The organism is Brevibacterium samyangense, assembly GCF_039529845.1.
Lineage (GTDB): Bacteria > Actinomycetota > Actinomycetes > Actinomycetales > Brevibacteriaceae > Brevibacterium > Brevibacterium samyangense.
Genome location: NZ_BAAANO010000002.1, coordinates 125,434 through 181,593 on the forward strand (window position 1 = coordinate 125,434; position 56,160 = coordinate 181,593).

Genomic DNA, 56,160 nt, shown 5'->3' on the forward strand with positions numbered 1-56,160 from the left:
TCGGGGGCAGCGGTGCGCCGTGCACGGCTGTGAACCCGCGTCCGTGGTCCTACGTAGAATCGACGGGTGACTGATTCGAACGAGTGGCAACGGGCGGAGGCGGGTCTGCGGACCCCGCCGCAGGATCTGGAAGCAGAACAGAGTGTCCTCGGTGGCATGCTGCTGTCGAAGGACGCGATTGCCGACGTCGTCGAGAACCTCAAAGGTGAGGACTTCTACAAGCCGGCGCACGAATCGATCTACGACTCGGTTCTCGACCTCTACGCCCGCGGTGAACCGGCGGATGCCGTCACGGTCGCGAACGACCTCAACAAGCGGGGCGACCTCGCACGGATCGGCGGTCCGGCGTACCTCCACACGCTCATCTCTTCGGTGCCGACGGCGGCGAACGCCGGCTACTACGCGGAGATCGTCCGGGAACGCGCGGTGCTGCGCAAGCTCGTCGAGGCCGGGACCCGCATCGTCCAGATGGGGTACGACGGCGACGGGGCGACCGACGACATCGTCAACCGCGCGCAGGCGGAGATCTACTCCGTCACCGAACGTCGTTCCGCGGAGGACTACGTCCACATCGGCGAGATCCTCGAGGAGGTCGCCGAGGAGATCGAACGCTTCGGCGAGCACGGGGACGGCACCGCGGGTGTGCCGACCGGGTTCACCGAGTTCGACCAGCTCACGAACGGTCTGCACCCCGGCCAGATGATCGTCATCGCGGCACGCCCGGGTGTCGGTAAGTCGACCCTCGCGATCGACATGGCGCGCTCGGCGGCCATCGGGCACCGGCAGACCGCCGCGATCTTCTCCCTCGAGATGAGCCGCAACGAGCTCACGATGCGTATGTTGTCCGCGGAGTCCGGGATCCCGCTGCAAAACCTGCGCCGCGGTGAGATGAGCCCGCAGGACTGGACGACGCTCGCCTCGACGATGGCGCGGATCAACGATGCGCCCATGTACATCGACGACTCGCCGAACATGGCCCTCACGGAGATCCGCGCGAAGTGCCGCCGGCTCAAGCAGCAGCACGATCTCAAGATGATCGTCGTCGACTACCTCCAGCTCATGAGCTCCGGCAAGCGGGTCGAGAGCCGTCAGCAGGAGGTCTCGGAGTTCTCGCGTTCGCTCAAGCTCCTCGCGAAGGAGCTCGAGGTCCCCGTCATCGCGCTGTCGCAGCTCAACCGGTCCTCCGAGCAGCGCACGGACAAGCGTCCGATGATCTCCGACCTCCGTGAGTCCGGGTCGATCGAGCAGGACGCGGACATGGTGCTCCTCATCCACCGTGAGGACATGTACGACAAGGAATCCCCGCACGCCGGTGAGGCCGACATCATCATCGCGAAGCACCGCGCCGGCCCGACGGGCGAGATCAAGGTCGCCTTCCAGGGCGCCCGGTCCCGCTTCGTCGACATGCCGCAGTAAGGAGGGAGCGGCGTTCGTGATGGAACTCCGGGAAATGCGGGTCGAGGCGTCCGACGGGTTCCCCCTGGCCGTTCAGCTCGGAGGGCCCGCGGACGGCAGGCCGTTGTTCCTCGTCCAGGGGCAGGCGAATTCGCACGTGTGGTGGGATCGGGTCCGCCCGGACTTCGAGGACGAGTTCCTCACCGTGACGATGGACTACCGGGGCACCGGCGCCAGCCGTGGTCCGGTGGAGTCCTGGAGCACGGCGGGTTTCGCCGCCGACGTGCTCGACGTGGTGCGGGCACTCGGCATCGGCCGGGCGCACGTCTACGGCACCTCGATGGGCGGACGGACCGCCCAGATGCTCGCGGCCCGGCATCCCGAGGCGGTGGACCGCCTCGTGCTCGCCTGCACCGCGGCAGGAGGCCGGACCGCAGTCCTCCCGGACAGGGAGACGACACGGGAACTCGTGTCCGGGGCACCCGAGGAACGGCGGCGCTTCCTCCACGGTCTGTTCTTCACCCCCGACCGGCCGTTCACGGAGGCGGACACCCGCGTGCTCGGGGACCCGACGATGACGAGCGCCGAGGCGGTGGCGCACCGCCGCGCGAGCGCTCGCCACGACGCCACTGGGGTTCTCGGGGAGATCGCGGCTCCGACGCTCGTCATGCACGGCACCGAGGACCGGATGACGCCCGCTGCGAACGCGGAGATCCTCGCGGAGGGGATTCCCGGCGCGCGCCTGTGGATGCACGACGGCGGGCGTCACGGTTTCTTCGACGAGTTCCGTGACGAGGTGAATGCGGAGATCAGGCGCTTCCTCGACGCCTGATCCGGGTGCTTTCCCCCGTACACAGGTTTATCGACACACCCGTGGACAAGTGTGTGGACAGCGGTGTGGGAGATGTGGAAAGTCAAGAGGAACGACAAGGAAAAACCATCGGGCGCCTGTGCCTCACGCATCGTGGATGCGGGGGCAGGCGCCCGATGTCGTCCGTGGGGCCCGTCGCGCCGGCGACGGAACGCCCGTCACCTCACAGGTGGAAGATACCGAGGTCTGCGATGAGTCCGGAGATCATGGTGTTCACCTTTCTGAGGAGGAAGCCCGCCGGTTTCGCGAGCTACGTGATCCGTCTCACGCGGAAACCATCAAAACAAGTTGAAATGTATATTTCTTTGCGAGCGGCCCGCGATTCCGTGTCGGTAGTGAAACGAAAACCGTCTGGTTTCCCCGGGAAAGCCTCGCTGAGCGCGCGTGATATCGACGGCGTGTTTCCGCAATGTCACCGGAGGATTCCCGGCGGTGAAAACGGAGACGTTCCCGTGACACGGTTCGGTATATCGGGGCGCGTGAGTGCGGGTCCACCGGTCCTTCCCGCGGGTAGGTACTGCCCACGGGAAGGTGCTGCTCACGGAGCGAGAGTCACGGCACGAGCGCCGCGAGGATCTCCGCCACCGGCGCCTCACGGGTGTTCCTCCACCCCGTGCCCGCCCACAGGTTGAGTCCGTCCGCATCACCCGCCGTCGTCGCGGCTCCGCGCAGGGGCTTCGTGAGGTGGTGGAGTGCGGGGTAGCCCACGGGTGCCTTCGCGTCGTGGTCGCGCACGAAACGGTTCACGAGTGCCCGCGCGGGCCTACCGGTGAAGGCACGCGTGAGGACGGTCTCCGTGAAACGCGGATCACCGAGTGCCGCGCGGTGCAGTGCATTGGTCCCGGCCTCATGGGCCCGGAGTGCAGCGGTGCCGACCGAGACGGCGGCCGCGCCGGCCGCCAGGGCCGCCCTCACGTCCTCCCTCGTCGTCACGGCTCCAGCCGCGACGATCGGCAGGTCGACCTCGGCCCGGACCGCGGTGACGAGGTCCGGCAGCGGCGCCTCGGCGGGGAGACGGTGGGGTTCCCACACGCCGGAGTGCCCGCCGGCCCCGGAACCCTGGACGACGAGGACGTCCACGCCGGCGGCCGAGGCGGCCCGCGCCTCGGCGGGGGAGGTGACGGTCTGCGCCACGAGGCTCCCGGCCTCCCGGAGGGCGGCGATGTCCTTCCGGTCCGGCAGGCCGAACGTGAAGCTCACGAGGGGAACGGGATCCGCGAGCAGCGCCTCGATCTTGCCCTCCCACTCGTCGTCGTCCTCACGGAGCGCCGGGAGGGGGTCGGGCAGTTCGTAGCGGGCGGCATCGCCCTCGAGGTGCGCGGCGTAGGCGTCGTAGGTCTGCGGATCGATGCGGTGGAGGTTCGGGACGAAGAGGTTCACGCCGAACTCCTCGACCCCGGCGACCTTCACCTCGCGGACCTCGCGGGCCATCGCCTCGGCGGTCTTGTACCCCGCGGCGAGCTGCGCGAGGTGCCCGGCCTCCCACGCGGAGATCACGAGGTTCGGGGTCGAGGGGCCGCCCGCCATCGGCGCGACCCACACGGGAGCCGGACGGTCGACCGGCGCGGGAAGGGGCACAGGGAGCGACCCGGGGTGGGCGGAGGCGTCGGACGGGGGAAGGGAACGCGGTGAGTCCATGACGAGAGCGTACGTCGGGGTGAGGAGCGCCGTCACGGAGAACTAAGGTGGAGAGGCGGCGTTCCTCGCCCGCCCGTCACCACCGCTCGTCCACCGTTCGATCCGTCCCGTCGTTCCAGAACCAGGAGTCCTCCGTGCCCGACGCCTCCCCTCGTTCCATCGCCGTCGTCGGGGCGGGCCCGCGCGGCGTCGTGCTCGTCGACCGGATCGGCGCAGCGCTCGAGATGCTCGCGGGGGAGCTGGGTGGACATCACGGCCGTGAGCCGATCACCCTCCACCTCATCGACTCGCGGGAGATCGGTGCCGGGGCGGTCTGGGAGACCGATCAGACACGCACCCTGTGCATGAACACGCTCGCCGCGGCCGTCACCCTCTTCACCGAGCACGGAGCCACGATCACCGCGCCCGTGCGCGTGGGCCCGAACATGTACGAGTGGATGCACCTCGTCCTCGAGTACGCGGTCCGCACGGATGCGCCGGGGATCGAGGGGCATGCACCCCGGCCCGAGGCGCTCGCCGCGATCCCCGAGGCGCACCGGGCCGTGTTCGAGCGGACCCCGCCGGATCTCTACGAGCTCCGTTGCTTCTACCCCGAGATGGCGGAGTCCCTCCCGCAGTCGCACCCGAGCCGTGCCCTCTACGGGCAGTACATCCGCTGGGCGTTGCACGTGCACCTCGGAGGGTTGCCGGAGAACGTGCACGTGAACGTCATCGGGGGACGCGTCACGGCGATCGAACCGGTGGAGGCTGCTGCTGGGCACGCCGGTGGGGCGGGCCGGGACCGGCTCGTGTTCGACGACGGCCGGGAGCTGCTCGCGGACCTCACCGTCGTCACCGGCGGATGGGTGCACACCGCCCCCACCACGGAGGAGGCCGCGCTCGCCCGTGCGGTGGAGGAGTATCCCGGGCTCGTGTGGTTGCCCCCGGACTCCCCGATCGACCAGGACTTCGCCGCGGTGCCCGACGGTGCCGAGGTGCTCGTCCGCGGCCTCGGCATGGGGTTCTTCGACGCGATGGCACTGCTCACCTACGACCGCGGCGGTGTCTTCGAGGAGACCCCCGGAACACGATCGGGCCTCACCTATCGGCCGAGCGGGAGGGAACCGCGCCTCCTCGTGGCGTCGAACCGTGGGTACCCGTTTCTGCCGAAGTCCGATTACGGCGGACTGCCTCCGAAGCCCGTCCTTCGCCGTCTGGGGGCGGTCGTCGCCACGTGCAATGCGGAGGGGCACGAGGTCGGCGCGATCGACTACGCGGCCCGCGTGTGGCCGGCGATCCTCGCGGACGCCTTCGAGGCGTACTACCGCACCCTCGCCCGGGTGTCCCCGGAGCTCCTGCGCGGGAGCCTCGACGACCTCGTGGCGGCGATCGACTCCGTGACGCTCACCCGTGCCGACGTCGATGCGAAGCGCGACTTCTCCCTCATGCGGGAGGCCGTCGCGCCGTTCGTCGTGCCGGTCGGAGCCGAGGAAGGCGCCGAGGCGGTCGAGGCGGGATCTGCGGAAGGCCGGGGCGCACGGCAGAGCGACCGGTACTTCGAACCCGACTTCCTCCTCCACCCGACGGACGCGTACGCGGAGGCGGTGCGCAGGGCCCAGGCGGAGGTCGGCCGGCCCGGTGATGCACAGCCCGGCCCCGACCTCACCGAGTGGATCGCGCAGCACCTCGTCGACGACCTCGCACACGTGGCCCTCGGTGAGGACAGCCCGTGGCGCGCCGGCCTGTGGGAGATCTCCGCAGCACGGCGGGTGACCTCACTGCTCGGTGCAGGCGGGCGCTACGAACCCGATTCGAAGGGCCCCATCCGTGCGGTCACCGGGATCGGCGGAATGGCGGGATCGGGTCCGCCGGCGTTCCGCACGCGCGAGCTCCTCGCGCTCATCGACGCGGGGCTCGTCACCTTCGTCGGTGCGGCCCCGGTGGTCGCGGTGGAGGACCGGGACGACGCCGAGGCGACCGGACCTGCCGAGGCGACCGGTGCCTCGGGAGCCCGTGGCGCCTCGGGCCCGGCGTTCGTCATGACCTCCGCGACCCGCCCGCACGAGGAGTTCCGCTCGCGGGTGCTCGTCGATGCGTGGATGCACACCCCCGATATCCGCCGGCCGGGGGAGCAGCTGTGGCAGAACCTTCTCGCGTCCGGGCGGATCCGTCCCTTCACGCTCGAGTCCGCCGCCGGTGCGGTCGTCACCCTCGGATCGCCGGAGGTCGACCCGGCGACGGGCCGCGTGGTGCGGGCCGATGGCACGCGCGACTCGCGCCTCCACCTCGTGGGGATCCCGCTCGTCGAACTCCTCGGCGACGCGATGATCAGCCCGATGCCCGGCTCGGACCCCACGATGCTCCGGGAGGCCGACCGGGTCGGAATCGCGCTCGCACGTGCGGCGACGGGACTCGAAGCAGAACTCTGAGGTGCCTCGGCAATCCCCTACTTCACCCCGGCGACGTACCCGTCGCGCTGGGGGTCGGCGCCACCGGCGAAGCGTCCGTCGAAGCGGGTGATCGCGTGGACGCCGGCGAACGCGTAGGTGAGGGGTGAGCGGCGCACCGTGAATCCCTGCGCCTCGAGTGCGAGCTGGGTGCGACGGGGAACCGCGTTCGAGATATCGATCGCGTTCGAGGTCGCGACCGCCCGCGGTGCCATGACGGCCTCCTGCGCGGTCATCCCGAAGTCGAGGATGTTCGACAGTCCCTGCGCGATCGCCGGGGTGATCCAGGCGGCACCGGGAGCACCGATCGCCACGACGGGCGTATCTCCGTCGAGGACGACGGTCGGGGTCATCGTCGTATTGCGGCGGCGCCCGGGTGCGAGGGAGTTCGCGCGGCCCGGGCGTGGGTCGAAGGTCGCCATCGCACCGTTGAGCATGAACCCGGTGCCGGTCGGGATGTACCCGGACGGCGTGCCGAGGGTGTGCGTCATCGACACCGTGAACCCGGAGTCGTCCATGACGTTCAGGTGGGTCGTGTCCGGTGACTCGTACCGCGCGGTTTCCACATCGGCCTTCTCACCTGCGCGGATCCGGGCTGCCAGGGAATCGAGGTACGCGGTGTCGAGCAGCGCCTCGTAGTCGGCGCGGGCGGCGTCCGCGCTGCTCCACAGGCGTTCCTTGTCCGCGAGGGCGTACTTCTGTGCCTCCGTGAGGATGCGGATGTGTTCGGGGCTGTTGTGGTCGAGGCCCGAGAAGTCGAAGCGGTCCATGAGTGCGAGTGTCTGCATGGTCTGCACCCCGCCGGCGGCCGGCGGAGGAACCGAGACCGTGAGCCCGCGGAAGGTGCCGGTCACCGGTTCCGGTTCGAGGAGTGCGTACTCCTCGAGATCGACCTTCCGCAGCACACCGCCGTCGCGCCGCATGCTCTCGTCGATGATCCCGGCGATCTCACCGGAGTAGAACGCCTCCACTCCCTGCGCGGCGATCACGGCGAGCGTCTCCGCGAGTTCGGGGTTCTCGATCGCGGTGCCGATCTGCGGGCGGTTCCCGTCCGCATCGAGGTAGATGCGGGCGCCGTCCGGGGTGAGCCCGAGTTTGTCGCCGATCCCCATGATCCGGGAGTCGGGCACGGTGGGCGCGGCCATCCCGAAGTTGTGGGGCCTCCACACCCATCGGCGGGCGATCCGGATCGCGTGGGTGAAGAGGTCCTTCCACGGCAGGGAACCGTGGAGTTCGTGCGCGCGATGCCAGGCGCGCAGGGATCCGGGGGTGGCGACGGCCTGGGGTCCGGCCTCGTTCACCATCCCCTCGAGGAGGTAGTTGAAGCCGTCGTCGCTCACGCCCAGGAACTTCGGCAACCACATGTCGTCGGTGACACCCGACGGCGAGCTGCCGAGCCCGTCGATGATGTGGCGCTCGCCGTCCGGGGTGACGATCTGGATGACGGCCATGCCGCCGATCCCGCACATGAGCGGGTCGACGACACCCTGGACGAGAGCGGCGGCGATCGCCGCGTCGACCGCGTTACCGCCCACGGCGAGGATCTCGGCGCCGGTGTCGACGGCCTCGGGCTGGGGCGCGACGATCATCGCGCGGTACGGGGGATTCCGGGGGAGGGGAGTGTGCATGGTCACACGGTATCCCCGACACCCCCGCTCAGGCGCGCAGGAGGACCTGCCCCTCCTTGCGGGGCGCCTTCTGCTCGTAGCCGGAGAGGAACTCGCCGAGGCGGTCGAGAGCCTCGTCGAGCACCTCGACACCCGGCAGGGTGACGAGCCGGAAGTGGTCCGGACGCACCCAGTTGAACGCGGTGCCGTGGGAGACGAGGATCTTCTGCTCCTTGAGGAGGTCGAGGGCGAAGAGCTCGTCGTCGGTGATGTGGAACTTCTCGACGTCGAGCTTCGCGAAGAGGTAGAGGGCACCCTCGGCCTTCTGGCACGTGACGCCGTCGATCTCGTTGAGCTTCCGGTGCGAGAGCTCCATCTGCGCGCCGAGGCGACCCGTCGGCAGGACGAGGTCCTCGATGCTCTGGTACCCGCCGAGGGCCGCCTGGATGGCGTGCTGGGCGGGAACGTTCGCGCACATGCGCATGTTCGCGAGGAGCCGGATGCCCTCGATGTAGCTCGTCGCCTTCCAGTTCGGACCGGTGATCGCGATCCACCCGGAGCGATAACCGGCGATCCGGTACGCCTTCGACAGACCCGAGAAGGTGAGGCACAGGACGTCCTCCCCGGTGAGGGTCGCCATGTTCGTCATCGGAGTGCCGTCGTAGGTGATCTTCTCGTAGATCTCGTCCGCGAACACGATGAGGTCGTGCTCGGCCGCGAGGTCCCTGAGTGCCTCGAGCTGAGCGGGCGTGTACACGGCGCCGGTGGGGTTGTTCGGATTGATGACGACGATGCCGCGGGTGCGCGGGGTGATCTTCGCGCGGATGTCCTCGATGTCCGGGGCCCAGCCGTTCTCCTCGTCGCACATGTAGTGGACGGGGGTGCCACCGGAGAGGGCGACCGAGGCGGTCCACAGCGGGTAGTCGGGGCTCGGCACGAGGATCTCGTCGCCCGGATTGCACAGGGCCTGGAGGGCGAGGGTGATGAGCTCGGAGACGCCGTTTCCGAGGTACACGTCGTCGGCGTCGAGGTTCCGGATGCCCTTCGTCTCGTAGTACTGGACGACCGCCCGGCGGGCCGAGAGGATGCCGCGGGAGTCCGAGTAGCCCTGTGCCTCCGGGAGGTGCTTGATCATGTCGACGAGGATCGAGTCGGGAGCCTCGAAACCGAAGGGTGCCGGGTTACCGATGTTGAGTTTGAGGATCCGGTGGCCCTCCGCCTCCATGCGTTCCGCCTCGTCGAGCACGGGTCCACGGATGTCGTAGAGGACGTTCGCGAGTTTTGCCGACTGGGTGAACATGGAGGCCTTTCCGGATGCGGGGAAGAAGAGAACGACGGGACCCACCGTACGCTCACGGCCTGTTCCGACACGAGCCCCGAAAGGTTCCTCTTGTGCGCCTTTGTTCGTACTCCCCGGTGATTCTGCGGGTTCTCGGGGTTATCCAAAGGTTCTCGGGGATGCACTCTAGGCTGTGGCCGTGGACATTCCCGGTGCCGGTCCCCTCGCGGACACCTTCCTGTTGTTGCTCGACCTCTTCGGCGTGCTCGTGTTCGCCGTCTCCGGCAACCTCCTCGCGGTGCGCAAGGACTACGACTTCACCGGGTCGGTGCTGCTCGGATTCCTCGCGGGCCTGGGCGGCGGCATGGTGCGCGATGTGCTCCTCGGCCGGGTCCCCGCGTCCCTCCTCAACCCGATCTACCTCGTCGTCCCGGTGCTCGCAGCCCTCGTCGTCTACCTCGTCGGGCAGCACGTCGAGCGGGTGCGGGCCGTCATCATCGCGTGCGACGCCGTGGGCCTCGGACTCTTCTGCATGACCGGGACCGTCATCACCCTGGGGGTCGGCCTCGGTATCGCGCCGGCCCTGTTCATGGGCGTACTCACGGCGGCCGGAGGAGGGATCCTGCGCGATGTCGTCGCGAACGAGAACCCGGCCGTGTTCAACTCCTCCGACCTCTACCTCGTGCCCGCGCTCGCCGGCTCCGCACTCACCGCGGTCGTGTTCGAGGCGGGCGTGTGGAACGTGTGGACGGCCCTCGCGGTCGGTGCGTTCGTCGTCGTGTTCCGGCTGGCAGCCCTGCGGTTCCGGTGGCGGGTCCCCGCGCCGATGCGCAGTTGGTCGTGGCGGGGGCGCCTGCGGAGGTTGCGCCGCCGGTCGAGGTGAGGGCGGTCGGCTCGGCACGGGACGCGCTGCCCTCCCGTGTCACGCCGGGCGGTGCGGGAGCGCTGCTTCCTCGAAGACGCGGGTGGCGAGGGGGCGGAAGTCGGTCTCCGGGTCGTACCAGGAGTCGAGTTCGTCGAGAGTCCCGTCGTCGGTGTAGCCGAGTTCCTCCACGACACCCGCCCACTTCTCTGCGCTCGCCTGCAGGTCCGTGCGCACGTTCTCCTCGATCACCCCGTCGACGAGTTCCTCCTGGGTGTCGAGGATGACCTGCTTCGCTGCGGGGTCCATGTCCGTGAAGGTGCCTCCGGCGTCCCGGACGTCCGTGACGGCGTCGGCGCTCGAGGCGACGATCGCCGAGATCTGCCCGTGCATCCAGTCGACCCCGGCGGCGTCGAAGATGATCTGCTGGTACGCCACGGGCAGCGTCGGGAATTTCGAACCGGCGACGTGACCGGCGGTGACCGCGCCGGTCATCCGGTCCTCGCCGAGCGTCGAGACCTGGGGAGCGGCCTCGAGGAGTCCGGTCGATCCGGCGACCATTCCCTGGAAACTGCTCGGCGATCGCCGGGTCCTTCCACGCGGCCTCGCTCATCTGTGCCTGGGTGATCGCCTCCCCGGTGAGAGGACCGGCCGGCGTGTAGTGGCTGAGCTTGTTGTACGCGTCGACGAGCGGGTACTCGGCCGGGTAGTACACGGGCACTGCGTAGGAGAGGTCGAGGCGCCCGTCCGCGAGGGCGTCGTCGACCTCCGGGTACGCAGCGATGGACTGACCCCAGGCGACCTCGAAGTCGATCTTCCCGCCCGAGCGCTCCCGCACCGCGTCCATGAAGGCGTTCTCCGCGACGGCGCCCGCCGCGTTCGGGGACGCGGCGTAGGGCTGGATCGTGAGGGTGACCGGGTCGAGGTCGGCGATGGCCTCGTCGACGACGGACTGGTCCGCGCCGAACTCGAACCCTCCGCCCGAGGCACCCCCGCCTCCGGAGCCCACGGAACCACCGCAACCGGCGGTGAGGGCGATGACGGGCAGGATTCCGGCAAGGATCGACGTCTTCGTCGACATACGGCTCATGACACTCCTCGGAGTCGGGCCCGACGACGGTGTCGGGTCGACACCGAACCCAAAGCGCGGCGAACGAAAGGTCAACGATCTTTGAATGCGAGGAGCATACGGCTACGCCCCCGCGTGCTCCCGGACGACGGCGAGGACCTCGTCGCCGTAACGGTCCTGCTTCTTCGTGCCGATCCCGGAGATCGTGCCGAGCTCGCCGCGGGAGGTGGGCCGCGCCTCGGCGATGCCGCGGAGGGTGGCGTCGGGGAACACGACGTACGCCGGGACCCCCTGTTCCTTCGCCTGGCCGGCGCGCCAGGCGCGCAGCGCCTCGAACAACGCCGCCGAGGCGGGGTCGAGATCCGCCGCGACGCTCGCCTTCCGGCCCCCACCGGACCGGCTGCCGCGACCGGCCTTCGCGGGGGTCGGATCGTGCCTCAGCTGCACGGTCTCCTCACCGCGCAGCACGGGACCGGCCTGCGGGCCGAGGACGAGGACGCCGTAGTCGCCGACGGACTCGAGGTATCCGCGGGCGAGGATCTGGCGGATGATCGCCCGCCACTGGCGCTCGTCGATGTCCGCGCCGATGCCCCACACGCTCAGTTCCTCGTGCCGGCTCGTACGGGAGCGGTCGGACTCGATCCCGCGGAGCACGTCGATGACCTGCCCGGAACCGAAACGCTGGCCCCGCTCGCGGTCGAGGCGGATGACCGTGGAGAGGAGTTTCTGCACCGGGACCGTCGCGTCCCATGTCGTCGGCGGTTGGTTGCACGTGTCGCAGTTGCCGCACGGTCCGGACTCCTGCCCGAAGTACCGCAGGAGCTGCATGCGGCGGCAGTCGACGGTCTCGCAGAGCGCGAGCATCGCGTCGAGGTGCGTGAGCGAACGACGTTTGAACGCCTCGTCGCCCTCGCCCGACATGATGAACCGGCGTTGGGACACGACATCGCCGAGGCCGTACGCCATCCACGCGGTCGACGCCAGCCCGTCACGGCCCGCACGGCCCGTCTCCTGGTAGTAGCCCTCGATGCTGCGCGGCAGGTCGAGGTGCGCGACGAAGCGCACGTCCGGTTTGTCGATGCCCATGCCGAACGCGATCGTCGCGACCATGACGAGCCCGTCCTCGCGGAGGAACCGGGCCTGGTTCTCCGCCCGCACCTCGGCGGGGAGGCCCGCGTGGTAGGGGAGTGCGGGGATGCCGCGGGCCGCGAGCGCCTCGGCGGTCTGTTCGACGCTCTTCCGGGAGAGGCAGTAGACGATTCCCGCGTCGTCGCTGTGTTCGCCGGTGATGAAGTCGAAGAGTTGGGCGCGGGCGCTCGCCTTCGGGACGATCCGGTACTCGATGTTCGGGCGGTCGAAGCTCGCGACGAAGTGCCGCGCGTTCTCGAGGCGCAGGCGCGCGGTGAGTTCCTCGTGGGTGGCGCGGGTCGCGGTCGCGGTGAGGGCGATCCGGGGGATCCCGGGGAAGCGGTCCGCGAGGATGCTGAGGCCCAGGTAGTCCGTGCGGAAGTCGTGGCCCCACTGGGAGACGCAGTGCGCCTCGTCGATCGCGAAGACGGAGACGTGCGCCTGGCCGAGCAGCTGGAGGGTGCGTGGCAGCACGAGGCGTTCGGGCGCCATGTAGAGCACGTCGAGATCCCCGTCGAGGAGCCGGCGGCACACCTCGTTCTCCTGCTCGGGCGTGAGAGTCGAGTTGAGGAACGCGGCCTTCACCCCGAGGTTCTCGAGGGCGGCGACCTGATCGGCCATGAGGGCGATGAGCGGCGAGATGACGATCCCCGTGCCCTCACGGACGAGCGCGGGGATCTGGTAGCACAGCGACTTGCCGCCGCCGGTGGGCATGAGGACGACGGCGTCCCCACCGGCGATGACGTGGTCGACGATCTGCTGCTGCTCACCCCGGAACGTCGGGTAGCCGAATACGTCCTCGAGGACCGATTGCGCCGTGACCGTCATGCCCACGAGCCTATCGGGGTGGACCGGGTGCACTCCTCAGGCTGTGGAGAAGCAGCGTTCTCGCTGGTGGGAGAGTGTGACCGCAGGTGGCGGGTCAGGCCCGGAGTGACGCGAGCGTGTCCGCGAGCGAGGTGAGGAAGCGGTCGGTGTCCGCGGCGCCGAAGACGAGCGGCGGGCGGATCTTGAGGACGTTCGCGTGCGGTCCGGACGCGGAGATGAGTACCCGGCGGTCCCGCAGGCCGTTCACCACCGCCGAGGCGCGGGCCGGGTCCGCGGCGCGCGGCGCCTCCGGGTCCACGACCTCGACCCCGAGGAACAGGCCGGCCTGCCGGACCTGGCCGAGGAGAAAGAAGTCCTGTGCGAGGTCCGAGAGCCCCTGCGCGAGTGCCGCGCCGGTGGTGGACGCGTGACCCGGGAGGTCCTCCTCGCGGACGACCTCGAGGACGGCGCGGGCCGCGGCGATGCTCACCGGGTTCCCGCCGAAGGTGTTGAAGTAGCGGACGCGCCGACCGAACTCCTCGCCGAGTTCCGCACGGGTGACGACCGCGGAGATCGGCATGCCGTTGCCCATCGGCTTGCCGAGGACGGCGATGTCGGGGATCGGGGCTTCGAGGCCGGGGAGTTCCGGTCCCGGCTGCGTGTCGCCTCGTGTGCCGGTGTGCCGTTCGAATCCCCACATCGTGCCGGTGCGGCCGAACCCGGGCTGCACCTCGTCGGCGATCCACAGGCCGCCGAACTCGTGGGCGACGGTGGCCGCCTCGGCGAGGAATCCCGCGGGCTCCGGCTGCACACCGTCGGAGGAGAGGACCGAGTCGACGAGGACGGCGGCGAGTCCGATGCCGCGTTCCTCGAGGTCCTCGGCCGCGGTGCGGATGCGGGCGGCGAACTCCGCGCTCGCGGTCGCCGGGTCGTCCCGGAAGCCGTCGGGCGCCTCGACGGTGACGACGTCCGGTCCGAGGGGGTTGTTCTCCCCGAGGCTCGGGGACAGCCCCGCGGAGAGCTCGGTCGTGCCGTGGTACGCGTTCGCCGTGACGATGACGCCCCGGTGCCCGGTCGCGAAGCGGGCGAGGCGGACCGCGAGGTCGATCGCCTCGGACCCGGAGCACGCATAGGTGATGCGGTCGAGTGCGGTGGGGAACGTCGCGAGCAGGTCCTCGGAATAGGAGACGACCGCCTCGGTGAGGTAGCGGGTGTGGGTGTTGAGCGTCGCGAGCTGCGCGCTCACGTACTCGGTGACGCGGGGGTGCGAATGCCCGATGCCCGGCACGTTGTTGTACACGTCGAGGTAGTCGTTCCCGGCGGCGTCGAAGAGGTGCGAACCCTGCCCGCACACGACGTCGACGGGCTCGGAGTAGAAGAGTCGGTACGAGGACGACAGAACCTGTGACCTGCGCCGGAGGAGATCGGTGGCCTCCGGTGAGAGGTCGGGGGAGGAGTCCGGATCGAAGCCGTTGGCCATGTGCACAGAGCTCATGGCCCTCACCCTAGTGAGCCGAGGTGTCGGGTGGGTGACGCGTCCGTCGCAGGTCGGTCGGCCCCGTTTCACGTGAAACGCCGGAAACCTCCGGAGTCGGCTTCGCCAGTACTGTGGGTACATGCCCCGCCCCCTCCATTCCCTCACCCCACCGGAGATCGCGCGCATCTGCCGCGAGGCGTTCGGACTCGACGTCGAGGTCGGCGCCTTCATGGCCGGCGAGATCGCGGTGAACATCCGTGTGAGCGCGCACGGGAAGCCGTACGTCCTCAAGGCCGAGTACCCGAGTCCCTATATGACCGCCGCGCACATCGATTGGGTGAGCGGCGTACAGGAACATGCGCGCCGCGCCGGCCTGCCGGTCGCCGCCCAGGTGCCGGTCGTCGGTGCGGCGGCGGGCGCCTCGGGGTTCGTGGCGCTCGTGCCGATCGCAGCGGAGGCAGCCGCCGCCGAGGCGCCCACCCCGGCGCTCGTCCGTCTCCAGACCTTCCTCCCGGGCTCCGTGGCCACCGAGGCGCCGGCCGGCCTCGACTTGCCGGGAGCCTTCGGGTCCCTCGCCGCGCAGCTCGTGCGCGCACTCGCGGACGTGCCGCGCGAACCGGTGCCGGTGCTGCACCCGTGGTCCTTCGAGACAACGGGAGCGAATGTCCTCTTCGCGTGCGACCGGATCGCGTCACTGGAGGCGGCCGGCATGGTGCCGGGGGAGGAAAGTGCGCGAACCTCGGCGGACCTTGCGCTCGCCCGGTCGATCGCGCGGGAGTTCGAGGACGTGGTGCGACCCGGCCTCGATACCCTCCCTCACCAGGTGCTTCATCAGGACCTCAATGACTTCAACGTGCTCGTCGAAGGGGGAGCGGACGGGGCTGTGGGAGGTGGCAGGGTGAGCGGCATCATCGACTTCGGGGACGCGCGGTTCGCCCCGCGCGTCGCGGAGATCGCGCTCGCCGCCGGCTACGCGACGCTCGGGACGGAGGACCCCGTCGGTTCCCTCGCACGGGCGGTCGACGCGTACGACGAGGTGATGGCCGGAACCGACGTCATACCCGGAACCGCGCTCGCTCTCACGGACGCCGAACGGGACATCATCCCGCTCGCGGCACTCGCCCGGCTGTGTCTCAACGCGTGTCAGTGGACCGCGCGCACGCTCACGACCAGCACCGAGGACCCGCGTCACGACTACGGGAAGGCGCGGATGCAGCGCACGTGGCCGGTGATCCGCGCACTCGCCGCAGCGACGGGGCGGGCGTGAGCGCGGTGGGAGCGACGGCGGTGGGAACGACGGCGATGGGAGCCGGGGAGTTCCTGTCCCGGGCCGGCGACGCGATGGGGATCGAGCTGTGGCGGATCCCGATCGTCATGGCCTCCGCCGTCGGGATCTACTTCGCGTTCCTCCTGCTCACCCGCCTCTTCGGCGCCCGTATCCTCACCGGGTTGAACGGCTTCGACATCGTCATGGTCATCATGTTCGGTGCGGTCGCCGGGCGCGTCATCATCGGGCACCCGCCCTCGCTCGCCGCCGGGGTCGTCGGACTCGCGACTCTCATGGGTACGGCAGCGCTGTTCGGCCTCGTCCGCCGCCGCTTCCGGGCGGGACGCGTCTTCGAATCACCCGCGACTGTCGTCCTCGCCCACGGGGACGTGCTCGAGGAGAACGTGGGGCGCACCCACGTCACCCATGAGGACATCGTCGTCGCGCTCCGCCGCGCCGGTGTCGGCCGTTTCGAGGACGCCCAGTGCGTGATCCTCGAGTCCAACGGCACCCTGTCCGTCATCCGCGAGGGCGTGCGGATCGATCCGGAGATCCTCTGGGACGTCCGCGGGGCGGAGAAGGTCCTGCGGGAGGACGGCTAGCGCGGCGCTTGCTCAGTCGGCAGCCCACAGGTGAAGCGCGGCATAGGACCGGTACGGGCGGGCGTCGTCGAGCAGGGCTGCGAGTTCCGTCCGTGAGGTGACGCGCCGATGCGGCCATGTCGGCGCGCTCGTGAGCCTCCGCGCGCTCGTGAGGAGTGCGGCGTCCCCCGAGAGATCGACGTCGGGATCGCCGAACGCGCGGAGCCGGATGTACGCGAGCGTCCACGGTCCGATTCCCCGGATCTGGGCGAGTTCCTCGGGACGAGTGGCGCTGTCGCCGGACGGTGACGGCGTGCTCAACAGTTCGAGCGCATCGGCCAGCGTCTGCTTCCGGGCGCGCGGCCCGCGGTACCAGGTGTCGAGTGCCCGGAGCGCCTCGGCGGCGGTGGGGAACGGGGCGAGGTCGCATGCCCCGGTGGCGTTGGGAGCTGTACCGGCACGCACCGCTTCGACGAGCCGCACGAGCTGCGTACGACCGGACTCGACGCTCACCTGCTGACCCGTGATCGCGCGGAGGAGCGCCTCGGTGACGGTGGGAATCCCGGGGATGCGCACACCCGGGCGCCCGCGCACGAGGTCCGCGAACTCGGGAACGGTGCTCAGGTGCGACTCGATCACGGGGAGATCCGCATCGAGGTCCCACAGGCGGCGCGCCGCGTCGAGCGCCGGCCCCTCGTCCTCGGGACGGGGGAGGTCGAGGTCGACGCGAGCACCGGGCGTGCCGGGGCCCGCTCCTTCGTCCGCCGCGAGCGTGACCGTGCCGGGCCCGTGCGGGAGATCCACCGCGACCGTGTACGCGCGGGGAACACCGTCGAGGTCGTCGACGCGGTCGACGCCCGGCAGCTGCCGGCGGACGGACCAGGTGAGGAGGCCCGCGGAGTCGAGGGCGCCTCGGGTGCGGATCCGGACGGTCGTCATGGCACCAGTGTGCACGCATCACGGCTGGTGAGCCGTGCCTGTCTTGCACCCGGGGGCGCTTGCGAGGACGCTGGTGCAGACGTGTTCCGGACTCTCCAGGAGGCATTCATGACCGCACCGACCGATCCCCAGAAACTGGCCAACCCCGCCACGAACCCGATGGTGGACCGGCGGACCGTGTTCCGGACGGCCGGTGCCGTGGGCGCAGGGGCGGCTGTCGTTGCCGGGGTCTCCGCGTGCTCGGCCGAGGAGGAGCCGGCGGAATCGGTCGAGACCGTCACCGTGCCGGCCGCGGACGTGCCCGTCGGATCGGGCGTCGTCGTCGACGACCAGGTGGTCGTCGTGCAGCCGACCGCCGGCGAGTACCGCGCGTTCTCCGCGATCTGCCCGCACCAGGGGTGCCCCGTCCGCACCATCACCGAGACCGAGATCGTCTGCCCCTGCCACAACTCGCGGTTCTCCACGAGTGACGGCAGCGTCATGAGCGGACCCGCGGAGGAAGGGCTCGCGGCCAGGACCGTCGAGGTCGCCGGCGACCAGCTCTCGGTGTCCTGATGCGCGTCCTCGTCACCGCGTTCGAACCCTTCGGTGGGGACCCGGAGAACGCGAGCCTCGAAGCGGTCCGCGCGCTCGAGTCGACGTTCTCCGAACCGGGGATCGAGCTCGTCACCGCTGTCCTCCCGGTGTCCCTCGACGCCTTCCCCGCTCTGCTCGCCGCTGCACGGGAGTACGAACCGGACGCCGTGCTGGCCGTCGGTGAGGCGGGCGGCCGGCGCGAGATCACCCCCGAACGACAGGGCGTCAACGAGAACACCTTCCGCATCCCCGACAACGCCGGGAACCAGCCGCAGCACGAACCGATCGAGGCGGACGGGCCCGCGGCGCGCGCCTCGGGCTTCGACGTCGACGCCCTCGTCGCCGCGATCGCCGAGGTCGGCCTGCCGGCCCGTGCTTCCGACGACGCCGGCCGCTTCCTCTGCAACCACGTCGCCTACCGGGTTGCGGACCTGCCGGTCCCGGGTGGCTTCGTCCACGTCCCCGCCATCCGCACCCGAGGCGCCGCGACCGTCGGCGCGGAGACCGACCCGGGTGCTGCGCCGGGTGGGGCCGCCGGTGGCGAGGGCACCACCGCTCTCACCTCTGCCGACCTCGGCACCGCGCTCGCCGCCTGCGTGCGGGTGATCGCGGGGGAGTGACCGAGCGGGGCCGAAGAGAGCCGTGCACACAAAGGACTGAACGACCGTTCGGGCATGTTAGCGTCGCGGCATGAGTGACAACGACGTCCCGAATCCCCTGTCCCCGGCCTCCACTTCTCCGGCAGCTTCCCCTTCTCCCGCTTCTCCCGGGGCACCCCCTCGAGCGGCACGGTCATATCCTCGTCATCCGGATGAATCGGATGGAGAAGCGCAACGCGATCGACAGTGCGATGACCGAGGCGCTCGACGCGGCCCTCGACGCCCTCGAGGGCGCCGAGGGCCACGATGCCGGCATCGCGGCGCAGGGCCGGCCAGGCCGACCGAAGGGCTGGGATGGCGACGAGTGCCTGGAGCAGTCCGCCGATGCCCAGAGCGGCTGCGCCGATGGCCAGCGGTCCGGCCTCGGGGGCGAAGGTTGCCGCTGTCCCCGTTGTTCCCCACAGCAGTGAGGCCAGGGTGATCGCGGCGACCCCACCGAGGTGCGCGCGGTTCACCGCGCGGCCAACAGGCCTGCGCACGTTCGTCGCCGACGCCTCCCACGAGCTGCGCACCCCGCTGACGTGGACCTGGGCGAAGTGGTGATGGACGCTGTCATGGACGCCACTGCAGCCGCCCAGGGTCACATCTGGACCGTTGACGTGCCCGAGGAACCACTGACGGTGCACGGCGACCGGCGACAGCTCGCGCAACTGGTGACCAACCTGCTGTCCAACGCACGCAAGCACACGCCGACGGGCACCAGGGTGGCAGTACGGCTGGAAGAGGACAGCAACGGCGTCGCGCCCGGGCTGCAGGACAAGGCAGGGGATGAGCCGGCACAGATCGTACGGCTCACCGTCGAGGACGACGGCCCAGGGATAAGCCCCGAGCTGCTGCCCAACCTGTTCGAGAGATTCGTCCGCAGGGACACCGCCCGCACTACCACCGAGGAGTCCACAGGGCTGGGCCTGTCCATCGTGCGCTCGGTAGCTCGCGCCCACGGCGGGACGGCCAGGTGGAGTCCGAACCCGGGCGCACCCGATTCACAGTCGAGCTGCCAGCCGCATGACACAGCTCGCTTAGTGCCCTATCCAGTCGGTGGTGTCGATTTGTTCGAATGCGGCGGAGAGTTCGTCTTCTCCGGGGAGGGCCTTTCTCTCGGCTGCCGGTAGTGTTTCGTAGGTGTAGGTGGAGACGGCCATGGGAGATTCGGATCGTGTCAGGGCGTAGCGGACGCTGTGCTCGTTTCTGCTGCCGCAGATCAGGATCCCGACAGTAGGGCTGTGGGCCGGCCGTTTGAGCTTGTCGTCGACCAATGCCACATAGAAGTTGAGTTTGCCGGCGTACTCGGGCTGAAACGTGCCGGTCTTGAGTTCGATGACGAAGTAGCGCAGCTGCTCAACGTGGAAGAACAGCAAATCGACGTAGTAGTCGTCGTCACCGACCTCGAAGTGGACCTGCCGGCCGACGAACGCGAACCCCGGCCCCAACTCGTGGAGGGTGTCGACGATGCGGTCGGTGAGCGCCTGTTCGAGGTCGCGTTCGGCGACCTGCCCGGACAGTCCGAGGAACTCGAAGGTGTACGGGTCCTTCGCCACTTGCTGGGCCAGCTCGGACTCAGCGGCAGGCAGCTGCCGGGAGAAGTTCGAGGGAGCCGCGCCGGTGCGTTCCATCGTGTTGTTCATGATCATGTTCAGCAGCACGTTCCGGGACCACCCGTGCTCGACGGCTGCAGTGGCGTACCACTGGCGCGCGTCTGGGCTGAGTGGCTTATCGAGGAGGGTGCGGATGTGGCCCCAGGGCAATTGCGCCACAGGCTGTGGCGCAATTGAGTCGACGTTCCAGTGCCGGGCGAACGTGGTCATGTACTGCAGGTTCCGAGGCGAGAAGCCCCGCATCTGCGGGAACTCAGCCCGCAGATCCTCAGCCAGTCGGCTGATGGTCTTGCCACCCCACCCCTGCTGTTCTTGACGGAGGAGGATTTCCTTCCCGATCGACCAGTACAGCTGGACCAGCTCAGTGTTGACCGTCCGCTGTGCCTGCACCTGGGCCTGGTGAACACGCTGCTTGAGCGCCTCCAGGGTCTGGCGATAACCATCGGGAAGGGCGACATCTGCAGAAGCCATACGCCTCATTGTCCCGGCATCCGGGCCTGCTGCGGGAATCGCTTCGCCCGCCGGGTGTTAGACGAGTTGCAGGTCGGTGATGCAGGTGGCGCCTTCGTCGGTGGTGGTGAAGTCCGAGGTGCCGGTGCGCCCGTCGTAGCTGATTTCTATAGTGCCGTCGATGTCGCTGGGCACCCAGAAGCCGACGAAGCCGTTGTCGAAGGTGGTGACCTGCTCGTCGACCACGACGTCCCCGGTGGTGCTGTCGGTGATTTCGACGTCGACGGTCTCGTTGCTGAGCTCACCCTGGCAGGTGGTCAGGCTGTGATAGAAGCAGTCGTGCGTCTGCTCGACGTACGGGGCGATCGACAGGTACGACAGGTTCTGCGGCAGGTCCAGGACCACTTCCTGCCTGTTGTCGGTCAGCACCAGCTCATCGGGATAGACCGATGCGATCAGGTCTGCCGGCCTGTCGGCTGCCTCCAGCTGGTCCAAATGGTTGATGATCTCGAACGTATCCATGTTGTCGAGGTCGTAAGTGGTAAGGAGCTCAGCCTGCGAGCCGGCGCTTGGTTCGGAGTCTGCTGCCGGCGCGCATCCCGCCAGCACCAGCGAGAGTGTCGCTGCAGCGATCGCTACTCGTTTCACGTTCATCTCCTTGTCGTTCGGGCAGGTGCCCGAGGGTCAGCATGCGCAGGAGTGAGGACTGCGAATGCGTGGTCTCACTGAGTGGGCGGGGGTGTGTCAGATGATGGTTTCGAAGCCGCCGATCATGCCTTGCAGGCTGTTGACCCACTGGGTCCAGACGCCGCTGACGAGCAGCACGCCGATGATGATGAGCATCGCCCCGCCGATCCGGCTGATCAGCAGGTGGTGGTCTCTGGCCCACTGCAGCCTGCCGGTGCCCTTGACGATGAGCACGGCCACGACGATGAACGGCACTCCCAGTCCGAGGCAATACATCAGCGTCAGCAGGGCACCGCGCCAGATGCCGTCGGTGCCGGTTACCCCGAAGCTGGTCGACAGCGCCAGCACCGCCGCAAGTGTGGGACCCATGCACGGGGCCCAACTGAAGGCGAAGGTGGCGCCCAGGGCGGGGGCACCCCACAGCCCGGCGGGTGGACGCTTGGAGATGCGGGCGGTGCGCTGGAACATGCCGATCCCGCCCATGAACACGATGCCGGCGATGATGACGACGACACCCATCACGCGGTTGAGGACATCGGCCCACTGGCTGAGCAAGACACCGGCGAGGCTGAACGCCAGGCCCATCGACACGAAGACCGCGGCGAAGCCGACAATGAACAGGGAAACCCCGATGACGACCCGGCTGATCTTCCGGTCAGTCAACGCGGCGGCACCCAACCCGGTGACGTAACCGACGTAGCCGGGGACCAGCGGCAGGACGCACGGGGAAAAGAACGAGACCGCCCCGGCCAGGATGGCCACCGGGATCGCCAACAGCATCGGACCGGACAAGGCGGTCTGCGAAAAGGTCTCACCGATGGAGGCTGTGAGTGTCATGCCGGCTCGTCCAGCACGTCACCGATCAACGCTTTGAGGGTGGACTCGTCCACAGCTCCCATCACCCGCGCCGCCGCCCTGCCCCGGGCGTCCAAAACGACGGTGGACGGGACCGCCTGCGGGGGCAGCACCGCACCGAGTGCTGCCACACCGAGCCCGTCCTGATCCAGCATGGACGGAAACGTCAGATCGAAGGTCCTGGCGAACGCGTCGGCGGCCGCTGCCTCATCGCGAACATTGATGCCCAAGAACTTCACGCCGTCTTCTTGGTATCGCTCGTAGTTGGCCTGCAACGCCGGTGCCTCTTTGCGGCACGGGGGGCAGGCGGCGTACCACAGGTTGAGCACCACCGGGGCTCCACGCCAGTCGGCAAGGTCGAAGGCAGTGCCGTCGGTGTACTCACCGGCCAACTCGATCGGCTCACCCCGCTCACCGATGGGCAGTTGGGTGATGACCCCGGCCCCGGAAATATAGCCCTGCTCATTGACCTCCGGCACCTGGTCGGCCAACTCGTCGGCATCGCTGCCGCACCCGGCCAGGCCAAGCGCGAGGAGGACGGTCAACGAGCCTGACCGGTGGATCATCGAACGACGCGACAGAGGTGAGAGCATCCTTCTTCTTCAACTCGCAGGAAAACGACTCCCTCCATTCTGGTCGAGCCGGAGATGGTGAAAGGACCAGGATTCTTGAAGATTCGACGAAGATTGCCCTGGTGACAGCCCCGCCAAGGTGAGACGGGTTACATTCGAATCAGCGCGTGGCCCGACGGTGCCGCATGCTGTTTCTCCGGAAGTTCAGTTCCTTGACACGTCACCTCGGAGGCCAGGATGAGCGAACACAGCGGACACCTGCCAGTCGACGGAGACCGCAAAGCTCTCCGGATCTCCGGGTGGCTGACGGGAGTGTATTTCCTCATCGAGCTGGTCATCGGGCTGTGGTCCGGGTCGGTCGCGGTGATCTCCGATGCCTTCCACACGTTTTCGGCTGTCGGCGGGGTGCTGATCGCGCTGGTCGCCCAGCGTCTGAGCCAACGCCCCGCCACTGCGAAGGAAACTTTCGGATGGGCCCGCGCAGAGATCATCGGGGCGCTGTTCAACGGACTCTTCCTCGCCCTGATGGCCGCCTACGTGTTCTACATGGGTGCCATGCGGTTGGCCGATCCGATCGAGCTGCCCACCACGGTGATGCTCTGGGCGGCCGCCGGCGGCATAGTCACCGAGCTCATCGCATTCTGGCTGCTCTACCAACGTCAGAAGACGAACCTGAACATCAAGGGCGCGTTCTGGCACATCCTGCAGACCTTCGTCGGCAGCCTCATCATCATCATCTCCGCGGTGGTCATCCGACTGACAGGCTTCCTGGCGATCGACCCGCTGCTGGGCATGGTCTTCGGTGTGGTGCTGCTGTGGGCGTCGTGGACCATCATCCGCTCAGCCCTGAGAATCCTGCTCCAGGGCACCCCCGAACACCTCGACCTGCCGGCGGCGATCGCATCCCTGGAGGAGATCGACGGGGTTGAGGACGTCCACCACGTGCATGCCTGGACCATCACCTCACGGCGCACCGTCTTCTCCGCGCATCTGCACGTGGTCAACCCGGCCCAGCATGAGGCCGTGCTGGAACAAGCAACCGACTTGCTCACCGACCGGTTCGACATCTACTTCTCCACACTGCAGATCGAGCGCACCTGCCCGGCCGAGGCCGCCACGAGCATCGACATCACCAGACAGCCCTAGCGCCCCGCCGCGCGCGTTTGAAGGTTTGACGAAGATTCCGGGCGCAGCGGGCGCTGAGGCTGTAAGGCATCAGAACTGGGGACAGACTGGGTACATGTGGGCTGAACGAACCGACCACCACCCTGGCGGACGCATCGTCGTCGCCGAGGACGAAAAGCCGCTGGCGCAGATGGTGGCGACCTATCTGAGCCGAGACGGCTTCCACGTCGAGCAGGCACACACCGGAGTCCAGGCGCTCGACAGCGTTAGGGCCGAGGAGCCGGACGTGCTGATCCTCGACCTCGGGCTGCCCGGGCTCGACGGAATCGAGGTCTGCCGCCGCGTGCGGGCGATGTCGGAGTGCTACGTGCTGATCCTGACCGCCCGGAGTGGTGAGAACGACAAGCTCATGGGGCTTGCCGCCGGTGCGGATGACTACATCACCAAACCCTTCAGCGTCCGGGAACTGGTCGCCCGAGTCCACGCCGTGCTCCGGCGCCCCCGCACCGGAAACCCACCCCAGGACTCCGTCCGCGTCGTCGGCGATCTCACCATCGACCTGGCCGGCCACGAGGTCCGCCGCGACGATGCGGTGCTTCCTCTGACGCGCACCGAGTTCGACCTGTTGGTCGCCTTGTCTGCAGCACCCAACCGTGCGCTCTCCCGCCGGCAGCTCATCGACGCCGTCTGGGACACGTCCTGGGTTGGTGATGAACGGATCGTCGATGTCCACATCGGTCATTTGCGGCGCAAGCTCGGTGAAGGCCCCGATGGTGGCGGCCTCATTGAGACCGTCCGCGGCGTCGGCTATCGAATGGTGCTCCGATGAGACTGCGCAACTCCGGCTTGGCCGCCCGCCTGTTCGCCACCCAGCTGGTCGTGGTGGCGGCAAGTCTGCTCGGCGCGGTGGCGGTCGCCACCGTGGCCGGGCCCCCGCTGTTCCACGAACACCTGGAGATGGCCGGTGTTTCGGGGGGATCCCCGGAACTGTTCCATGTCGAACAGGCCTACCGCGACGCGAACCTGATCACCATGGCGGTGGCATTGGGCACCGGTCTGGCTTGTGCGTTCCTGGCCAGCTTCCTGCTCTCCCGCACGATCCGCACCCCGCTGGAACAGCTCACCGCTGCGGCCGCCGAAGTCGCCCACGGCAACTATGACGTGCGCGTCCCGGTGCTCGGGGCCGGCGGCGAACTCGATTCCCTGGCCCGGGCGTTCAACACGATGGCCGACCAGCTGACCCGCACCGAGGAAACGCGGCGGCGCATCCTGTCCGACCTCGCCCACGAGATGAGCACACCGGTCTCGGTCATCTCCGTCTACCTCGAGGGACTCCAGGACCAGGTCGTCGAGTGGAACCCCACCACCCACGCCGTGATGGCCGAACAGCTGGCACGCCTGACACGTCTTGTCGAAGACATCGACGACGTCTCGCGTGCCGAGGAAGGTCGCATCGACCTCGACCCGGCCCCCGTGCCCGTCGCCGACCTGCTCGACAGCTGCGCCGCCACCGTCGAGGAGAACTATGCGGCCAAGGGAATGACGCTCACCACCGCAGCCGACCCCGATGCCGACGTCGTGATCGCCGATCGGCAACGGCTGGCGCAAGTCCTCGACAACCTCCTGTCGAACGCCCTGCGCCACACCCCACCCAAGGGAACCGTCTCCCTCACCGCCACCGGCACCAGCGACACCGTGATCATCCGCGTCACCGACACCGGCGACGGCATGACCGCCGACCAGCTCACTCACGTCTTCGAACGCTTCTACCGCGGCGACACCGCCCGCGACCGCGACCACGGCGGCTCCGGCATCGGCCTGACGATCTCCCACGCCCTCATCGCGGCCCACGGCGGCACCCTCACCGCGTCCTCCGCCGGCCCCGGCCACGGCTCCGAGTTCACCATCGAACTGCCCCGCACCCCCGGAAAGGCCTACCCGTGAGAACGAACACCTTTACTCACATACCCCATGGGGGTATATTCGGGTTGTTGGAGGCTCTCTCCACCTCTCCGAGCCCACTAGTCAGGAGCACATCATGACCGCATCCTCCCGCCAGCTGCCCCTCGCATCGGCAGGTTGTGCCTGCTGCGCACCCGCCGACGCCGCCACTCCACGTTCAATCGGCAGCAGTGCTGATCCGGACTCCACGGTCACACTCGCTGTGGAAGGGCTGACCTGCCAGGGCTGCGCCTCGCGCGTAACCCAGGCTGTGCAGGCACTGGATGCAAACGCCCAGGTGGACGTCACGCTGGTACCCCATGGCCGGTCCACCGTCACGGTGACCAGCAGCGCACCGGCGGACACGGCGGTGCTGCAATCGGCGCTTGCCGCTGCCGGATACCCCGCAGCAGAAGCCTGATCGGCTACCCACCACCCGACTGTGAAGGACAACGATGAGCAATTCACAGCACCACCACCATCAACCCGAGCCGGCAGATCACACCCACGACCATCACCATCACGATCACCTCGACGCGGACAGCCACGGACAGGCGATGCCGCAGGGACACGGGCACTCCGCCCTCGATGAACTTCCCGCCCCTGGCCCCGGCAATCACGCCGGGCACGACCATGACGCGCATGCTGACCACGGCGAGCACGCGGGGCACAGTGTTGCGATGTTCCGGAACCGCTTCTGGGTCAGTCTGATCCTGTCGGTGCCGGTCGTCATCTTCAGCCACATGGTCGCCGACCTGCTCGGCTATCAGGTGCCCGAGTTCTTCGGCTCGGCTTGGATCGCCCCGGTGCTGGGCACGGTCATCTACGTCTACGGAGGCATGCCCTTCCTCAAGGGCGGCCTCAATGAGCTGAAATCGCGGCAGCCGGGGATGATGCTGCTCATCGCGATGGCCATCACCGTGGCCTTCGTCGCCTCCTGGATCACCAGCTTGGGCATCGGCGACTTCATGCTCGACTTCTGGTGGGAGCTGGCACTGCTGGTCACCATCATGCTGCTGGGCCACTGGATGGAGATGCGTGCACTCGGTGCGGCATCCGGCGCGCTCGACGCGCTGGCCGAACTGCTGCCCGACGAAGCCGAAAAGGTCACCGATCTGGGCATCATCACCGTCCCGATCGCCCAGCTGCGCATCGGCGACACCGTCCTGGTCCGGTCCGGGTCCCGGGTCCCGGCCGACGGACACATCATCGACGGGCGCGCCGAGTTCGACGAGTCCATGATCACCGGCGAATCGAAGCCCGTCGCCCGCGAGCTCGGCGACACGGTGGTCGCCGGCACCGTCGCCACCGACAACGCGGTACGTGTGAGGGTGGAGGCCACCGGCGGGGACACCGCCCTGGCAGGCATCCAGCGGATGGTCGCCGAAGCCCAGGCGTCCTCGTCGCGGGCGCAGGCGCTGGCTGATCGCGCCGCGGCGCTGCTGTTCTGGTTCGCGCTGGTCGCGGGCATCATCACCTTCGCCGTCTGGCTGCTGCTCGGCTTCCCCGACCAAGCGGTGATCCGCACGGTGACGGTGCTCGTCATCGCCTGCCCGCACGCGCTCGGCCTGGCGATTCCGCTGGTGATCGCCATCTCAACGGAGAAGGCCGCCCGGTCGGGCGTGCTCATCAAGAACCGGCTCGCGCTGGAGCGGATGCGCTCGATCGACGTCGTGCTGTTCGACAAGACCGGCACTCTCACGGAGGGCGCGCATGCGGTCACCGGGATCACCCATGTCACCGGCACCACCGCCGGGCGGGTGCTGGCGCTGGCCGCTGCCACCGAGGCCAACAGCGAACACCCGGTGGCACGGGCGATCACCGCAGCGGCAGCCGAGGACCCGGAAGCGGCCTCGACTCGTCTGCAGGCACGCGAGTTCACCGCCGCCGCCGGTCGCGGGGTCCGCGCCATGGTCGATGGTTCCGAGATCACCGTCGGCGGGCCCAACATGCTGCGCGACCACGGCCTGGAATCACCAGCCGAGATCGCCGCCGACGTCGCGGAATGGACGCAGCGCGGTGCCAGCGTCCTGCACATCGTCCAGGACCGGACCATTATCGGCGCGGTCGCGCTGGAGGACCGTGTGCGGCCGGAATCCCGGGCCGCGGTCCACGCCCTGCAGGAACGCGGCGTCAAGGTCGCGCTCATCACCGGTGACGCGCAGCAGGTCGCCGACGCCGTCGGCCGCGACCTCGGCATCGACGAGGTCTTCGCCGAAGTGCTCCCGCAGGACAAGGACTCCGCCGTCATCGACCTGCAGAACAGGGGACTGTCGGTGGCGATGGTCGGCGACGGCGTCAACGACGCCCCCGCCCTTGCCCGGGCAGACGTCGGCATCGCCATCGGGGCGGGCACCGACGTGGCGATGGAATCGGCCGGGGTCGTACTGGCCGGCAACGATCCACGAGCAGTGCTGTCGATGATCGACCTGTCCCGGGCCAGCTACCGCAAGATGATCCAGAACCTGGCCTGGGCGACCGGCTACAACGTCCTCGCCGTCCCGCTGGCCGCCGGAGTCCTGGCCCCCATCGGGCTCGTGCTCTCCCCGGCCGTCGGCGCGATCCTGATGTCGCTGTCGACGATCATCGTCGCCCTCAATGCACAGCTGCTGCGCCGCACCGAACTCAACCCGGCATGGCTGGCACCAACCCCGACTGAGACGTCCCGACCAGAAACCGTCCACCACCAAGGAAAGGTCACATCATGAAGCGCACACCACTGGCAGTTGCGGCAGCCGTCGCCGGCACGCTGATCCTCTCGGCATGCACCGGAAACGCCGACCCCGCCGGCACAGGGGAAGATCCGGCCCCTGCGACCTCGGTCGCCACCGACACCGCAGGCTCCGGTGAGGAGATCTCCGAGGAGCACAACGATGCCGACGTCATGTTCGCGCAGATGATGATCCCGCACCATCAGCAGGCCGTCGAGATGAGCGAGACCCTGCTGGCCAAGGACGACATCCCGCAGAACGTCGCCGACTTCGCCCAGGGAGTCATCGACGCGCAGGGGCCCGAGATCGACCGGATGAACGCCATGCTCGAAGCCTGGGGCCAGGAACCCATGGGCGACATGGGTGACTCGGGCGGTCACGGCGGCATGAGCGGGATGATGAGCGAGGACGACATGCAGCAGCTCGAAGACGCCACCGGCACCGAGGCCGCGAAGCTGTACCTGGAGCAGATGACCAGACATCACGAGGGCGCCGTCGAGATGGCCGAACAGCAGGTGTCCGACGGGCAGAACCCGCAGGCGATAGCGCTGGCCGAGCAGGTCATCGAAGACCAGGAGACGGAGATCCAGGAGATGAAGACGATGCTCGACGAACTCTGACCCGCGGGCGACGAGCCCACCGTGGGACACGCGCACCACCTCGAAAGGAATGAGCATGGACACCAAGATCAAAGTCGCGGTGAATGGATACGGGGTCATCGGCAAACGCGTCGCCGACGCCGTCCTGGCCCAGGACGACATGGCACTCATCGGCGTCAGCGACGTCACCGCCGACTATCGGGTCGCGGCCGCCGCCGCGCGCGACATCCCCGTCTTCGCCTCCACCTCTGAGGCCCATCAGGAAATGCGTGCCTCCGGGCATGCCCTGGCAGGTGAGCTGCCTGACCTGCTCGATCAAGTCGACGTCGTCGTGGACTGCACCCCGGCCAAAGTCGGGGCGGGAAACCTCGACCTCTACCGAGCTCATCGCGTGAGATCGGTATTCCAGGGCGGGGAGAAGCACGATCTCACGGGGCACTCCTTCGTCGCCCACGCCAACTACAGCTCCACCCGCGGCCGCGACTCCACCCGGGTCGTCTCGTGCAACACCACCGCGACCGTGCGCACCCTCACCGCGCTGAAGAACGTCGGGCTGCTGTCGAAGGCGCGCGGCGTGCTCATCCGGCGGGCGACCGACCCCTGGGAGTCCGACCACTCCGGGATCATGAACACGATCGTCCCTGAGGGGCGCATCCCCAGCCACCAGGGACCCGACGCCCAAACGGTGGTTCCCGACCTCGACGTCGTCACCATGGCGGCGAAAGGAGCCCATACCCAGAACCACCTGCACTACTGGACGATCGAGCTCACCCGTCCCGTCGAGAAGGCCGAGGTCCTCGAGGCGTTCCGGGCGGTGCCCAGGATCGCCTTCGTCAGGCGCTCCGACGGCATCGTGGCGGTCAACAGCACCGCCGAGCTGATGCAGGACCTCGGCAGGCCCCGCGGGGACATGTACGAAGTCGCAGTCTGGGAAGACATCCTCACCGTGGAAGGCACCGAACTGTTCTGCACGTACACGGTCGATAACCAGGCCATCGTGATCCCGGAGAACATCGACGCCATCCGAGCCCTGGCGGGTTCGGTCGAGGACGGTGACGATTCCATTCGCCGCACCGACACCGCGTTGGGGGTGCGCCGCGATTTCGTGAAGTCGTTCGCCCACCACTGACCTTCTGCCCCCGACCGCGTGCGTCAGGTGCGTGATGCGGCGACGATCGACGCAATCGCTGCATCCAGTGCCGCGGTGAACTGCGCATCGGTCTGATCCGCGGCCAGTCCTTCCGTCAGGGCGCGGGAGAAACTGGCGATCATCCCATGGTTGCGGGCCAGGCGGGTGTTGGCGTCCGCGCGGGAATAGCCGCCCGACAACGCCAACACCCGCACCACCCGCGGATGGTCCACGAACTCACGGTAGTGATCATCACGCTCGGGCAGGGTCAGTTTGAGGATGACCGGCTGATCCTCGCCGAGCCCGTCGAGCTCTTCCCGGATGGCAGTTCGCAGCTGGTCCTCGGCCCCTGCCTTGTCGGGAGAGTGGATGTCGACCTCGGGCTCCACAATGGGCACCAACCCGAACCGCAGAACCTGCCGAGCGATGGCGAACTGCTGGGCGACGACGGCATCCAACCCCGGTCCGGGCATCGTGATGACCGAGCGCATCTTCGTGCCGAACATGTGCCTGCTCACCGCGCGGATCAGCAGGGCGTCCAGCTCGGGGATGGGCTTCATGACCTGGGCACCGTGGGCCTGCGCTGCCAGTCCCTTGTCGATCTTGAGGAACGGCACGATGCCCTTCACCTCCCACAGGTACTCACCCGTCTGACGTCCGTCGATCTCCCGGTCCATGGTGTCTTCGAACAGGATCGACCCCAGGATGCGATCACCGTTGAAGGCCGGACTGGTGATGACACGGGTGCGCATCCGATGCACCAGATCGAACATCTCCGCCGGGCTGGAATAGGAATCCTCGCTGATCCCATAGAGCCGCAGCGCCTGCGGCGTGCTGCCCCCACTCTGATCCAACGCCGCGATGAAACCCGCGCCACTCCTGACTCGGGTGAACATGTCATCCACCCGGGCCGAATCAGAGCCGTGCTTCATCTCAGGCCAAGGCCTTCAGCAACGCGGCACACGCCTCTTCGCACCGTCTGCACGCCTCCGCGCAGATGCGGCAGTGCTCGTGCATCTGAGCGTGCTTTTCACACTCCTCCGCACACGCCCGGCACACCGTCCGGCACGTCTCCACCAGGGACCGGATGACTTCCGGATTCGTGCCGGTCAACCGCGAGAGCACGTTGCCGGTCGTGATGCAGATGTCCGCGCAATCCAAATCGGCGCGGATGCACGCCGCCAGGTCGGCCACCATCTCTTCGCTCAGACACGCATCCGCACAAGCCGTGCATGTCTGCGCACACTCGAAACACGCCGCGATACAGGCGGCGAGCGTATCCTTGTCAACCCCCTGCGCACCTGCAGGATGGGTCTCAATCATCGAAACTACATGCGACATGGAACTCTCCTTCCACTTCGACCAGGCGCAGCGGAATCCGCGCCCTACTGCGACCGTACGCGCGTGCCCCGCACCAGTTGAACCCCGCGAGCCATGAAGAGTCAGTGAAGATCCACCCGGGCGCCCTCCCCGACCCGCAATGTCCCTTGACCCCTATACCCCCGCCGGGTATATTTCGGTCAGCGATACCCGTCGTGGGTATTCAACGGAGGAGGTTCGCCATGGCTTCCAACACGTTCTCTGTGACCGGTATGACGTGCGGTCACTGCGAGATGTCGGTGCGGGAAGAAGTCGAGGAGATCGCCGGCGTCACCGATGTCGAGGTCTCCCACGAGACCGGACAGCTCGTCGTCACCTCGGAAGCCGGTGTCGACTCCGCGGCGGTCGTCGCGGCGGTCGAGGAGGCCGGCTACCAGGCGGTGCCTGCGTGAGTGCCGGCATCCGCCTGACGCTGTACGCGGCCGTACTGCTGGCGGTCTTCACCGCCGCGTACGGCGCGGGCAGCGCCTTCATCCCCGACTCCCTCGTGGAGTCCTGGATGCAAGACGTTGAGCAGGACCACCACGAGAAGGAAGGTGCCTGATGGCCGTCCAGCCCGCCGACACATCGCTGGCTCGCGACTCCGAACCGCAGACCGTCGCCGTGGAGCTCGACATCGAGGGCATGACGTGCGCCTCGTGCGCGAACCGGATCGAGCGCAAGCTCAACAAGCTCGACGGTGTCAGCGCCAGCGTCAACTACGCCACCGAGCAGGCCCGGGTCACCGCACCTGCCGGGTTCGACCTCCAGGATCTCATCACCACGGTGGAGGACGCCGGCTACCGGGCTCAGCTCCCCACCACTGCCGGAACCGGAGACGACGGCGACTCCACTGAAGGGGACCGCAGGGACCGCGAGCTGGAGGTGCTGCGTCAACGACTGCTCATCAGCGTCGCGTTAGCGGTGCCGGTCATTCTCATCTCGATGATCCCCGCCCTGCAGTTCACCTACTGGCAGTGGCTGTGCCTGACCCTGGCCGCCCCGGTCATCATCTGGGGCGGCTGGCCGTTCCACCGCGCCGCCTGGATCAACCTCCGTCACGGTGCGGCGACGATGGACACCCTAATCTCCGTCGGCACGCTGTCGGCGCTGGCCTGGTCGCTCTACGCATTGTTCTTCGGCACTGCAGGAGAACCCGGCATGACCCATGCCTTCGCGCTGACCGTCGAACCCACCGACGGAGCCTCCAGCATCTACCTCGAAGTCGGTGCCGGCGTGATCATGTTCGTGCTGCTCGGCCGCTACTTCGAAAAGCGCTCCAAACGCCAAGCCGGCGCAGCGCTGCGTGCCCTGCTCGAACTCGGCGCGAAAGACGTCGGCGTGCTGCGCAACGGCACGGAGGTGCGCATCCCGATCGCCGACCTGACCGTCGGGGACGAGTTCGTCGTCCGCCCGGGTGAGAAGATCGCCACCGACGGCGTCGTCGTCGCCGGCAGCTCCGCCGTCGATGAGTCGATGCTCACCGGCGAATCCATGCCCGTCGAGGTCAGCGAGGGCGACACCGTCACCGGCGCAACCGTCAACTCCGGAGGCCGGCTCATCGTGCGGGCCGCCCGCGTCGGGTCAGACACCCAGCTGGCCCAGATGGCCCAACTGGTCGAACAGGCCCAATCCGGCAAGGCCGAGATCCAACGCCTCGCCGATCGCATCTCCGGGGTCTTCGTCCCGATCGCGATCGCAATCGCCGTCGCAACGCTGGGCGCCTGGCTCGGTGCCGGCTTCCCACCCGCAGCAGCCTTCACCGCCGCTGTCGCCGTTCTCATCATCGCCTGCCCCTGCGCACTCGGACTGGCCACCCCCACCGCCCTGCTGGTCGGCACCGGACGCGGCGCCCAGCTGGGAATCCTCATCAAGGGCCCCGAGGTCCTCGAATCGACCCGCAAGGTCGACACCGTGGTGCTCGACAAGACCGGCACCGTGACCACCGGGTCCATGACCCTGCAGACGGTCCACCCCGCCGCAGGCGTCACCGCCGAGGAGCTGCTCCGCCTGGCCGGTGCCGCGGAGGCCGGCTCCGAACACCCGATCGCCCGCGCCATCACGCACGCAGCCGCCGAGCAGCTCGGCACGCTGCCCGACGTCGAGTCCTTCGCCAACCGCGAGGGCAAGGGGATCGAGGCTGTCATCGATGGTCACCTCGTCGTCGTCGGCCGGACCACCATGCTCGACGACTGGTCCCTGACCCTGCCCAGCGCCCTGGCGCACGCAAAAATAGCCGCCGAGGACAAGGGGCACACCGCAGTCGTCGTCGGGTGGGACGGCCACGCCCGAGGCGTTCTAACCGTTGCCGACCAGATCAAGGACGCCAGCGCCGAAGCCATCGCCCAATTCCGCGCCCTCGGCCTCACACCCGTGCTGCTGACCGGTGACAACACGACAGTCGCCGAGCACGTCGCATCCCAGGTCGGAATCGAACAGGTCATCGCGGGGGTGCTGCCCGCCGACAAAGTCAGAGTGGTCGCCCAACTGCAGGAAGACGGCGGGGTCGTCGCAATGGTCGGCGACGGCGTCAACGACGCGGCCGCACTGGCCCAGGCCGATCTCGGTCTGGCGATGGGCACCGGCACCGACGTCGCGATCGAGGCCGCAGACATCACACTGGTCCGGGGAGACCTGCGGTCAGCGGCCGATGCCATCAGACTGGCGCGCAAAACACTCGGCACGATCAAGGGCAATCTCTTCTGGGCCTTCGCCTACAACACCGCCGCGATTCCGCTGGCAGCTCTCGGACTGCTCAATCCCATGCTCGCCGGCGCCGCAATGGCCTTCTCCAGCATCTTCGTCGTCAGCAACAGCCTCCGGCTTCGAACCTTCAAATCCCAAACCGCGGAAGCGCCAAGCACCATTGCAGTGCGGAGCGACCGCGAGCTGACCACCCAGCAGAACTGACGGAAGAGGACGCTCTCATGACACTCCACAATCACCACGACCATGCAGCACCCGGTGCCAGCAACGCATGCGGTGGCACGGCCCCTCGCCCGCAGACGTGGCCCAAGTGTCCACCGCAGATGTTGCCGAGTGCCCCGTCATGATCGGCACCACTGTCGTCAAGGCGCAGGCCGAAGAAGCAGGGCTGTACCGCGACTACCACGGTCAGCGGTACTGGCTGTGCTGCGACACGTGCAGCGCGCTCTTTGATGCGAACCCCGCCGAATACGCCAGTCCTAGCGGGGCGGCAACCCGCCCGGAACTCACGACAACGGAAGATACGACGATGGACCTCACACCGCCCCCCGACACCTCAACCGACGAATGCCACACCACCCACGGCTACATCACCGACAAGGATCGATACCTAGCCCGCCTCAAACGCATTGAAGGCCAAGCCCGAGGCATCCAGCGAATGGTCGACGAGGAACAGTACTGCATCGACATCCTCACCCAGATCTCAGCACTCACCTCCGCACTCCGCAACGTCGGACTAGGGCTCCTCGATGACCACCTGAAACACTGCGTCGTAGACGCAGCGAAACACGGTGGAGAAGCCGCCGACGCCAAAATCAAGGAAGCCACCGACGCCATCGCCCGCCTCGTACGCTCATAAGATCTTCGCCTGAACCCCGGGCAGCGAGCACGGGTCTGTCCAGTTAACGGTGTAACTGGGATTTATTGATTACATCCTGTGAGCGGTCAGACGACCATCGAACGCGATATCGAAAGCGTTCAACGCCGGCTTCCACCGCTGCGTCCACCGGGCACGGCCCTTCCCCGTCGGATCCAGCGCCATCACCGCCATGTACACGCACTTGAGCGCGGCTTGCTCGTTCGGGAAATGACCCCGCGCCTTCGCCACCATCGCCGGCCCACAGGCCGAGGATGTCGCGGTGGCCTTCGGTCGTGACCGCCGGAGCCACGTAGATCGGCCGGTTGGCGACCTGCCCGTCGCGCACCTTCACGTGGATCGCGTCGATGAACACGACCGGGTACACCGGGTCCAGAGGACGGTTCTGCCACTCGTTCATCCCGTCGAGGACCTTGTCGGTGATCGTCGAGATCGTGGTCTTCGAGACCTCGGTGCCGTACACATCGGCCAGGTGCGCGGCGATATCACCGTGCGTCATCCCGCGGGCGGACAGGGACAACACGACGTCTTCGATGCTCCCGAGCCTGCGCCGGCGCTTCTTCACGATCATCGGTTCGAACGTGCCGGCGCGGTTCCGGGGTACATCGATCGCGATCGGGTCGCCCTTGGTCTGGACGGTCTTCGTACGGGTGCCGTTACGGGCGTTGCCGTCGGCGTGGCCGCGTTCGTTCTTCTCGTATCCGAGATGGTCGGTCAGTTCCCCGTCGAGGGCCGATTCGACGACGATCTTGGTCAGCTCGACCAGCAGCCCGTTCTCACCATCGATCGCAAGGCCCTGCGCGCGGGCCTGGCCAACGAGCTGCGTGACGAGGGACCGGTCGATACCGGAGGTGTTGGGGGAAGACGGTGCCACGGGTTGCTCGGGGTTCTCGACCGTGTCGTTATCGGACAGGGGTGTGTCTGTTCGCATTGTGTAGCTCCTTGACTGGAGTTACACCGTTAACCGTACAGTCCCCGGTCACCCTAGGTGCAGTGCTCGCGGGGGAGAGCCTCACTGCCCTGCAGATCCTCGGCTTCGCCCTCGCGCTCGCGGCGATGGTCGCGGGCCAGATCACCCCACGCCCGCGGCGAGCCCGAGGGCAGCGACCGCCACGAGGACGAACACGCCTTCACCGATTGCACCGAGGATCTCCTTCCTCCTGCGGCCCGGAGTGAGCCACGGCAGCCGGGGCGCGGCGACGACGAACAACCACGCCGCCCACACGAGCACCGCGGCGGCCGCGAACCAGGCGATGAGGGCCCACACCGGCAGTGCGAAGACCGCGAGGACGAAGAGGAAGCAGGCGACTCCGGACAGGAGTGCGACGCCACCGGAGACCCGTGACACGGGGTCCTGAGCGCCCGGGCGTTCTTCTCCGACGTTCATCGCCCGCATTCTCCGAAGTGCGGGCACGGTGCCGACGATGAGCACGAAGACGCCCACGAGCGCGCGGAACAGTTCCATCACGCGCCCTCCCCGTCGCTCTCGCCGCCTCGCGTGGTGGCGGGGTCCGTCGTGTCAGGATCGGCCGCACCGGAAGCCGCACCGGAATCCGCTCCGGCAGCCGCTGCGAACACCTCCGGATCGAGGAGCGTGAGTGCCTCGTCGACGGGCTTCTCCGTGTTCGCGAGGACGGCGATCACCGCACCCTCGGGCGTGAACCCGACGATCGAGCGGAAGCCGCCGGTCCCACCGTTGTGCCAGGTGACCGGCCCGGAATCGGGGTCGCCGCCGAGGTGCTCGTCCGTGATCCACCCCCACCCGATGCGTGATCCCTGGCGGTAATCGGCCCGTGCGTGTGCGGCGTCCGCGCCCGGCGCGGTGCCGTTCTGCACCGCCTGCGCGAGCACGGCGAGGTCGCGGACGCTCGAGCGCACCGCGCCGGCCGGTGCCTGTGCCTTCAATGTCCACGCGCCTGCGGGCAGTCCGTTCGTGCCGCGACCGCGGACGTCGCCGTCACGGATCGCCGCGGTGTCCGCGGGCACGTACGTGTCCTGCAGATCGAGGGGCTTAACGATCCGCTCGTCGACGAGCTTCGGGTAGCTCGTCCCCGTGACCTCGACGAGTGCGGCACCGAGGAGACCGAACCCGAAGTTCGAGTACGTCGGCGGCTGCGTGGGATCCGGGGTCGTACCGGCCGCCGCCGCGATGAGCTCCTCCGTGTCGAGCACGTACGGATCCAACCGCGCGAGTCCGCGCACGGTCGACTCGACGGTTTGCCCGAGGTCTCCGCGGACCAACCGCGGCAGTCCCGAGGAGTGTGTCGCGAGCTGTTCGAGAGTCACGTCCGCCGAGGCGCCGGCCCGGTCCCCGAACACGTCATCGAGAGTGGTCCCCGGGGTCACCTCGCCGCGCTCGATCGACTCGGCGAAGAGCATTCCGGTGAGCGCCTTCGAGATGGAGCCGGCCTCGAACACGGAATCGGAGTCCGCGCCGAATCCGGCGGTGAGGGCCTCCGCGCCGCCCGGCGGCACGTATGCCACGGCGACCCGGTCGTAACCGGTCGTTCCGAGGGTGGTGCGCAGCGCCTCGGCGAGAGAAGGGTCCCCCGCGGAGTGCTCGCGGAGCTTGAGGGGCCAGGGTGCAAGCGCGACGAGGGCGCACGCGAGTGCGCCGGTGACGAGGGCGGCGACGACGGTCGTCGTGAGTGAACGGGTGGTGAGCGTACGGGTGGTCATGATTCACCTCTTCTGCTTCGGTCCCCGGGGTTCGGGTCCGGGGGTTCGGGCCCGGGGTCGGTCCCGGACGTGCTCGCCCGCGCAGACCTGCTCGTGCAGACCTGTTCGCGTATGCGGACGCGCCGGTGTGCAGGTCCGTGTCGGGGGCTATCCCTGGGTGATGAGGAGGAGCGTGAGGAGAGGGACGATCCGCTCTCCCGGCACCTCCCAGGACCCGCGCGCCGGTGAGCGGAGCCAACCGGCGGCGGCGAGTTGGTTCACGTGGTGGTAGATCTGGCCGGTCGTGCCGAAGTCGTCCGTCGCGGCGAGCTCGGCGACGGTGCGTGTGCCGGAGTAGATCGCCTGCAGGATCCGCAGGCGCGTCGGGTGGGACAGTGCGGCGAACGACGCCGCGGAGTTCGCGAAGTCGAGCGCGTGGAGGTCGTCGGCCGGGCGGGCGAACTGCCATTCGGCCTTCCGGCCCTCGGGGGTGCGGACGACCCCGGTGTAGAAAACCGCGCCGGACTCCGGGGCGATCTCCTTGAGGGTTTCGAGCGCGAAGAACCGGTTCTCGGGATCTGGGCCCGAGGCCGATGTGGTGGTCGCAGATGCGGTTGTCGTCGATGTGGCCGGGGGAGCCGTGCGTGAGTCCGGTTCCGGATCCGCGTTCTGGTGCTCCGCTGTGACGGGCCGATCGGCTGCCGGCGCCCGGTCCTCTCCGTCCAGTCGTGCCTCGAGGGCGGAAATGCGCGCCTCGAGGGCATCGATCCGGTCGTCGCGGGTGTCGTCGGGTTTCTCGACCATGACTCGACAGTACGCGAACTACGTAATTATGTGAATAGCGGAATTGGGCTGAGGCTCCTGGGGCGGTGGCGCGACCGGCAGCGGTGCACGGGACTTCGATACGGTGGCGTCCCACATGCGGACCCCACCTGCCCATGCCGCGGGGACACCCCCTACGATGAACGCATGAGCGAAACCGCAGGCGACCACGAGGACGCGCAGGACCAGGAATTCCACCGGATGAACTTCCACACCCGCAAGTGGGTGCGTCCGGAGGACCTCAATGCGAACGGCACTCTGTTCGGCGGCAGCCTGCTGCGGTGGATCGACGACGAGGCGGTCGTCTACGCGATGATCCAGCTCGGTAATCAGCGGATCGTCACGAAGTACATCTCCGAGATCAACTTCCGTGCCTCCGCGGTTCAGGGAGACATCATCGAGATCGGCCTGCAGGCCACCCACTTCGGCCGCACCTCGCTCACGATGCGCTGCGAGGTCCGCAACATCATCACCGAGCAGATCATCCTCTCGATCTCGAAGATCGTCTTCGTCGGCCTCGACGAGCACGGCATGCCGAAGGAGCACGGGTACAAGGAGGTCACGTTCGAGCGTGACCGGTTTCCCGAAGGCCTGAGGCGCGGGCTCCGCCGCATCACCTGAGTCGGCTCTCACCCGAGTGCTCCGGTTTCAGGGGCGGACGGTTCGCCGGCTTCCGTGCGGGTCTGCGCTCCGGAGCATCTCGGGCTGTTGAGGTCCTGAGTTCCGGCATCCGACGCTCTGCCTTTCTGAACTCAGAACGGTGGCGGTTCGTCGTCGACACCACCGGAATGCCACGTCGAGTCCGGACCCGAGGCGCTATCTCCTGAGGCGTCGGAACTGTTACTGGCGCCCGCGCCGGGCCGATCACTCCCACCGGGGCCGGAGACGGGGCAGTTGGCGGGGATGACGCTGCGGCCAGGGCGGGGACTGTCGCCCGGACCGTGGCCGGGACCGTCGTCACCGCCGCCGTCGTATCCGGCACCGTCGTCACCCTCATCCTCATCACCGTCTCCTTCGGCGATCCGTCGGAAGTCCTCGGCATGCCAGACCTCCACCGGATCCCCCGGCGGGAACACTTCCACCTCGTTCCCGTACGGCAGCACCCAGCGCACACCCCCATCCGGAGTCGCCGACACGCGTAGTCTTCTGTCGGTCTTCGCCTGATGATGCCGTTTGCACAACGGATGCAGGTTCTCGAACACGGTCAACCCACCGGAATCCGGATCCGCGTGATTGAACTCCCGTATGTGGTCCATTTCCGCTTTCGCAGCCTGCCTCGTGCACCCCGGGGCGGTGCAGTACCTCCACTTCTGGATGAGCGTCGCTCTCACATCCGGTGGAATCGCATACCGCTTCGCGCGCGCATCGAGTGGAGTACCCGTTGCCGGATCCGTGAGCACTCGGGTGAGTGTCCTCGAGTGCCCGGCGAGGGTCCTGGCCACCTCGGCCGGTACCGGGGACCCGTCCGGGAACACCCCGTACAGGTTCCCGTTTCCGAAGAGGCTCAGGTACGGGACCGTCACCACCACAGACGCCTGATTCCGCAAGTAGTCCCCGGCATCGGGAAGTTCGAGCACGAGTTCCTCAGCACCCTCACCCGTGGCCAGGTCCGTGGTCTCGGATTCGTGCCGGGTGGTCGGCATGCGACGCGTGGTGACCTGCGGGCGTGACAGGGAGAGGATGTCGAACATCAACTGTGCGATGTTCCGATGATCGATCAACCCGATCCGCTCGCCCGAGACTCCTCCAGGTGTGCCCTCGCTGGTACCGGCACCATCTGCCGCCGCAGAGGCCGCGCCACCCACAGCACCATTGCCGGTGACTGCATCCAGCTCAACACCGGGCACGGCACCGCCAGTCGCGACCGGCTTGCGGTAGAACACACTGCGCGCCAACGCCTCCACACGTCGGAAGCACGCCTCGACGAGCAGGCTCGGGCCGGTGAGGATCAACGCACCGGTGCCGTTACCGTAATGCTCGACGTCCACCCGGCGTTCCTCGAACGCTTTCGCCTGCCGTACCTCCCTGGGCACCAACGTCCGGACGAGTTTGTTGAGCGCAACCCGGAACGTCTCCGGAGTGACATCCGCCCGTCGAGTCGCCAAATGGTGATCGACCTTCGACAACAACGCTGCCGGGACACGCCCCGCGATCCTCGCTGCCGTAAGCACGTGATCGACCCCGAACTCGCCTGCTTTCGCACGGGCGAAGAACCTCGGGAGGCCGTGAACGACCGTGAGTGCGTCCCGGCAGTACCCGTACGCCTGGAGCGCCGACTTCCGCAACAGTGCCGACAGGTTCACCAAATGCTCTGCGGTGAGGTGCTCACGTATCCAGTCGCCGAGCGCGGAAGTCGGACGCAATGCGGGCAGGGGCAACCGGACCGGTTCATCGAGATCCCCCGGGGCACGGGGCACCTCCCCGTGCTCACCGTCGGCCCACTGCCCATCGCCGCATGACTGCCCATCGCCGCATGACTGCTCATCGTCGGCCCTCTGCTCATTCACTACACCCTGTTCATCGGCACCGACGGCCTGCGCGACCTCCGAGGCACCCGCAGCAGTGGAGGACTCGTGCTCTACCGCGTCGGTAGAAGTCGAGGCAGAAGAACCGGTATCCGGCTCGGTGTCCGGGTGCGGGCCCCACATCAGCGCCCGTTCCTGCGCAGCCCGTTCGGCAGCGATCTCCGCCTCCCGCTGCGCGACCTCCACACCCCACCGGCGCAACGTGGTCGCGATGGCTTCGTACTCGGCGTGCAGGAACTCCGGCAACGATGCCGGAGGGGTCGCGTTCGTCAACGCGTCCTTGTCATGGGCGGTGGTCTCGATGATCACCTCGGAGACCACGTACCCGGCCACGGCCTCGAGCTTGGCGAAGAACGCCACGGCTTCAGCCCGTTCCGCTACGGCTACGGCCGCCAGGCGTGCAGGACCGGAGGCATCGAACGCCTCGAGCCGCCCGTCCGCGGTGTCCGGAAACCCCGTGAACGGCACCGGCGAAGGCGCGGGACCGGTGGCGGAATCATCGGAAGTGCGCGAGGTTCCTCCCGCACCGAAAGCACCGGCAACATCGGAACGCTCCTGTCGCCCTGGTGATGTCCCGCTTCGATCGAACGGCGCACGCCCGGCATCACTCGCGCCGGAGCCGGGTGCGCTGCCGCGACCGGGCTCGTGCGGGGTGCCCTCGGATTCGATGGTCATGACCGATACCTCCCTCGGAACAGGTCGGGACGAGAGGAGAAGAACAGCGAAGAGAGAACAGCACTGAAGAGAAGGAGAGTCGGTGGAGACCGTGGGGACGCCGCCCGGCGGTCGGTGCGGGGAAGGGAGGCCCGGCCCAGGGAGCGAGAACTCATCCTCGAGCCGCTCCGGTGGCTGTTCCGGCAACCTCCACCAGTATTAGAAAGTAAATAGATCATAGTGGCCGATGGGTCACTTTGAACAGGGTTTTCCCGAGATTGTGGATAAGAAATCTCCTGTCCACAGGACCTGGCGCCGAGGAACGACCTACTGACACGAATCGGATCCCCACCATTCGGATCCCCGCCACGAACACTGTTCCACGAGGCACGGACGTACCCCCGGTCGGGGACTACGGCGTGAGGTCGCGTCGGACCGCGGAGTCGCACTACTCGCCGGCCCGGCGCCCGCCGCCGAGGGACCGGCGGCTCAGGACCCGATCAACCCAGCAGCCCCACGAGCACCCCGGCGCTCAGCCCGAGGACGAGGGCGGCGACGCTGCTGCGGCGCACCGAACCGACCGCTGCGAGGAGGCGCCGGCGCCGGGTGAACGCACGATCGGCGTCGATCGCACAGGCGGTGTCGCGGGAGTCGGCACGGGTGTCGAGAACCATCCGTGCCGGATCCGCCCGGTCGAACCGCACGGGGATCACCACACCCTCGCGCAGCCGGTCCGCATCGACGGGGTCGAGGGTCCAGACGAGCCGGGACCGCAGCGCGAGCCCGGAACTGCACCTGGCCACGAGATCCACCTCGTAGACCCGACGGCGTCGGTCCCGGCTGCGTTCGCGCATCCGCCGGATCCGTGCGACCCCGGTCTCGCCCGTCCCGAGGATCCGCGCCCGGGCACTCGCAGCGATCTCCCGAGGCGCCCCCGGCGCCGTACCGAGCGCGAGCAGCCCGGCCGCGCAGGCCGCGAGAAGCAGTGGCCAGATGCCGAGGAGGACCCGCGCGAGCGGGTCCGTCACCGCCGCGAGGGCGGCGGGTTGCAGCCCGGCCGGCCACAGCACGAGGAGGCCGACGAGCGTCATGCCGAGGCCGAGCCCGAAGGAGAACCACAGGGCGCCTCGGCCGACGGGGAGCGAACGACGCAACGGTGGGTCGTTCGGGGGAGTCGGGTGGGCTCCGGGCGCGGTCGACCGCAGGGCCGACTCCTCCGTCACCCGGGATTCCACACCATTGCTCTCCGGCATGGCGACACGCTATGCCACCGGGGAGAACGCCGGGACAATGGGTCCTGACGGGGGCGTGAATGGGGCCCGGACGAATGCAGAACGTCCCACTCCGGGAACCCGATCGCGTGAGGCGGTCGACTCCCCGGAAAACCGCAGTGACCGGGCCGACGAACGTAGACTGGTGCGGTGATGACGGAGAACGCGCACGAGAACAAGGACTCCCGGAACCCGGACTCCCCGCAGCATGGTGCCGCGGGCCCGGATGTCCCGACGACCGGATCGAGCGACACCCCCGGCACCTCCGGCACGCCCGGAGGCACCCCCACCGGCGCACCTGCGGATGACGCGCCCGCCAGCGATGCTCCTGCGAACGGCGTCACCGCGGGCAAGGCACTCGACCGGACGCTCGGTACGTGGATGTTCGTCCGCGGGGCCTGGGGCTTCGTCTTCGGTATCGCGACCGTCTTCTGGCCCCGCGTTCCGCTCTCGGGCATGACGCAGCTGTCTGTCACCGTCGGAACAGCGGACCTCCTCCTCCTCGTGTTCCTCGTCGGGTCCGCGCTCCTCCTCGTCGCCGAGGGGATCGCGCTCGGCCGGTCCGTCACCGGGTCCACCAGGGCATCCGGCACCACCAATGCATCCGGCGCCTCGAAGGCGCCCGAGGCGATCTCGGCGCAGGCCGCCACCCTCCGCACCGCCCGGTTCGGGCAGGCGATCGTCACGATTCCCGGCCTCGTCTTCCTCGTCCTCGCGGACATCCCCGCCGAACTGCGGGCCGCCGTCGCCGTGTGGTCGCTCCTTCACGGTCTGCTCGAGCTCTGGGTGTGGTCGAACCAGCGGTCGAAGCCCATGGCGTCCGACTTCCTCATCGGCGCGGTGCTCCACGTGGGCCTCGGCATCGTGATCTTCGCAGCCTCCACGATGGGGGCACTCACGGTGCTCGGCTCCGCCGGCGCAGTCGTGACGGTGGCCTCGGTACTGTATATGTTGGGTGGATACTCCCGCAGGTCACGCGCCCGGAGCTGAGGGTCCTCACGACTGTATCGAGGATCCTCGTGTCGGCCGAGGCGCTTCCGCACGATCGATCACCCCTTCCAGGAGGGCCCATGACCGTACTCGGCACCGCCTCGCAGTCCGCACTCGGACACCACCTCGAGTCCTGGAATCCCGCGGCTCCCACCGCCGGCCCGCTCGGCGACCTCGCGCATGCGATGCGCACTCTCGACCCGGAGCTCTTCGCGGACATCTCCCGGATCGCCCGGGTGCCCCGACTGCTCATCGCGACCGATTACGACGGCACGATCGCCCCCATCGTCGCCAGGCCCACCCAGGCCTATCCGCACCCCATCTCCCTCGTCTCCATGCGTTCGCTCTCCGCCCTGCCGGAGACCGAGGTGGCCGTCATCTCCGGCCGATCCCTCCGCGATCTCGCAGCCATGTCGCGTCTTCCGCGCGAGGTGACGCTCGTCGGCTCGCACGGCGGCGAACGCGATATCGACGCGATCTCCGAACTGACGCCTCACCAGCGTGCGGCCCTCCAGAAGCTGCGCCGCACCGTCCTCGAACTGTCCACCGAGTTCCCCGAGGTGTACGTCGAGTCGAAGCCGACCGGCGTCGCGGTGCACCTGCGAGGACTCGAGGACGGCCCGCGCGCCGCCGCCGAGAAGGCGATCGCCGACCTCACTGCGACCGACGGTGTCTCCGTCGTGCGCGGCAAGGAGGTCGCGGACGTCTCCGTCGTCACGACGTCGAAGGGCCAGGCACTCGAGGCGCTCCGGGAGGGCTGCGGGGCGACCGCGGTCCTCTACATCGGCGACGACATCTCCGACGAGAAGGCCCTCGAGACGCTCGGGTCCACGGACGTCGGTATCAAGGTCGTCTCCGCCGAGGCGCTCGCCGGTGCCGCGGGCGACGGCCTCGGGGTGGTCGGGACGGCCGCCCGCTACACGGTCGCGGACCCGGACACGGTCGCGGTCATCCTCACGAGCATCTTCGAGCTGCGCCGGTCGTGGCTCTTCGGCCAGCAGGCCGTGCCGATCGAACGGCACTCGATCCTCGCGAACGGCCAGTCAACCGCGCTCGTCGACCCCGCCGGGCGCGTGTGCTGGATGCCGCACCCGCTGCCGCACTCGGCCTCGATGTTCTCGGAGATCCTCGGTTCGGGAGCCGCCGGGTACTACGCGGTGGCCCCCGCCTCGGGCGCCAAACCGCTCACCCAGCGGTACATGAGCAACACGACGCTCCTCGAGACCCGGTGGGCCGGCCTCACCGTCCGCGACTACCTCGCGCCGGTGCCCGAGGACAGTCAGGACACCGTGCTCGTCCGGGTGCTTTCCGGCGACGTCGAGGCGGAGATCCGGTTCGCACCCCGCCCCGACTTCGGTGCGTACCCGGCCCGGCTCGAACTCGTCGGTGACGGCGTGCGGGTCACCGGTACCGCGGAACCGATCATGCTGCACGCCCGCGGTGTCGAGTTCACCCTCGAGACCGAGGACGGTTCCGACACCGCCGTCGCGCGGGTGAACCCCCGGGCCGTCCCCGGCGGCGAGGTCGTCCTCGTCCTCGTGTGCGGCGGTTCCTTCGAGGACACCGACTTCCTCCTCGAGGGCGGGGAGAAGCAGGTGCGGCGACTCGCCGCCGGGTACTGGCGCAACTGGGTGGAGACCCTCGACGTCCCGGACTTCCGCCGGGACGACGTCATCCGTTCGGCGATCACCCTCCGTGCCCTGTGCCACGTCCCCACCGGTGGCGTCCTCGCTGCCGCGACCTCCTCGCTGCCCGAGGGCATCGGCGGTATCCGTAACTGGGACTACCGGTACACGTGGCTGCGCGACGGGTCGATGACGGTGCGCGAACTCCTCGGGCTCGGGTCGAGCGCCGAGGCCGAGGGGTTCCTCTCCTGGCTCTCCGGGATCCTCGCCGAGGCGGCCGGCCCCGAACAGCTCCACCCCCTCTACGCCGTCGACGGGTCCGCACTCACGACGGAGGCCGTGCTCGAACACCTGCCCGGCTACGCCGGGTCCCGGCCGGTGCGCGTCGGCAACGCCGCCGAGCACCAGGTGCAACTCGACGTGTTCGGCCCGGTGACGGAGCTGCTGCACGACGTCACCGCCGAACTCGGGGAACTCACCGACGAGTACTGGCGCCTCACGTGCGAAATGGTGACGGCGGTCGAACGCCGCTGGCACGAACCCGACCACGGCATCTGGGAGGCGCGCCGGGACCCCAAGCACAACGTGTACACGAAGGTCATGTGCTGGGTGACGGTCGACCGTGCGATCGCGATCGCCGAACGCTTCGACCGGGAGATGCCCGGCGCGTGGCGGCAGCTGCGGGAGACGATCGCCGAGGACGTCGTCACGAAGGGCTGGAACGAGAAGGTCGGCGCGTACACCGTCGCGTACGGGGAGGACGACCTCGACTCGGCGTGCCTCTTCATCGGACTCTCCGGACTGCTCCCGCCGACGGACCCCCGGTTCGTCGCGACGGTCGATGCGATCGAACGCGACCTCCGGGTGGGGCCGACCGTGTGGCGGTACCACTACGACGACGGTCTGCCCGGCCTCGAGGGTGGGTTCCACATCTGTACGACGTGGCTCATCGAGGCGTTCCTGCTGGTGGGGCGCTATTCGGACGCACGGGACCTCTTCGACCGCCTGCACGCTCTCATGGGGCCGACCGGGCTCTTCCCCGAGGAGTACGACCCCACGACGGAGACGCACCTCGGCAACCATCCGCAGGCGTACTCGCACCTCGGGTACATTCGGTGCGCGAAGCTCATCGCCGACCTCGGGGTCGCCTCGGCGGACACCTCCGCGATCTGAGGGGTCGAAGGGCTGAGGGGCGACCTACGGGTCGACCCCGTGCGCGAGTCCCCATCACCGTCGCGAGTCGGCAGCACCGTCGTGCGATGATGCGTGGAACTCGGGATTCCGGTGGCCACTCGTCACCGGGGTGGCACGTCAGGGAACACGCCGCTGAAGCGCACGTCCCTCACAGCAACCCCTTGACCCGCTCGACGATCTTCGCGGTGGAGACGCCGTAGCGGTCGTAGAGGGTGGGGAGAGCGCCCGCATCGAGGAACTCGTCCGGCAGTCCGACCGGTGTCACCCGCTTCGTCGTGCCGGAGAGTGCGAGCTCTCGGGCAATCGCACGCTGCTCCACCAGTGGGAGTCGCTCGAGGGGTCGATCCGTATGACGATCGTGTTCGCCGGGCTCGAACGCGCGGTGCGGAACATGGACTCCGCCCGCCACGTCGTCCTCGTCGACGCGATCGCGAGCGGGGACCCGGAGGCCGCCCGTGCCGCGGTCCTCGAGCACATGGAGGACGCCGAGGCGAACCTCGGGTGAGGCCCGGTGCGCTGCCTCAGCTGCGTGCCCAGTCCCGCAGGACCGCGGCCTTGATCTTGCTGCCGTTCGTGCCGGCCCTCGTGGGCATCCGCTCGATCACCCGTACCTCGGCCGGGACCTTGTACCGGGCGAGGCGACGAGCGCAGAAGTCCCGCAGCTCGTCCCCGTCCGGGGCGGACCCGGGGGCGGGCTGGACGAACGCGACGACCTCGGGCTCGCCCGCGCCGTCGGTCCGTGACACGACCTTGACGATCTCCGCCGCCGGATGCTCGGCGAGGTGCACTTCGATCTCCGCCGGATCCACGAGGAAGCCCTTGAGGCGGATGACGTCGCCCATCCGGCAGACGTAGACGAAGCTGCGGTCGTCGACGGCTTCTCCGAGGTCACCGGTGAGGAACCAACCGTCCTCGGTGGTGTTCGTGTCCATCGCGCTCCCGCTCGCCGGCGTTCCGTCCGGTGTGCGTCGGTCGCCGAGGTATTCGTCGACGACGTTCGGGCCCCGCAACTGGATCTCTCCACGGTGACCCTCCGGGACCTCCGTCCCGGTGTGGGGATCCACGATCCGGTACGCGTAGTCGGGCGCGCTCAACCGACCGCCTCCCCGGATGCGCTGTGCCGGCGGCACCGAGTCCTCCCAGAAGGTGAGGAGCGAGAAGACCTCCGAGGACCCGTAGACCCCGCTCGTCACCGTGCCGAACTCGCCCGCGGACCACGCGGCGAGTTCCGCGGACATCCCCTGGAAGTCGGCGACGCCCCACCACCTCCACATGGACAGGTCCCGGCGCCGTCCCTCCCACGCAGCCCGCACGCGGGCGATCATGTCGTCCCCGCCCACATAATGGGTGCCGCCGAAGCGTTCCCAGTCGTCGAGCAGCGCCTCCGGGTCGAACACCGGGTGCAGCAGGACGGACGCCCCGCCTGCGAGCGCAGCCATACCGGCCATGTACCCGAAGACGCCGGAGTACGGCAGGGGTTCGACCATCACGTCCCCGGACCCGAACCCGAGGCGTTCGGCAACGGCGGACATGTGGTGCAGAACCGCGTGTTCGCAGTGGGCGGCGACCTTCGGCAGCCCGGTCGAGCCGGACGTCGTGAACCCCACCGACAGTGTGCTGGGAGATCCTTCCGTGCGGTACGCATCCGCCCGTGCGAGCACCTCGGCGGCCGTGTGTCCGGTCGTGCCCGGTACGGGCGAACGGACGGCCCCGGCACCGAGGCCGTACCGGTCGACCACTTCGGGCGGCACGAGGTCGACGCCGGGACCGGCGGACACGACGACCACGGGCGCCCGGTACTCCGGGTCCGATGACAGCGCCTCCCGGTCCTCCAGCGCCTCCCGGGCCTCGGCGACCGCTTCCCGTGCCGTCGGGAGGAAGTCGATCCCGCGGAATCCGTGCGCCATCACGAGCGCGGCGGGACGTGCCTTCGTGAGGACGTTCCCGACCACGGCGACGTTGTAGCGGGTATTCACCCCGATGATGTGCGCGCCGACGGCCGAGGCTGCGAACTGCCAGGCGTAGACCTCGGCCCACGACGGCAGCCAGACCGCGATCCCGTCACCGTCGCCGATTCCGTGGGACCGGAGGAGATCCGCCAGGTCGACCGCCGTGGCGAGGAGATCGAGGCGGGTGTGCTCGACGTGGTGCCGTGCGGTTCCCGCTTCCACGGGTTCGATGAGGGTGCGGCGCTCGGGATCGGCCCGGACCGCGTCGGTGAGCAGGCCGAACAATGTGCGGGTCGTGTGCGTCATCGCACCATCTCCTTGATCCAGCCGTCGACGGTGACGGCGAAGTCGGGCATCTCTTCCATCGGATAGTGGCCGATGCCGTAGAGCGAGAATCCCGCGTACCCCGCCGCAACCGCGAGCGGATAGTGCATGCCGGGGACCGTGCGGGCGAGCTTCCGGGCGAGCACGACACCGATCACGAGGCCGAAGCCGACGTTCAGCCAGGTGCCGAGAGCCCCGGCGAACGTCACGAGTGCGATCGCCGTGCGCGGACGGGAGATCCGGCGCGAGAGCGCGTTGAGTCCCCGGTCGACGAGCGGGGTACTCGCGAGCATGTACCCCGTGAGGAGCAGCATCGCGATCTGGAGTGCGAGTTCGATGAGGTCCCACGCGGAGTCGCCCCACATCCACACGAGGTCGAGCGGATTCGCCCGTTCGATGACGAGCGCGAGGATCAGTGTGACGAAGGTGAGGCAGACGGAGACGACGAGCGAGGAGATCCGGGCCGCCGTGGACCGGGTTGTCGATCGGTGGTGCGCGGGGGCGTCACCACCTCTGCAAGAACGATCGTTCTTGTACGAGCGAGTGTGCCACCTCGGGCGGTGGGGGACAACCCGGTGTCGGGAGCGGGCTCAGCCCTGGGGGAACGTGAGGGTGGCGACCGCGCCGCCGGTTTCCGGGGAGTTCGCGAAGGTCATCGTCATGCCGAGGAGGTTCGCCTGACCCTGGGCGATGACGAGCCCGAGGCCCATGCCGCCGCCACCGGCGCTCACGAACCGGGTGGGACCCGTCGCGAGGATGTCGCGGGGGTAGCCCGCGCCGGCATCGGACACGATGACGCTCGTCGGGGTCGTGCGTACGTCGATCGGATCCGCGCCGTGCTTGACGGCGTTGACGAGGAGGTTCGAGACGATCCTCTCGAACCGCCGCTGGTCGGTCTCGATGAGGGTGTCACCGGCGCCGAGGTCGACCCGGACCTCGTGATCGGTGATCGCCCCGGAGGCCCTGAGCGTCGTGAGCAGGGACTTCACGCTGTTGTCGACGTGCATCGGGGCGAGTTCCGGGTTCGCCCGGCCCGCGTCGAGGCGGGAGACCTCGAGGAGGTCCTCGACGAGCACCTGGAGGCGGTGCACCCGGTCCTTCACGAGCTCGGCCGGCCGGGAGTCCTCCTCGAGGAGGTTCGCCGCGTTCACGAGTCCGGTGAGCGGAGTGCGCATCTCGTGTGCGAGGTCCGAGGTGAAGCGTTGTTCGGAGTCGAGGCGTTCGGCCAGTCGTTCGACGGCGGTGTCGACGGCCTGGGCGAAGGCCGTCACCTCGTCGTCCCCGGCCTCGATGACATCGGAGATCCGCACCGAGGTGTCACCGCCGGCGATCCGCCTGGCCGCCTGCGCCCCCGTCGTGAGTCGGCGGGAGACCTGCCCGGCGACGAGCGAGCCGATACCGCCGATGACGAGTGCGGACCCGATCATCCCGATGATGATCGCGCGGTCGATCGAGCGCAGGAGTTCCTGGGACTCCTCCGTCGAGGTCTGCACCGAGAGCACCGCGGTGTGCGTGCCGACGGAGATCGGGGCGGCCGCCCACACGACCTCCTCGCCGTCGACCTGCGAACGCACCGTGACGCTCTGTCCGCTCAGCGCCGCGTTGCGGGCGTTCGTCGGCAGGTTCCGGTCGTCGACACTCGCATTGAGGCTGAGGACGCCGGACTCCTGGTAGATGGTGACGGCGTCCGTGAGCTGTTCCGTGAGGTTGTTGCGGAGGCGGTCGTTCTCGGAGATCGTCGCGCTCTGCCGCACGACGACACCGCAGGAGAGCACCGCCACCATCACCGAGGTGACGATGACGAGCACGATCTTCCATCTCAACGACACGTGCGCGTCACCTCTCCCTCGGGCACACGGACAGCACCGGATGCACGGGTGTCACCCGGCGAAGCGGTAGCCGAAACCGCGCACGGTCTCGATCATGCCCGCGCCGATCTTCTTCCGCAGGCGCTGGATGTGCACGTCGACGACCCGGGAGTCGCCGGCCCATTCGTAGCCCCACACCGTGTACGCGATCTTCTCGCGCGAGTACACGTGGCCGGGCTCCTCCGTGAGCAGGAGGAGCACACGCAGTTCGGTCGGGGTGAGGTGCACTTCCTTGCCGTCCACCATGACGGTGAGTCGGCCGGTGTCGAGCACGAGGGAACCGAGTTGGGTCCGGTAGGGCCCGAGCTTCTCGCGGCCGGAGTCCGCGGCTGCCGCAGCCGCAGGTGCCGCCGAGGCGCCGCCCGCGGAGGTGCCGGGCGTCGCCTGGCGAGTGGGCGCCTCGGGGGTGGTCTGCTGCCACGCGTCCCGCCGGGGTGCCTCCATGCCGGGGCTGGGGCCGAGCACCTCGGGGATGCCGTCGGCACCGATGGTGCCGCCGGGGCCGAGCGTCGACTCGGTCGGGGCGGGGCGCGAATTCACGGTCGCGCCGACCTCGTCGGGAGAGAAGCCCATCTGGGCGTTGCCGGCGGTGATGAACCGGCGGACGACGCTGCGGATGCGGGCGTTGAGCACCTGCATGTCGAACGGCTTCGTGAGGTAGTCGTCGGCGCCGGCCTCGAGCGACTGGACGATGTCGATCGGTTCCGAGCGGGCGGAGATCACGATGATGGGGACGGAGGAGCGTTCGCGGATCGCGCGGGTGACGGAGGCGCCGTTCATCGTCGGCAGCATGAGGTCGAGCAGGACGACGTCGGCGCCGTGGGTGGCCACGAACTCGTAGCCGTCGCGGCCGTCCTCGAATCCGGTGACGGTGTACCCGAAACGCTCGAGCGCAATCTGCGTGGTTTCCCGGATGACCTCGTCGTCCTCAACCAACACGATGTGCATGCGTCATCCTTCCACCTGGCTGATCCGTTGTCCGGCTTCGAAGCGACCGTCCTGGTACCGGTAGACCTGGACGGACCAGCCGGACGGCTGATGCGACGGATCGCCTTCTCTGTACACCTTCTCCTGGGCCACGAGCGTACCGTGCCGCCCCGGCGTGAGTGTGAGGCCGTGTCCCGAAACGACCAGTCTGACCTCGGGATCTCCGTCGTTCTGCCCGATGACGACGCCCGCGAAGGCGTCCTCGTCGGCGGTGTACCGGGGCCTCTCGTCCTCGTCGTCACCCTCGTCGTCGGAGTTGCCGCGGCGGTCCTCCTGCGAGGTCGGCACGGGGGAGTGGACGAGAGCGACCTGGAAGGTCATGTCCCCACTGTCGAGGACGAGGGGGTCGGAGAGTTCGAGACAGTCCTCACAGGCGGCGACGACGGCCCGGACCTGGGTGTAGTCGGCCGCGGTGTCGTCGGTGTCGAGGACGGCCTCCCGGATCCGGTCGGCGTCGTAGGGTTCGTCGCTCGGGGCGGGATCGGGCGCACCCGGGGTGTTCCCGTCGGCATCGGAACCGAGCCCCGCCGGGTCCACGCGCGTGGACTCGACCCGCAGCCCGTCGTCCGAGGCGCACGCCGAGAGCCCGAGGACGAGCACGAGCGCGGCGGCACCCGTGCGCGCAGTGACACCCGTGCGCGCAGTGACACCTGTGCGTGCAGGGACACCCGTGAACGCAGGCAGCAGCGTGCGGCGGCGAGCGGACCGGTCGAATGCGGCCCGGCGGAAAGGAGACATCGGGGTCCAGTCTGCCGTCTGGGTGGGGAAAGCCTCAAGAAACTGCCGACTACACCGCGTAGAATCGTCTGCATTATGAGCAAAGGCAAGGGCAGGAACCCCGCGAGCTACAAGGACGTTCTCTGGTTCGGAGTCGGTGCCGCCGTTCTCACGTTCCTCGTCACCACGATCACGATGGGTGTGTACCGAGGACACGGCAGCCTCGTGTTGTGCCTGCTGTTCACGGTCATCGCCTTCGTCGCCGCTGCCGGGGTCGCCGGCCTCCTGCACCTCGTGTCCCGCCGCGACGACCCCGAGGATGTGCAGTTCCCCGTTCTCAAGTGAGGGAATGAGGACTCGTTGCGCATGAGGCGCTACATCGAGATCGCGATTCCCTGCGGCAGCGACGTTCATGTCGCAATCGAATGCGGTGTTTCGCTGAAACACAGCAGCCGATTGCGATCTGAGGGCCAGCGACCGCAGGGAATCGCGCAATCGACGGCCATGTGACCTTCTCCGCGTGCCGAATCCACGAGCCGACAGCGATTCCGTACGTATTCAGTCCCGGGTGCGTTGTCGGCCGAAGCCTGGCGTCACTCGAACCGCACCAGCTACTCGAACCGCACCAGCTACTCGAACCGCAGCAGGCGCAGGCTGTTGAGGACGACGAACACGGAACTGAACGCCATCGCGAGGCCCGCGAGCATCGGGTCGAGCAGTCCGAACGCGGCGACGGGGATCGCTGCCACGTTGTAGACGAACGCCCAGAACAGGTTGCCCTTGATGATCCCGAGGGTGCGCCGGGACAACCGGACCGCCTGCGGGATCTGCGCGGGATCGCTGCGCATGAGCGTGATGTCCGAGGCCGCGATCGCCGCGTCCGTGCCGCTGCCCATCGCGATCCCCAGGTCCGCCCGCGCGAGCGCCGCGGCGTCGTTCACCCCGTCCCCGACCATCGCGACGACCCGGCCGGACTCCTGGAGTGCGGCGACGACCGCCTCCTTGTCCGCCGGTCGGACGTCCGCGCGCACCTCGTCGATGCCGAGTGCACGCGCCACCTCCCGGGCGGCGGCCTCGCGGTCGCCGGTGAGCAGGACGGGTGCGAGACCGAGCGCACGCATCTGCGCGAGGGCCTCCCGTGACGTCGGCTTCACGGTGTCCATGACCTCGAGGTGCCCGGCCCATTCGCCGTCGAGGGCGACCCCGACGAGCGTCGCCGAGGCGTGCGCCGGGTCCACCTCGGGCGTCCGGATCCCCTCCTCGGCGAGGAGGCCTGGCCGGCCGACGAGCACGAGGTGCCCGTCGATCGTCGCCCGCACGCCCCCGCCGGGGACGTTCTCGAAGAACTGCACCTGGAGAGGTGAGGTCTCCGCCGATGCTTCCGTCCCCGCGGCGAGCTCCGCCTCCGCGTACTCGGCGACGGCCCGTGCCACCGGGTGCTCGGACCGGGACTCGGCGGCGGCGAGGAAGGGCAGGGAGGTGCGGGACACCTCGGCGGCGGCGACGACCATGCGGCCCTCGGTGAGGGTGCCGGTCTTGTCGAGCACGACGGTGTCGATGCGCCGCGTGCTCTCCATGACGTCCGCCCCGGACACGAGCACGCCGAGGCGTGAACCGCGTCCCGAGGACACCGCGAGTGCCGTCGGCGTCGCGAGGCCGAGGGCGCACGGGCACGCGATGACGAGCACCGTGAGCGCCGCATGGAGCCCGGACGTCCAGTCGCCCGCCACGAGTCCCCAGGTGAGGAACGTGACGGCGGCGATGACGAACACGGCGGGGACGAACACCGCGGCGATCCGGTCCGCGAGGCGCTGCGCCCGCGGTTTCGACGCCTGCGCCCGGTTCACGAGCCCGGCCATCATCGCGAGTGTCGTGTTCGCGCCGACCCGGTCCGCCCGCACCGTGAGCGAACCCGAGGTGTTGAGGGTGCCGCCGGTGACGGCGCTGCCGACCCCGACCTCGACCGGCACGCTCTCGCCGGTGAGCATCGATTCGTCCACCGCCGAGGCGCCCTCGAGGACGGTGCCGTCCGTCGCCACCGTGCTGCCCGGCTTCACGAGGAAGACGTCGCCGGCGCGCAGCTCGTCGATCGGCACCTCCTCGTGGGTGCCGTCCGGGCGGACGACGAGTGCCGAGGGTGCACCGAGCGCGAGGAGCGCCCTGAGGGCTTCCGTCGCACCGGATTTCGCCCGTTCCTCGACGAGTCTGCCGAGGAGGAGGAACACGGTGATGGCGACGGCCGCCTCGAACCACACGTGGGACGAGTGCGGCAGGTGGAGGACGTGACCCTGCGCGGCGGCGACGAGGATCGTCACGAGGGAGTAGAGCGTCGCGACGCCCACGCCCACACTCACGAGGGTGTCCATCGTCGAGGAGAATCCCCGTGCCGCCTTGAACGCGGCGGTGTGGAACGGCCAGGCGCCCCAGGTGACGACGGGCAGGGCGAGGGCCGCGACGACCCAGTGCCAGCCCGGGAAGTGCCAGGGCATCACCATCGAGATCGCGACCGCCGGGACACCGAGGATCGCCGAGCCGATGAGCCGCGGCCGCAGACCGCGCGGGTCGTAGTCGACGACCTGCGGTCCGGTGGACTCGGTGCCCGGGGCCGGGCGGACGGTGGCGCCGTACCCGGCCTTCGACACCGCGGCGAGGACCTCGTCCTCACCGACCTCCGGGGAGGTGAGGCGCACGTGCGCGGAGTTGAGTGGGAGGCTCACGGTCGCCTCGGCGCCGGGGAGTTTCCGGATCTTCTTCTCGATCCGGGTGGAGCACGCCGCGCACGTCATCCCCGTGATGTCGAGGTCGAGTTCGCGGGGTTCGGTGAGTGTGGCAGTGGTGCCGGCTCCGAGGCCGTCGGGGTCGGCATCTGCCGGGGAACGTTCTGTCGTGGAAGGCACGCGGTTCACCTCACTCGAGGGAGTAACCGGCCTCGTCCACGGCGGCGGCGACCTGCGAGGGGTCGAGCGGTGCGGACGAGGTGACGGTGACGGGGGAGGTCCCACCGGCGACGAGGTCGACGGAGACGTCCGTGACGCCCTCGAGGGCGGTGAGTTCCTCGGTGACGGCGGCGACGCAGTGGCCGCAGGTCATGCCGGTGATACGGAGTTCGGTGGTGGTCATGGGAAGTCCTTTCGGGTCTCTCAGCTCTTCACGAGCCGGGCGATGGCCTTGGTGGCCTCGTCGATCTTGGCGGCGGCCGCTTCGGGGGATTCGTTCGCCGCGGTGACGACACAGTGCTTCATGTGTTCGTCGAGGAGAGCGATCGAGACCGAGCGGAGGGCCGCGGTGACCGCGGAGACCTGGGTGAGGATGTCGATGCAATAGATGTCCTCGTCGATCATCCTGGCGATTCCGCGGACCTGCCCCTCGATGCGCTTGAGGCGCTTGCG

Annotated in this window: 54 protein-coding genes and 1 pseudogene (1 of these 55 only partly in view); 26 read left to right on the top strand and 29 right to left on the bottom strand. The window is 68.7% G+C overall.

Annotated elements, in window-relative coordinates; translation table 11 throughout:
• The first annotated feature begins 66 nt into the window (after positions 1-66).
• Positions 67-1,416 (top strand): replicative DNA helicase, encoded by a 1,350-nt coding sequence (gene dnaB, locus ABD172_RS00820; RefSeq protein WP_344306017.1) that lies wholly within the window; start codon positions 67-69, stop codon positions 1,414-1,416.
• Positions 1,417-1,435: 19 nt separating this feature from the next.
• A complete protein-coding gene (locus ABD172_RS00825; RefSeq protein WP_344306019.1) occupies positions 1,436-2,227 on the top strand; it encodes an alpha/beta fold hydrolase in 792 nt (263 codons plus the stop codon).
• Positions 2,228-2,818: 591 nt separating this feature from the next.
• Here ABD172_RS00825 and ABD172_RS00830 read toward each other — a convergent pair.
• Complete coding sequence (locus tag ABD172_RS00830; protein ID WP_344306022.1) at positions 2,819-3,904, bottom strand: nitronate monooxygenase; 1,086 nt, start codon at positions 3,902-3,904, stop codon at positions 2,819-2,821.
• A 134-nt stretch (positions 3,905-4,038) separates the two neighbouring features.
• On the opposite strand from ABD172_RS00830, the gene ABD172_RS00835 reads away from it, so the two are divergent.
• The gene (locus tag ABD172_RS00835) at positions 4,039-6,312 is read left to right on the top strand and encodes an FAD/NAD(P)-binding protein (RefSeq protein WP_344306024.1); all 2,274 of its coding nucleotides are present in this window, start codon (positions 4,039-4,041) and stop codon (positions 6,310-6,312) included.
• 17 nt (positions 6,313-6,329) lie between these two features.
• Here ABD172_RS00835 and ABD172_RS00840 read toward each other — a convergent pair whose 3' ends face one another.
• Positions 6,330-7,958 (bottom strand): gamma-glutamyltransferase family protein, encoded by a 1,629-nt coding sequence (locus tag ABD172_RS00840; protein WP_344306028.1) that lies wholly within the window; start codon positions 7,956-7,958, stop codon positions 6,330-6,332.
• 28 nt (positions 7,959-7,986) lie between these two features.
• Entirely contained in the window at positions 7,987-9,237 is a 1,251-nt protein-coding gene (locus ABD172_RS00845) for a pyridoxal phosphate-dependent aminotransferase (protein WP_344306030.1), read from the bottom strand.
• A gap of 178 nt (positions 9,238-9,415) precedes the next feature.
• On the opposite strand from ABD172_RS00845, the gene ABD172_RS00850 reads away from it, so the two are divergent.
• Positions 9,416-10,099, top strand: coding sequence for a trimeric intracellular cation channel family protein (locus ABD172_RS00850; protein WP_344306033.1), 684 nt, complete (start codon positions 9,416-9,418; stop codon positions 10,097-10,099).
• Between the two features lie 39 nt (positions 10,100-10,138).
• Here the strand turns inward: ABD172_RS00850 and ABD172_RS00855 are convergent, their stop codons facing one another.
• The 3 genes from ABD172_RS00855 to ABD172_RS00865 all read right to left on the bottom strand — a co-directional run bounded on the left by ABD172_RS00855 (position 10,139) and on the right by ABD172_RS00865 (position 14,577).
• Entirely contained in the window at positions 10,139-10,639 is a 501-nt protein-coding gene (locus tag ABD172_RS00855) for a hypothetical protein (protein ID WP_344306036.1), read from the bottom strand.
• A 631-nt stretch (positions 10,640-11,270) separates the two neighbouring features.
• Complete coding sequence (recQ, locus tag ABD172_RS00860; RefSeq protein WP_344306039.1) at positions 11,271-13,103, bottom strand: DNA helicase RecQ; 1,833 nt, start codon at positions 13,101-13,103, stop codon at positions 11,271-11,273.
• Positions 13,104-13,197: 94 nt separating this feature from the next.
• Positions 13,198-14,577: an aspartate aminotransferase family protein gene (locus ABD172_RS00865; RefSeq protein WP_344306041.1), complete on the bottom strand. Its 1,380-nt coding sequence runs from the start codon at positions 14,575-14,577 to the stop codon at positions 13,198-13,200.
• Positions 14,578-14,698: 121 nt separating this feature from the next.
• On the opposite strand from ABD172_RS00865, the gene ABD172_RS00870 reads away from it, so the two are divergent.
• Together ABD172_RS00870 and ABD172_RS00875 are read left to right on the top strand one after the other, a co-directional pair.
• Entirely contained in the window at positions 14,699-15,826 is a 1,128-nt protein-coding gene (locus ABD172_RS00870) for a phosphotransferase (protein ID WP_344306043.1), read from the top strand.
• On the top strand, positions 15,823-16,428 hold the full coding sequence (locus ABD172_RS00875; RefSeq protein ID WP_344306046.1) for a DUF421 domain-containing protein: 606 nt from the start codon (positions 15,823-15,825) through the stop codon (positions 16,426-16,428). Before ABD172_RS00870 ends, ABD172_RS00875 begins: the two co-directional genes overlap by 4 nt.
• Before the next feature lie 12 nt (positions 16,429-16,440).
• Here ABD172_RS00875 and ABD172_RS00880 read toward each other — a convergent pair whose 3' ends face one another.
• On the bottom strand, positions 16,441-17,346 hold the full coding sequence (locus ABD172_RS00880) for a DNA-3-methyladenine glycosylase family protein (protein ID WP_344306048.1): 906 nt from the start codon (positions 17,344-17,346) through the stop codon (positions 16,441-16,443).
• 108 nt (positions 17,347-17,454) lie between these two features.
• On the opposite strand from ABD172_RS00880, the gene ABD172_RS00885 reads away from it, so the two are divergent.
• The 4 genes from ABD172_RS00885 (at position 17,455) to ABD172_RS00900 (ending at position 19,693) form a co-directional block, all read left to right on the top strand.
• Positions 17,455-17,901 (top strand): Rieske (2Fe-2S) protein, encoded by a 447-nt coding sequence (locus ABD172_RS00885; protein ID WP_344306050.1) that lies wholly within the window; start codon positions 17,455-17,457, stop codon positions 17,899-17,901.
• Positions 17,901-18,542, top strand: coding sequence for a pyroglutamyl-peptidase I (locus ABD172_RS00890; protein ID WP_344306053.1), 642 nt, complete (start codon positions 17,901-17,903; stop codon positions 18,540-18,542). The genes ABD172_RS00885 and ABD172_RS00890 overlap by 1 nt, the downstream gene beginning before the upstream one ends.
• Positions 18,543-18,742: 200 nt before the next feature.
• Complete coding sequence (locus ABD172_RS00895; RefSeq protein WP_344306056.1) at positions 18,743-18,991, top strand: hypothetical protein; 249 nt, start codon at positions 18,743-18,745, stop codon at positions 18,989-18,991.
• A gap of 144 nt (positions 18,992-19,135) precedes the next feature.
• A complete protein-coding gene (locus ABD172_RS00900; RefSeq protein WP_344306059.1) occupies positions 19,136-19,693 on the top strand; it encodes a sensor histidine kinase in 558 nt (185 codons plus the stop codon).
• Here ABD172_RS00900 and ABD172_RS00905 read toward each other — a convergent pair.
• The 4 genes from ABD172_RS00905 to ABD172_RS00920 all read right to left on the bottom strand — a co-directional run bounded on the left by ABD172_RS00905 (position 19,601) and on the right by ABD172_RS00920 (position 22,761).
• Positions 19,601-20,647: a PDDEXK nuclease domain-containing protein gene (locus ABD172_RS00905; protein ID WP_344306061.1), complete on the bottom strand. Its 1,047-nt coding sequence runs from the start codon at positions 20,645-20,647 to the stop codon at positions 19,601-19,603. The genes ABD172_RS00900 and ABD172_RS00905 overlap by 93 nt on opposite strands.
• 57 nt (positions 20,648-20,704) lie before the next feature.
• On the bottom strand, positions 20,705-21,280 hold the full coding sequence (locus tag ABD172_RS00910; RefSeq protein WP_425546630.1) for a CueP family metal-binding protein: 576 nt from the start codon (positions 21,278-21,280) through the stop codon (positions 20,705-20,707).
• Positions 21,281-21,370: 90 nt separating this feature from the next.
• The gene (locus ABD172_RS00915) at positions 21,371-22,150 is read right to left on the bottom strand and encodes a cytochrome c biogenesis CcdA family protein (protein ID WP_101620473.1); all 780 of its coding nucleotides are present in this window, start codon (positions 22,148-22,150) and stop codon (positions 21,371-21,373) included.
• Positions 22,147-22,761, bottom strand: coding sequence for a TlpA family protein disulfide reductase (locus ABD172_RS00920; RefSeq protein WP_344306067.1), 615 nt, complete (start codon positions 22,759-22,761; stop codon positions 22,147-22,149). The genes ABD172_RS00915 and ABD172_RS00920 overlap by 4 nt, the downstream gene beginning before the upstream one ends.
• Before the next feature lie 216 nt (positions 22,762-22,977).
• Here ABD172_RS00920 and ABD172_RS00925 point away from each other — a divergent pair, with 216 nt between their 5' ends.
• The 4 genes from ABD172_RS00925 (at position 22,978) to ABD172_RS00940 (ending at position 26,227) form a co-directional block, all read left to right on the top strand.
• Positions 22,978-23,886 (top strand): cation diffusion facilitator family transporter, encoded by a 909-nt coding sequence (locus ABD172_RS00925; protein WP_344306069.1) that lies wholly within the window; start codon positions 22,978-22,980, stop codon positions 23,884-23,886.
• Positions 23,887-23,980: 94 nt separating this feature from the next.
• Positions 23,981-24,694, top strand: a complete 714-nt coding sequence (locus ABD172_RS00930) for a response regulator (protein WP_344306072.1) — start codon at positions 23,981-23,983, stop codon at positions 24,692-24,694.
• Positions 24,691-25,809 carry a sensor histidine kinase gene (locus ABD172_RS00935; protein ID WP_344306075.1) on the top strand — a complete coding sequence of 373 codons (1,119 nt, stop codon included), beginning with the start codon at positions 24,691-24,693 and terminating at the stop codon, positions 25,807-25,809. The genes ABD172_RS00930 and ABD172_RS00935 overlap by 4 nt, the downstream gene beginning before the upstream one ends.
• A 94-nt stretch (positions 25,810-25,903) precedes the next feature.
• Complete coding sequence (locus ABD172_RS00940) at positions 25,904-26,227, top strand: heavy-metal-associated domain-containing protein (RefSeq protein ID WP_344306077.1); 324 nt, start codon at positions 25,904-25,906, stop codon at positions 26,225-26,227.
• A 43-nt stretch (positions 26,228-26,270) separates the two neighbouring features.
• Here the strand turns inward: ABD172_RS00940 and ABD172_RS15280 are convergent, their stop codons facing one another.
• Positions 26,271-26,468 (bottom strand): hypothetical protein, encoded by a 198-nt coding sequence (locus ABD172_RS15280; protein ID WP_425546631.1) that lies wholly within the window; start codon positions 26,466-26,468, stop codon positions 26,271-26,273.
• An 18-nt stretch (positions 26,469-26,486) separates the two neighbouring features.
• Between ABD172_RS15280 and ABD172_RS00945 the strand changes: the two genes are divergently transcribed.
• The 3 genes from ABD172_RS00945 to ABD172_RS00955 are packed head-to-tail and all read left to right on the top strand — an operon-like array spanning position 26,487 to position 30,245.
• Positions 26,487-28,514, top strand: a complete 2,028-nt coding sequence (locus ABD172_RS00945) for a copper-translocating P-type ATPase (protein ID WP_425546632.1) — start codon at positions 26,487-26,489, stop codon at positions 28,512-28,514.
• Positions 28,511-29,137 (top strand): DUF305 domain-containing protein, encoded by a 627-nt coding sequence (locus ABD172_RS00950; RefSeq protein WP_344306081.1) that lies wholly within the window; start codon positions 28,511-28,513, stop codon positions 29,135-29,137. The genes ABD172_RS00945 and ABD172_RS00950 overlap by 4 nt, the downstream gene beginning before the upstream one ends.
• 55 nt (positions 29,138-29,192) lie before the next feature.
• Entirely contained in the window at positions 29,193-30,245 is a 1,053-nt protein-coding gene (locus tag ABD172_RS00955; protein ID WP_344306084.1) for a type II glyceraldehyde-3-phosphate dehydrogenase, read from the top strand.
• Between the two features lie 23 nt (positions 30,246-30,268).
• Here the strand turns inward: ABD172_RS00955 and ABD172_RS00960 are convergent, their stop codons facing one another.
• Together ABD172_RS00960 and ABD172_RS00965 are read right to left on the bottom strand one after the other, a co-directional pair.
• Entirely contained in the window at positions 30,269-31,177 is a 909-nt protein-coding gene (locus ABD172_RS00960) for a fructose bisphosphate aldolase (protein ID WP_344306086.1), read from the bottom strand.
• 1 nt (position 31,178) lies between these two features.
• Complete coding sequence (locus ABD172_RS00965) at positions 31,179-31,586, bottom strand: four-helix bundle copper-binding protein (RefSeq protein WP_344306088.1); 408 nt, start codon at positions 31,584-31,586, stop codon at positions 31,179-31,181.
• Between the two features lie 221 nt (positions 31,587-31,807).
• On the opposite strand from ABD172_RS00965, the gene ABD172_RS00970 reads away from it, so the two are divergent.
• The 4 genes from ABD172_RS00970 to ABD172_RS00985 all read left to right on the top strand — a co-directional run bounded on the left by ABD172_RS00970 (position 31,808) and on the right by ABD172_RS00985 (position 35,169).
• Complete coding sequence (locus ABD172_RS00970; protein ID WP_344306091.1) at positions 31,808-32,017, top strand: heavy-metal-associated domain-containing protein; 210 nt, start codon at positions 31,808-31,810, stop codon at positions 32,015-32,017.
• Positions 32,014-32,169, top strand: a complete 156-nt coding sequence (locus ABD172_RS00975) for a hypothetical protein (protein ID WP_175406998.1) — start codon at positions 32,014-32,016, stop codon at positions 32,167-32,169. The genes ABD172_RS00970 and ABD172_RS00975 overlap by 4 nt, the downstream gene beginning before the upstream one ends.
• A complete protein-coding gene (locus ABD172_RS00980) occupies positions 32,169-34,514 on the top strand; it encodes a heavy metal translocating P-type ATPase (protein WP_344306094.1) in 2,346 nt (781 codons plus the stop codon). The genes ABD172_RS00975 and ABD172_RS00980 overlap by 1 nt, the downstream gene beginning before the upstream one ends.
• A 325-nt stretch (positions 34,515-34,839) precedes the next feature.
• Positions 34,840-35,169 carry a metal-sensitive transcriptional regulator gene (locus ABD172_RS00985; protein WP_344306171.1) on the top strand — a complete coding sequence of 110 codons (330 nt, stop codon included), beginning with the start codon at positions 34,840-34,842 and terminating at the stop codon, positions 35,167-35,169.
• Between the two features lie 69 nt (positions 35,170-35,238).
• Here the strand turns inward: ABD172_RS00985 and ABD172_RS00990 are convergent.
• The 4 genes and pseudogenes from ABD172_RS00990 to ABD172_RS01005 form a co-directional block, all read right to left on the bottom strand.
• Positions 35,239-36,118: pseudogene (locus ABD172_RS00990) on the bottom strand (IS256 family transposase).
• A 141-nt stretch (positions 36,119-36,259) separates the two neighbouring features.
• Positions 36,260-36,655, bottom strand: coding sequence for a hypothetical protein (locus ABD172_RS00995; protein ID WP_344306095.1), 396 nt, complete (start codon positions 36,653-36,655; stop codon positions 36,260-36,262).
• Positions 36,652-37,866 carry a serine hydrolase domain-containing protein gene (locus tag ABD172_RS01000; RefSeq protein ID WP_344306097.1) on the bottom strand — a complete coding sequence of 405 codons (1,215 nt, stop codon included), beginning with the start codon at positions 37,864-37,866 and terminating at the stop codon, positions 36,652-36,654. The genes ABD172_RS00995 and ABD172_RS01000 overlap by 4 nt, the downstream gene beginning before the upstream one ends.
• A gap of 147 nt (positions 37,867-38,013) precedes the next feature.
• A complete protein-coding gene (locus ABD172_RS01005; protein ID WP_344306099.1) occupies positions 38,014-38,649 on the bottom strand; it encodes an ArsR/SmtB family transcription factor in 636 nt (211 codons plus the stop codon).
• 165 nt (positions 38,650-38,814) lie between these two features.
• On the opposite strand from ABD172_RS01005, the gene ABD172_RS01010 reads away from it, so the two are divergent.
• A complete protein-coding gene (locus tag ABD172_RS01010) occupies positions 38,815-39,288 on the top strand; it encodes an acyl-CoA thioesterase (RefSeq protein ID WP_344306101.1) in 474 nt (157 codons plus the stop codon).
• Positions 39,289-39,419: 131 nt separating this feature from the next.
• Here ABD172_RS01010 and ABD172_RS01015 read toward each other — a convergent pair whose 3' ends face one another.
• Together ABD172_RS01015 and ABD172_RS01020 are read right to left on the bottom strand one after the other, a co-directional pair.
• A complete protein-coding gene (locus ABD172_RS01015) occupies positions 39,420-41,552 on the bottom strand; it encodes an HNH endonuclease signature motif containing protein (RefSeq protein WP_344306105.1) in 2,133 nt (710 codons plus the stop codon).
• Between the two features lie 794 nt (positions 41,553-42,346).
• Entirely contained in the window at positions 42,347-43,099 is a 753-nt protein-coding gene (locus tag ABD172_RS01020; protein ID WP_344306109.1) for a DUF3592 domain-containing protein, read from the bottom strand.
• A 171-nt stretch (positions 43,100-43,270) separates the two neighbouring features.
• Here ABD172_RS01020 and ABD172_RS01025 point away from each other — a divergent pair, with 171 nt between their 5' ends.
• Together ABD172_RS01025 and otsB are read left to right on the top strand one after the other, a co-directional pair.
• Positions 43,271-44,107, top strand: a complete 837-nt coding sequence (locus tag ABD172_RS01025; RefSeq protein ID WP_344306115.1) for a hypothetical protein — start codon at positions 43,271-43,273, stop codon at positions 44,105-44,107.
• An 80-nt stretch (positions 44,108-44,187) separates the two neighbouring features.
• Positions 44,188-46,905 carry a trehalose-phosphatase gene (otsB, locus tag ABD172_RS01030; protein ID WP_344306120.1) on the top strand — a complete coding sequence of 906 codons (2,718 nt, stop codon included), beginning with the start codon at positions 44,188-44,190 and terminating at the stop codon, positions 46,903-46,905.
• A 169-nt stretch (positions 46,906-47,074) separates the two neighbouring features.
• Here the strand turns inward: otsB and ABD172_RS01035 are convergent, their stop codons facing one another.
• Positions 47,075-47,245, bottom strand: coding sequence for a hypothetical protein (locus ABD172_RS01035; protein ID WP_425546633.1), 171 nt, complete (start codon positions 47,243-47,245; stop codon positions 47,075-47,077).
• 24 nt (positions 47,246-47,269) lie between these two features.
• Here ABD172_RS01035 and ABD172_RS01040 point away from each other — a divergent pair, with 24 nt between their 5' ends.
• Positions 47,270-47,431: an FCD domain-containing protein gene (locus ABD172_RS01040; protein WP_425546635.1), complete on the top strand. Its 162-nt coding sequence runs from the start codon at positions 47,270-47,272 to the stop codon at positions 47,429-47,431.
• A 16-nt stretch (positions 47,432-47,447) separates the two neighbouring features.
• Here the strand turns inward: ABD172_RS01040 and ABD172_RS01045 are convergent, their stop codons facing one another.
• The 5 genes from ABD172_RS01045 to ABD172_RS01065 form a co-directional block, all read right to left on the bottom strand.
• On the bottom strand, positions 47,448-49,181 hold the full coding sequence (locus ABD172_RS01045; protein WP_344306126.1) for an AMP-binding protein: 1,734 nt from the start codon (positions 49,179-49,181) through the stop codon (positions 47,448-47,450).
• Entirely contained in the window at positions 49,178-49,657 is a 480-nt protein-coding gene (locus ABD172_RS01050) for a TIGR00366 family protein (protein ID WP_344306173.1), read from the bottom strand. The genes ABD172_RS01045 and ABD172_RS01050 overlap by 4 nt, the downstream gene beginning before the upstream one ends.
• A gap of 132 nt (positions 49,658-49,789) precedes the next feature.
• Positions 49,790-51,028, bottom strand: coding sequence for a sensor histidine kinase (locus ABD172_RS01055; protein ID WP_344306129.1), 1,239 nt, complete (start codon positions 51,026-51,028; stop codon positions 49,790-49,792).
• A 51-nt stretch (positions 51,029-51,079) separates the two neighbouring features.
• Positions 51,080-52,015, bottom strand: a complete 936-nt coding sequence (locus ABD172_RS01060) for a response regulator transcription factor (RefSeq protein ID WP_344306131.1) — start codon at positions 52,013-52,015, stop codon at positions 51,080-51,082.
• 3 nt (positions 52,016-52,018) lie between these two features.
• Positions 52,019-52,792: a hypothetical protein gene (locus ABD172_RS01065; RefSeq protein WP_344306133.1), complete on the bottom strand. Its 774-nt coding sequence runs from the start codon at positions 52,790-52,792 to the stop codon at positions 52,019-52,021.
• Positions 52,793-52,867: 75 nt separating this feature from the next.
• Between ABD172_RS01065 and ABD172_RS01070 the strand changes: the two genes are divergently transcribed.
• Positions 52,868-53,116, top strand: coding sequence for a hypothetical protein (locus ABD172_RS01070; protein ID WP_344306136.1), 249 nt, complete (start codon positions 52,868-52,870; stop codon positions 53,114-53,116).
• Between the two features lie 284 nt (positions 53,117-53,400).
• Here the strand turns inward: ABD172_RS01070 and ABD172_RS01075 are convergent, their stop codons facing one another.
• The 3 genes in view from ABD172_RS01075 to ABD172_RS01085 are tightly spaced (at most 20 nt apart) and all read right to left on the bottom strand, a layout consistent with a single transcriptional unit that may run on beyond the window.
• Positions 53,401-55,668: a heavy metal translocating P-type ATPase gene (locus ABD172_RS01075; RefSeq protein ID WP_344306138.1), complete on the bottom strand. Its 2,268-nt coding sequence runs from the start codon at positions 55,666-55,668 to the stop codon at positions 53,401-53,403.
• Positions 55,669-55,678: 10 nt separating this feature from the next.
• On the bottom strand, positions 55,679-55,891 hold the full coding sequence (locus ABD172_RS01080) for a heavy-metal-associated domain-containing protein (protein WP_344306140.1): 213 nt from the start codon (positions 55,889-55,891) through the stop codon (positions 55,679-55,681).
• Positions 55,892-55,911: 20 nt separating this feature from the next.
• Positions 55,912-56,160, bottom strand: partial view of a metal-sensitive transcriptional regulator gene (locus ABD172_RS01085; protein WP_344306141.1) — the 3' portion only. It continues 156 nt past the right edge of the window; the window shows 249 of its 405 coding nt (coding positions 157-405); its start codon lies beyond the right edge, outside the window — the gene reads right to left on this strand; it ends in the stop codon at positions 55,912-55,914.

Excerpts from the sequence above, each read along its gene's own strand:
- ABD172_RS00825 (WP_344306019.1), top strand. The coding sequence starts at position 1,436 with ATGGAACTCCGGGAAATGCGGGTCGAGGCGTCCGACGGGTTCCCCCTG.
- ABD172_RS00830 (WP_344306022.1), bottom strand. The coding sequence starts at position 3,904 with ATGGACTCACCGCGTTCCCTTCCCCCGTCCGACGCCTCCGCCCACCCC.
- ABD172_RS00840 (WP_344306028.1), bottom strand. The coding sequence starts at position 7,958 with ATGCACACTCCCCTCCCCCGGAATCCCCCGTACCGCGCGATGATCGTC.
- ABD172_RS00845 (WP_344306030.1), bottom strand. The coding sequence starts at position 9,237 with ATGTTCACCCAGTCGGCAAAACTCGCGAACGTCCTCTACGACATCCGT.
- ABD172_RS00855 (WP_344306036.1), bottom strand. The coding sequence starts at position 10,639 with ATGGTCGCCGGATCGACCGGACTCCTCGAGGCCGCTCCCCAGGTCTCG.
- recQ (WP_344306039.1), bottom strand. The coding sequence starts at position 13,103 with ATGACGGTCACGGCGCAATCGGTCCTCGAGGACGTATTCGGCTACCCG.
- ABD172_RS00865 (WP_344306041.1), bottom strand. The coding sequence starts at position 14,577 with ATGAGCTCTGTGCACATGGCCAACGGCTTCGATCCGGACTCCTCCCCC.
- ABD172_RS00870 (WP_344306043.1), top strand. The coding sequence starts at position 14,699 with ATGCCCCGCCCCCTCCATTCCCTCACCCCACCGGAGATCGCGCGCATC.
- ABD172_RS00880 (WP_344306048.1), bottom strand. The coding sequence starts at position 17,346 with ATGACGACCGTCCGGATCCGCACCCGAGGCGCCCTCGACTCCGCGGGC.
- ABD172_RS00885 (WP_344306050.1), top strand. The coding sequence starts at position 17,455 with ATGACCGCACCGACCGATCCCCAGAAACTGGCCAACCCCGCCACGAAC.
- ABD172_RS00890 (WP_344306053.1), top strand. The coding sequence starts at position 17,901 with ATGCGCGTCCTCGTCACCGCGTTCGAACCCTTCGGTGGGGACCCGGAG.
- ABD172_RS00895 (WP_344306056.1), top strand. The coding sequence starts at position 18,743 with ATGGAGAAGCGCAACGCGATCGACAGTGCGATGACCGAGGCGCTCGAC.
- ABD172_RS00900 (WP_344306059.1), top strand. The coding sequence starts at position 19,136 with ATGGACGCCACTGCAGCCGCCCAGGGTCACATCTGGACCGTTGACGTG.
- ABD172_RS00905 (WP_344306061.1), bottom strand. The coding sequence starts at position 20,647 with ATGGCTTCTGCAGATGTCGCCCTTCCCGATGGTTATCGCCAGACCCTG.
- ABD172_RS00910 (WP_425546630.1), bottom strand. The coding sequence starts at position 21,280 with ATGAACGTGAAACGAGTAGCGATCGCTGCAGCGACACTCTCGCTGGTG.
- ABD172_RS00915 (WP_101620473.1), bottom strand. The coding sequence starts at position 22,150 with ATGACACTCACAGCCTCCATCGGTGAGACCTTTTCGCAGACCGCCTTG.
- ABD172_RS00920 (WP_344306067.1), bottom strand. The coding sequence starts at position 22,761 with ATGCTCTCACCTCTGTCGCGTCGTTCGATGATCCACCGGTCAGGCTCG.
- ABD172_RS00925 (WP_344306069.1), top strand. The coding sequence starts at position 22,978 with ATGAGCGAACACAGCGGACACCTGCCAGTCGACGGAGACCGCAAAGCT.
- ABD172_RS00930 (WP_344306072.1), top strand. The coding sequence starts at position 23,981 with ATGTGGGCTGAACGAACCGACCACCACCCTGGCGGACGCATCGTCGTC.
- ABD172_RS00935 (WP_344306075.1), top strand. The coding sequence starts at position 24,691 with ATGAGACTGCGCAACTCCGGCTTGGCCGCCCGCCTGTTCGCCACCCAG.
- ABD172_RS00940 (WP_344306077.1), top strand. The coding sequence starts at position 25,904 with ATGACCGCATCCTCCCGCCAGCTGCCCCTCGCATCGGCAGGTTGTGCC.
- ABD172_RS00945 (WP_425546632.1), top strand. The coding sequence starts at position 26,487 with ATGTTCCGGAACCGCTTCTGGGTCAGTCTGATCCTGTCGGTGCCGGTC.
- ABD172_RS00950 (WP_344306081.1), top strand. The coding sequence starts at position 28,511 with ATGAAGCGCACACCACTGGCAGTTGCGGCAGCCGTCGCCGGCACGCTG.
- ABD172_RS00955 (WP_344306084.1), top strand. The coding sequence starts at position 29,193 with ATGGACACCAAGATCAAAGTCGCGGTGAATGGATACGGGGTCATCGGC.
- ABD172_RS00960 (WP_344306086.1), bottom strand. The coding sequence starts at position 31,177 with ATGAAGCACGGCTCTGATTCGGCCCGGGTGGATGACATGTTCACCCGA.
- ABD172_RS00965 (WP_344306088.1), bottom strand. The coding sequence starts at position 31,586 with ATGTCGCATGTAGTTTCGATGATTGAGACCCATCCTGCAGGTGCGCAG.
- ABD172_RS00970 (WP_344306091.1), top strand. The coding sequence starts at position 31,808 with ATGGCTTCCAACACGTTCTCTGTGACCGGTATGACGTGCGGTCACTGC.
- ABD172_RS00980 (WP_344306094.1), top strand. The coding sequence starts at position 32,169 with ATGGCCGTCCAGCCCGCCGACACATCGCTGGCTCGCGACTCCGAACCG.
- ABD172_RS00985 (WP_344306171.1), top strand. The coding sequence starts at position 34,840 with ATGGACCTCACACCGCCCCCCGACACCTCAACCGACGAATGCCACACC.
- ABD172_RS01000 (WP_344306097.1), bottom strand. The coding sequence starts at position 37,866 with ATGACCACCCGTACGCTCACCACCCGTTCACTCACGACGACCGTCGTC.
- ABD172_RS01005 (WP_344306099.1), bottom strand. The coding sequence starts at position 38,649 with ATGGTCGAGAAACCCGACGACACCCGCGACGACCGGATCGATGCCCTC.
- ABD172_RS01010 (WP_344306101.1), top strand. The coding sequence starts at position 38,815 with ATGAGCGAAACCGCAGGCGACCACGAGGACGCGCAGGACCAGGAATTC.
- ABD172_RS01020 (WP_344306109.1), bottom strand. The coding sequence starts at position 43,099 with ATGCCGGAGAGCAATGGTGTGGAATCCCGGGTGACGGAGGAGTCGGCC.
- ABD172_RS01025 (WP_344306115.1), top strand. The coding sequence starts at position 43,271 with ATGACGGAGAACGCGCACGAGAACAAGGACTCCCGGAACCCGGACTCC.
- otsB (WP_344306120.1), top strand. The coding sequence starts at position 44,188 with ATGACCGTACTCGGCACCGCCTCGCAGTCCGCACTCGGACACCACCTC.
- ABD172_RS01045 (WP_344306126.1), bottom strand. The coding sequence starts at position 49,181 with ATGACGCACACGACCCGCACATTGTTCGGCCTGCTCACCGACGCGGTC.
- ABD172_RS01060 (WP_344306131.1), bottom strand. The coding sequence starts at position 52,015 with ATGCACATCGTGTTGGTTGAGGACGACGAGGTCATCCGGGAAACCACG.
- ABD172_RS01065 (WP_344306133.1), bottom strand. The coding sequence starts at position 52,792 with ATGTCTCCTTTCCGCCGGGCCGCATTCGACCGGTCCGCTCGCCGCCGC.
- ABD172_RS01070 (WP_344306136.1), top strand. The coding sequence starts at position 52,868 with ATGAGCAAAGGCAAGGGCAGGAACCCCGCGAGCTACAAGGACGTTCTC.
- ABD172_RS01080 (WP_344306140.1), bottom strand. The coding sequence starts at position 55,891 with ATGACCACCACCGAACTCCGTATCACCGGCATGACCTGCGGCCACTGC.